Here is a 57,671-nt window from a genome sequence, read left to right as displayed (position 1 = left end):
CTCAGTGTTAAAGTAATGCAAACATCAAAGTATCACTATATTGAAAAACAAAAAGGTTATCAAATATCGCTAAGTAGGCAAGACTTAAAGCCTGTTTTAGCAACTAGCATTGTTGCTAAACATTTAAATATCGAAACAAATTACCCTATATTATGCCTACGTTCAACTAGTGAATTAGTTAATGGAGAAGTATTTGAATATAGTATTCAATATTTAAGGGGATTCCAATATAGGTTTGAATATATTGCACGCAGAGGGTTAGAATAAATACCAATAATCCGCAATCTAGAAATAAATATCATCGATCTATATGGTATAGATTAGTAATCAAACTTAATATAATAACTTCTAATTATTCATCCATGCGAAATAAATATCGATGTAGACTAATTAGCCTACCATGTAAAATGATTTATTTAGATCCTAATCATGATCTAAGAAACATCCTCTATGACTTAACAACATTTTTTTGCTATAGTAAGCACCATTTTATTTAATCTATAAGAGTTATAAGCTATGAAATCTATACCTAATTGCCCTGTTTGCCAATCTGAACACACTTATCATGATGGCAGCTTTTGTGTTTGCCCTGAATGCGCCCACGAATGGGATCCAAACGAGGCTGTGTCTTCTGATGTTGGATTACAGGTAAAAGATAGCAATGGTAATTTACTTGCTGATGGCGACGATATTATTTTGATTAAGGATCTAAAATTGAAAGGATCTTCAACAGTGCTGAAAAAAGGTGCTAAAGCCAAAGGCATTCGTTTAGTCGAAGGTGATCACGAAATCGATTGTAAAATTGACGGTATGAAAATAATGCTTAAAGCCTGCTTTGTAAAAAAAGCTTAGTTAACTATTTTATTAATGCTGATTTTATCAGCATTAATCTGTTTAGTTTTAGTTTTAATTAATATAATCTATCACACAATAAAAATGCTTAGTTAGATCATTGTTTTTATTTAAGTATTTATTGTTTTTTTGGAAGATTTATTTCTAAATCAATATGATAGAATAGCAATTTCACTCAATAGCCACAAAAAGAAAGTCAAGTTGAATAGGTAAATTAAATATGACTGTGTGATCAATTTATATCACTGAGTTAAATACCATAAGATACTAGAAATTCGCTCAAACATTTGTTCAAAAATAAATTCAGTAAATGCGGGTAGTGTTGTAATTAAATAAGTTAGCATGATTAACCCTAAGAATAGGGTCGCTGGATAACCAACCACAAATATAGATAGCTGTGGCGTCATTCTATTAAGTAGTCCTAATGATATATTGATGATTAATAGCAATGTCATTAAAGGAAGCGCTAACATGATCGCGTTGATAAATAATAGTTTGCTGACTTCAATTAATGCTAAGTATCCATTCGCTTGTAATGGCATTACTGCAACCGGAATAATATCAAAACTATTTGATATGCCGTATAACAACCATAAATGGCCATCAAGACTGAGAAATATTAATAAAGCAATGATGTTAATTAAGCGTGATAATACTGATGTAGATGGACCGCCAATAGGATCAAAAAAGGTCGCCATTCCTAGCCCCATTTGCATCCCAATTAATTCTCCTGAAAATCGCACTGTCATAAATGACAACTGCATGGTAAAACCAATAAGTATTCCAATCATTATTTGTTGTGCAATAATCCATATTCCTATAAATGAGTATATTTTTATATTGTCATCAATATGTGGATGTGGCAGTACAATCGTCGTGAGTAGCGCTAGGCCAATTTTAACTCGATTAGGCGTTTCCTTTTCGCCAAAAATGGGCGCTACCATGATCAACGCTAAGATACGAACAAAAGGGAAAAAATAGTCCCTAATCCAAGAAAAGAAATCGATATTAAATAAATTGTTGATATCAAATTCCATTACATTTAACGGGTTAAGTTAGGAATATCAGTAATAACGGTTTGGATATAGTCGATCATGGTTGATAGCATTGATGGACCCAATATTATTAAAACCACAATGACCACTATGATCTTGGGAATAAATGATAATGTCATTTCGTTAATTTGCGTCGCAGCTTGTAATAAGCTAATAATTAACCCTGTTACTAATGCGGCTAATAATAACGGTCCAGCTAATGATGCCGCAACTTTTATCGCTTGTATGGCTAACGTGCTGATATATTCAGATGACATAGTGCGACTCAACTAAAAAAGCTTTGTGCTAATGATCCAAGTAATAAATGCCAACCATCAGCCAAGACAAATAACATTAATTTGAATGGTAATGATACTGTCGCTGGTGGCACCATCATCATTCCTAATGCCATAAGCGTGCTTGCTACCACTAGATCAATTACTAAGAATGGAATAAAAATTGTAAAACCAATTTGAAACGCTGTTTTTAATTCACTCACCACAAAAGCAGGAACTAATACTTTTAAAGGAACGTCTTCCCGTGTTTGAATGTCGTTTTGATGAGACATGTTAACAAATAACGCTAGGTCATTTTCTCGCGTTTGGGTAAGCATAAATTCTTGTAATGGTTTAGTTGCTTTTGTTAATCCTTCTTGCATGGTAATTTGATTTTGTGAATATGGCACATACGCTTCTTGATAAATTTTATCAATGACTGGCGACATAATAAAAAAAGTCATAAAAAGCGAAATTCCCAAAATAACTTGATTCGGCGGTGCTGATTGCGTACCTAGGGCATTACGTAACAGACCTAACACAATGATAATTCTTGTAAAACTGGTCATCAATAATAATATTGCTGGTATAAAAGTGAGCAATGTTAAAAAGACTAATGTTTCAACTGGTAACGACCAATTTTGCCCACCTGTTAGGGGCTGATTTATGTTAGTTAAAGCTGAAGTTTCAGCATGGCTAGATAAGCTAAATAGCAATAAACTTAGCAAAATAGTTAAATTTAATCGCACTTGTTGTTACTCCTTTTTCACTTTTAAAGCGGATTGTAATATCTGTTGAAATGCGTTAATTTTCGTAAGACTTTTATCTGCTCCATTTTGCGAAAGTAACACTTTGGTTCTTTCTTCATTGATGGTATGTAACAATGTCATTTGTTGAGGAGTAACACCTACCACTAATAATTGGTTATCAACGTGAATAACCATAATACGTTCTTTAGGATTAATGTTATATGTGGCTTTGACATCAATCCATTGTTCGGTCGTTTTTTTCCAACCCATTCGTTTTGCGAGCCATCCTAGCAATAAAATAAAACCGATGATCACAATAAGCGTTAATCCCATTGACGATCCAATTTCAGTATAAATATTTAAATCAGAAGACGATGGCGATAAGGTATTAGTATTGGTTACACCAACCGTAGGTTGAACCAAATTAGGTTGCTTTATTGTCATTAACGGCTTAATCTTCTTACACGCTCTGATGGAGTAATAATATCGGTGATACGCACACCATAGTTATCGCCAACTACCACAATTTCGCCTTGAGCTATTAAATAACCGTTAATTAATATATCTAGTGGTTCTCCTGCAAGCCCATCTAATGCAATTACCGAACCTTGGGTTAGATTTAATAGATCTTTAATAGCTATTTTGGTTCGACCAAGTTCTACGCTTAAATCAACAGGTATATCTAATATAAGATTAATATCTTGCTTTTTATCTTTTGTTTGTTGCGGAGATAATGTTTCAAAAATAGCCTCTTTAGTGATGAGTTCACCATTCATTACTTTTTCTTCTTGGTCTTCGTCGTTATTTGGTATAATGTCAGTCATTGAACACTCCCTCATTCAGTTGTTCTATCACAGGATTAATGACCTGTTCTACTTGAATTGCATACTGTTTATTTACTTTACCGTAATGGCCTTTTAATACCGGTACACCGCCAACTGTTACATCTATATTTGTTGGTTTTTCAATTGTTAAAATATCATCAACTTTTAACGCTAACAGTTTTTCAACGGTTGTATGAATATGGGTAAAATTGGCAACTAATTCGACAGATGATTGTTTAATTCCAGTGGTTAATGAACTCATCCAGATATTATCGTCTTGATAAGTCTGTTCTTCGATAGGTGGCTTTATTAGCAACTCTTTGATTGGTTCAACCATAGAATAAGGGATACAAATGCAAAATGTTGCTTTGCTATGACCCACTTCGACTTTGAAGTTTGTTGTTAGCACGACATCATCAGGTGAACTGGTAATGTTGGTAAATTTGCTTTGCATTTCAGAGCGAATATATTCGGTTTCAATTGGGTATACATCAGCCCATGCATTTTGATAAATAACTAATGCTAATTCTAATACTCGTTTTATGATTTGCTGTTCGGTGTGGGTAAATTCTCGTCCTTGTGTTTTTATTTTAGTTGTATGCCCGTCTCCCCCAAATAATGAATCAACGATAATAAAGACTAATTCAGGTGAAAATGAAAATAAGCTTGAACCTCTTAATGGGTTAAGATGAACTAAATTTAAATGGTTTTCCGATGAAATATCAGAAAATTCCTCAAATGTTTGTGGTTCAATATGCGATGCAACTACATCGGCATTGCGACGCAATCGATTAAATAGCCCAATTCTAAACTGACGAGCAAAACGTTCATTAATGATTTCTAATGCGGTTAATCGTTCAGGAATAAAGCGATGTTTTACCGATAAATCATAAGGTTTAACATCAACCTTTTTACCAGAAGGTAACGAAAAAGAAGAAGCATCAATACTGCTATCGTCACCATCGTTAACAAAACTATCAGATAGTTGTACAGCATCACTATTTTCATTTAAATCCGTTATGGGCTCTATCTTATTGGGCATAGTAATCACCGTATAATAAAATCAGTAAATAGAACTTCATCAACTTTTACCCAATGTTTTGCATCATATTGTCTTGATAAGGTATTTTTTATCTGTTCTTGTAAATCGACTTTTCCCGATTCTTGCTTTAGTTTGTTGACATACTGTTTTGAAGTTAAAAGTAGCACGTCACTTCTTACTTCAGGTAAATAATCTAATAACACCGTTCTTTGATCTTCATCAGCGATACGCAAAACTATTCCAATATAAATGATTTTATTAATTTCAATATTATCTTCTGAGACAGGTAATGAAATAGTAAACGGTTTTAATGTTAAAAATACCGGTGACGTAACTTCGGGTTCTTCTTGCGCTCTAGTTGTGCTTTGTGAATGATTTTGAAACCACAAATAAGCCGCAACACTTATCGCTAACAACGTAATAAGAATAAGGATTAGATTTAAAACACTTACTTTTTTTTTCGTGGTAGGCATATTTATTCTTGTCTCTATAAATTTAAAAAGATTTATAACCCATTAATTAGGTATAGTTACAAGAATAATAAATCATATTTTTTAAATTGATTTGAAGAATAGGCAACAAAACATTACCTATTTAAACGTTTCAATTGATTTAAAACATAAAATTGCTCAAAAAATAATAATTTTATTAGTTAAGCAAATATACTAAGTCTAGATTTAATTGATCGACTTTCAACTAGGGATTGCTCAATACTATCGTCTATTATATCAAGTGATACTACTTTCTGGGTTTGATTGCTTTTTGTTTGTTGCGGTGTATCAGATTGTTTTGAATCATTCATCATTGAAAAATCACCGATATTTGTTTGCTCTAGTGTAATACCTTGATCTTCTAATGATGTTTTTAAAAAAGGTAAGGCCGATTCTAACATACCTTTAACAACGCTATGTGCAGCGATCATATGAAGATTCATTTTATCATCATTCATTGCAAACTTAATGTACATTGAGCCTAACTCTTGTGGATGTAATTTTATTTCGGCAGTTTGAATTCCTTGACGATTAAACATAATAATTTGTTCAGTTAATGAAGTTTGCCACTGCATAATATTTTGTGTAGGTAAATTTATTGTCGCTGATCTTGCGCTAATACTATTTGGTGATAATAGCTGGTTTTGTCCATTGGTATTGGTTAACAAAAATAACTCTTGATTGGTTTGTATTTTCCCGTCATTATCGTGATTATTTGTTATAAATTGAGTTCGATCTACCGCTAATTTTTGCATAAAGTCACTATCATTTTGCATTTCATTTCTATCGTTCAATATAGAAGTAAGTAAATGTTTTCCCTGCTCATTGATTAACGTTTTTGGCGGTAAATTATCGAATAAATTAACATTTAATATTTCAGCATTTTGATGTTTTTTTATTATATCACCATCTTGTACTGTACTTAAAAAAGTCTGTTTTTCTTGCTCAAGAATTTGTATATTAAAAGGATAAATGGCGGTAATTAACATTTCAACATCATTATCTTCCTGCACATCATCGATAACATTTAACTTGGCATTAATTGTTTTTTTATTTTGTTCGACTTGATTTTCACTTAACCTTAATAATTGTTGAAAGCAATCATTATTTTTATTCGTTGAATCCTTTTCAACTAGCTCTGATTGATGAGAGGTAGTAAGGTTCACATCATTAATAAGATTAACATTCATTTAATACTCTCCTTGCTAATTGTAACTGTGCAAATTCATCTGTCAGTTTTTGCTGTAACCGATTTTGTCGTTGCAAATATTGGTTATACTGCTTATTTAATAGTGTGGTATATGTGTTTAAGCTTTTTTGTGATTGATTAAGCTGATTTGTAATTTGCTTTTGTTTAATATCTAACGATAACAATAGTTTTTTTTGTTGCTCAATACCTTGCTCAATTGAAGCAATAAACGATTTAAAATTGTTTAACTCGCTACCTTTAATACCTTCAAATAAAGCATTATTTAATTTTTGTTGATATTCAACATAATAATTATTTAGAACATTTAGCTGAGATTGTGCATTTTGATGATTTTCATTTGCTTTTTTTAGTTTTATCAAGTTATCGTCTACCGACTTTTGCGCCAATTTTTTTAATGTTGAAAATGCAAGTTGTGAAGGATTTTTATTCATTATGATATTTCCCTAACGAGCTAATGGTGGCTCAACAATGGCCGCTAATTGTTGATAGGCATCTTGATAACAGCAATGTTCATTAATACCTTGTTGTAAAAATTTTTGCATGGCAGGATATAGCGTTATTGCTCTGTCTAATAATGGATCTGTGCCAGATACATAAGCACCAACATTAATCAAATCACGGTTTCGTTGAAAACTTGAAAATAATTGTTTAAATAATCTAGATTTTTTTTCATCTTCAGGGGCAGTAAGATCTGTCATTACGCGACTGATTGAAGCCTCAATATCAATAGCTGGATAATGCCCTGATTCAGCAAGAGAGCGAGATAAAACGATGTGTCCATCTAAAATTGCTCTGGCCGAATCTGCAATCGGATCTTGTTGATCATCACCTTCGGTTAATACCGTATAAAATGCAGTAATTGAGCCTTTCCCTTCTTCATCATTACCAGCTCTTTCAACTAATGCGGGTAGCTTTGCAAAGACTGATGGTGGGTAACCTTTAGTTGCTGGGGGTTCACCTATTGCTAAAGCAATCTCTCGTTGTGCCATAGCATAACGAGTTAAAGAGTCCATAATCAATAAAACGTTAAAGCCTTTATCACGAAAGTTTTCAGCAATTTTTGTTGCATATGCCGCTCCTTGTAAGCGTAATAATGGCGAAACATCCGCTGGTGCTGCTACAACAACGGCTCGTGCCAATCCTTCTTCGCCTAAAATATTTTCGATAAAGTCTTTAACTTCTCGACCTCGTTCACCAATCAAACCGACAACAATAATGTCCGCTTGCGTATAACGAGCCATCATGCCTAGTAAGACACTTTTACCAACGCCTGATCCAGCAAATAAACCCATTCGTTGCCCTTTGCCAACGGTTAGCAAGGCATTTATAGCTCTAACACCAACATCAAGAACCTGATGAACAGGAGTACGTTGTAGTGGATTGAGGGATTTATTGGCTAATCCAGCATACTCAATATGCTCAGGAAATGGTTTGTCATCCAAGGGGGTTCCCATAGCATCAACCACTCGACCTAATAATCCCATTCCCATAGGTAATACTTTATGGTTAAAATGTGTTAGATCATATTGCTTAGTATAGACTCGTGCCCCTAATAAAATACCGTCAGTTGATTCAAATGGCATTAAGTAAAGTGTTTTATCACTAAATCCAACTACCTCACACTCAACGGGCTCAATTCGACCGTCGGTTTGTCGTTCAACCAAGCAGTTAGATCCCAAAGGTAACTTTAGTCCAATAGCTTCTAGCACAAGTCCCGATGCTTTGATCAATCTTCCATATTTGCGGATTAGTGATAGAGATTCAAGTTGTTGTGTAGCTTGGTCAATTTTATTTAGCCATTGTGCAGAATATCTCACGTTAATGATTGTCCTCTTTTAGGCTATCAGAGATTATTTGCCAGTGTTGATCGATATTTGTATCAATTTCATTAGTTTCGGTAAATATCTTGCATCCACCCTGTTCTACGTTAGAATCGGCAATAAGTTGCCAATGATGTTGACTGATTTCATCATTCAGCATGGGCTCTAACCACAGTAAATCAGCCGGATTAAGATGCAATGCAATAGGTTCAGACAAGACTGAACACTGTTCAACTAATGTTTTTATGGTATAAATAAGCTGTTTTTGCTTAGCTTTGGGTATCGTGCCTACTGTTTTTTGCGCAGCAATCAATGCTAAATCAAACAATTTAGGAACAATTAATTCATCAATTTCGTTAATCGAATTTTGAAAATTGGTTATTAAATTAGCTATAGCTTGAACGGCATTTAATTTTTCTTCATTAAGTTGTTGTTCAATGAACTGGCGCCCCTCTTGCTCGCCAATTTGATATCCTTCATCATAACCAGTTTGCTTACCTGCATTGAAACCTTCTTGTTGACCTAAATTAAAACCGTCCTGATAAGCCTGTTTTTTTACCTCTTCTTTTAACTGCTCTAACTGTTGTGCCTGATTTAACTCTGGTTCAATTACAACATTATCTATCTCAGTAGTAGTTAGTTCTGTTTCAGGATCATCAGTTTCAACGTTTATAGCAACTTCATTTTTACTTAATTTCGGTAATTCGGATAAAGAGAAATCTTGAAAACTTAATGGTTCCCAATTTAATCTATCGGGCCGATTACACATATTCATCATCACCGCTACTTAGGATCACTTCACCACTTTCTGCTAATCGACGAGCAATAGCCAATATTTTTTTCTGTTCGGTTTCAACTTGAGATAAACGCACAGGAGGTCGATTTTCTAAATCTTCACGTAAGATAGATGCCGCTCGCTGTGACATGTTACTCAATAGTTTTTCTCGTAATTCAACTGATGCACCTTTCAACGCAATTATTAATATTTCATTATCGACCTCTTTAAGTAAGCGTTGAATACTTCTATCATCCACTTCAACAAGATTTTCAAACAAGAACATTTCATCAATAATTTTTTGGGTTAACTCTCCATCATAATCACGCAATGCATTAATAACTTGCTCTTCTTGCTGTGTTTTCATTAAGTTAATAATTTCTGCTGCAGTACGTATACCACCAAGATTATTAAGTTTGATATTTTGACCATGTAGTAAAGTCGATAATGAAGTTGAGAGTAATTGAAGCGCAGAAGGCTCTACTCCTCCAAAAGTTGCAATACGTAACATGACATCATTTCGTAATTCATCATCAAATAGATTTAGAATTTCTGCCGCTAAATCACGATTTAGATGAACTAAAATAGTTGCAATAATTTGTGGATGTTCTTTTTTGACCAAATCAACTGCTCTTGTAGCATCGACATAGTTAAGCATTTCAAGACCATCGGTTGCTTCTTCTTTTCCTGTATCTAATAATTCATCCAGTAAACGTTCGGCTTTTTCACTACCAAGAGATCGACCCAATATTGAACGTAAGTAACCATCTGGATCGGTATTTAAAACAGCGCATTCTTCAAGAGCAACTTGGCACTCATTAAGTATACCTTTCAACTGTTCTTGAGAAAATTGAGGTAATGACATCATCGCACTACTAATTTGTTGCACTTCTTTATGGTTAAGATGTTGCATAACTTGTGCCGCTAACCCTTCACCTAACACCATTAAAATCGCAGCTACTTTTTGAGATTCACTTAATATCATTGCTCAGTGTCCTCCTTATTTATCCAATTACGAATAATTAGTGCCATTACACGCGGTTCTTTTTCAACAATTTTCCGTATATGCTGTTGTTGTTGCGTATTATCTTCAAATATTTTTTGCTGTTGTTTACTGTGAGCTTTATAATCTAACTTATCGTCTACGGTAGATTGAGAAACTAATGATTCTCCATTATCAATAAGGAATTTACGTTGTAATTTTATCCATACCGAACGTAAAACCTTACGCCACGCAAACCATAAAATAATAATATAAATTAGATATTTAATTACTGTTTTAGCAGAATCATAAAATTCAGGAGTTTTCCAAAATGCCATATTATCGTTGTCATCAAGTGTTTGATCGGTAAATTTCAAATTTGCAACAGTCAAGCTATCACCACGTAAATCAGAAAACCCCATTGCCTGACGGGCTAATGCCTCAATATTTTTCAGTTCATCACTATCTAGTTTTACCCATTGTTCAGTTATGGAAGATGACTTGTCATTGTCATTATCACTGTCAACATCTTCAGATTTAACATTATCTGGCTCGGTTGTAACGAATCTATAATTCACCAAAACAGCAACTGATAAACGCTTAATACGACCTTCAGGTATTTGACTGTGTATAACCTTTCTATTTACTTCAAAATTAACGGTATTATTTGATTGCAAGCTGTAATTTCCTTGCTTATCGTGTTTTTCAGTCGGTTCTTTTTCATCTTGTTCATCGATTGGCGCGCTAGATGCAGGTACAGGTTGATTAGACAACGCTCCTGGCACACCACCTACACCATAGCTTTTAGCTGATTGACGATTTTCTACTTGTTGCTTACTGCGAATAGTTTGATTAGCAATATCACTATTAGGATCATAAGTTTCTGATGTTGATTCTTGTCGACTAAAATCAATATCAGCATTCACTTGTACCTTGACATTATTTTTACCCAAAATTGGGATGATGATTTTTTCTACTCGTTCACGAATATTATTTTCAATTCGCTCACCAAATTCAAGTTGAGCAACATTTGTGTTTCTATCACGATAACCTTCACCAGTTAACAGGTGACCACGCTGATCGATAATGGTTACTTTATCTGCTTGTAATTCTGGCACACTACTGGAAATTAAATGGATAATGGCATCGATTTGACCTTGTGATAACGATCGCCCAGGAAATAACGTTAACGCCACCGATGCAGAAGGAGATTTCCTTTCCCTGACAAATAAAGAAGGTTTAGGCATCGCTAAATGCACTCTAGCATCATCAATACTACTGATGATGGATATTGTTCGGGATAATTCGCCTTCTAAAGCTCGTTGATAATTTATTTGTTCATTGAATTGGCTCATACCAAAACTTTCTTTGTCGAGCAATTCAAAACCAACCGCCCCACCTTTTGGTAAACCCTGCTGAGCAATGCGTAATCGGGTATCGTAAACTTTATCTTGTGGAATTAAGATTGTGGAACCAGAAGACGAAAATTGATAAGGAATATTCATCTTATCAAGCTGGCTAATAATTTCACCACCATCTTTATCATTTAAATTACTGAATAAAACTGCATAAGACTCATCTTTAGCCCATAAATAAATAAAACTAATAATGGCTATTATAATTACAGCTGCAATTAACAATGCCATTTTGGTGTTTTGTTTTAGTTGATTTATAAAAGGCAACTTATTTAATATTGATTCACCTTTATTATTGACTGTTTGACTAGCCATTGGCACCCTGACTCTAAACTATTTAGATTAACTCTGTTCGCTATTATCCATGTATTTAAAAAATTCAATGGCAAGAAAAGCGTGCACTTTTTCCCTTACTTAGACCCTTTGTTTTTTAGTTTTTATGATAAATTTAGCGACACATTAACAAAAAACAGAAAAATAAACACAATAAATGAATACAATCAACATGTTAAATTTATTTAACCTTGATAATTTAAATGAATCAACGTCAATTTCCTCAAAAACGAATTTTGCAGATAAAAACTTTGTTTCAGAATTAAAAACCGCTTTAGATAACATCAGTCAACTACAAATACAAACAAATAATGAAGCTAAAGCTTTTGAAATGGGAGATGCAAATATTTCATTGAATGAGGTCATGGTTAATATGCAAAAATCATCGGTTTCATTGCAGTTTGGTATTCAAGTACGCAATAAACTGGTTGCTGCTTATCAAGAAATTATGAATATGAATGTTTAATTCATAGCCTCTATTAGATAATAAATAAAAAGAGATATTTTTTGTGTGGTTGTTTTATGTATGATTATTTATTCTGGCATAAAATAATATATTTAATCAACACAGTAATAGATTTTTATGGCCTTATTATGAAAAATAAGGCCGAACCAAACGCTTCTAAAATTTATACTAAACTCGCAATTTTTTGGTAGTTTCCTACTTTGTTATGATAATCAATATGTTTACCTATTAAACCTCTAAGCTGAGTATGACGAGCAATTATCAATTGAGTTAGTTGTTGTTGATAACTAAGTATATTCTTAATATACATGCGAACAATGCCTTGGTGTTGTAAAGGCATATTTTCAATGGCAGCAAAATCATCGACTAACATAATATTTTCTGATAATTGAAGATATTTCGTTTGCCAACTCAACAATAAATCCCAGTTTTCATCCAGTGCACTAATCAACATTTGTTCAACAATATAGCTAACTTGTTCATATTGCTCTAATAAGTTATTTCCTTGCATAACCATCCTTTTTTACTTAGCAATCTCACGCCACGACTCAGCAATATTGTTAAGTAAATCGTAACAAGTTTGCAGTTTTTCTTGATCATTATGTAAATTAGCTAATAACAATTGTTGGCTAATATAGTGATATAAACGATCTAAATTTTCGGCAATTTCACCGCCTTTTTCTAAATCTAGACAGCTTTTAAGACCATTATCAACAATATTAATCGCTTTAGAAATTGCGTTACCTTTACCGACAATATTGCCTTTTTGAATATACAAGCTAGCCAATTTAATTGCGTTAAGTGCACCATCAAATAATAAGACAATCAATTGATGGGGCGACGCTTGACTAATACGTGTTTCTAAATTCACTTGCTCGTAAGCATGAGAGCCCATTTTATACATTACTATTCTCTATTTTTTTGAATTTGCCATCATATCAAATTGGGTAGTTAAATAATTACTCATACTATCTAATGAGTTGATTAAAATATCCAATTTGGTAAATTGAACTCGGTAACGCTCAATAGTTTGCTCAATAGAACTGCTTACTTGTTCATGCCGTTTATCTAATGATTTTAATGTAGAATTTAAGCCATTGGTTGCTGAATCAATCATGCCATCACTATCAATAAATCCACTCACTTTAGAAAAAATTTCATTAGCAATACCCGTTGTTTTGCCATCACCAGTAAATAATATTGCCACCGCTTCACTGTTTTCACTGAGCGCTTTTTGTAGCTCGCTTTCTTTAATCGTTAACATGCCATTTTTGTCCATGTTAATGCCGATTTGAGCTAAAACAGAAAATTCTCCGTCTTGCCCTTTGGCAAATATTGAGCGAATACTTTGATCAATATTACGTAATGTTGAATCCCCAATAAGCGGACCATTATTGCTATTTAGTTCTTTTGAATTTGTCTCTTCTGTGGTGAATTTTGTTAACGTTGATATTGTTGTTTGTAATTGATTAAATGCCTCGACCCATTCTTTAATGGCTTCTTCCACTTTTTCATTATCCGCTGTTATAGCAAGGTTCTGACTAATTGTTGTGGTCTGTTTTAATGTAATATCCACACCTTGAACTACATCTTTAACAGTATTAGAATTACTGGTTATGGCAATACCATTAAACGAAAATTTAGCATCTTGCGCTTTTGCAACTTCAGTCATATAACTATTGCTGGGTTGATTAATATCAAATCCAATAACATTATTTAACATTTCGTCATCTGATGAAATAGACGTAATGCTTTGCTGTTCACCTGTTTCTTTAGATGTGATGACTAATTGATAACCATCTGCTCCAGAACAAATAATGGCAGCATTCATTGTTGAAGGGCAGGTTGTTCCATCTTCATTAGTAACTTTGGCATTATTAATGGCATTTGCTATTGATTGCAAAGATGTCTCATCCTGAGATAAGGTTACATCAAGTTTTTGACCATTCGCTTGTTCAATAGTAATAGTTCGCGTTGGGTTATCATTACCTAACTTAGCATTTTTATCATTGATCGTCGATGTAGCAATACCATGAGATGTCGCTAATTGATCAACTGTCACTGTATAATTACCTAATGCTGCTTTGCTATTTGCTTTTACCGAAAAATAATTGTCATTTCCTGTTGCTATTCGGCTTTGAAAAAGCTCTTTTTTTTGAAGTTTTTCCGTTGCAGTATTAAATGTTGTTAATGCACTTTTTAATTTACCAAAACCACTAATTTTCGCATTAATTGCTTTTTGCTGAGTTGTAATTGGTGTTAAACGTGTTTTTTCAGCCACTTCTAGTTGATCTAAAATACCATTAAGATCGATTCCAGAACCAATGCCTAATGCGCTCATTGCCATGATTTAATCTACCTATAACAATTATTCAATATTGTTTATATCGGCTGACAATTAAAAAAATTTAGTCTTCTTTTAAATATTTATTTAATAAATTGATAACAATCTATTTTTTTGAATAAAAAATCATTGGGAAATTTTCTAAAAAAATAACACTTTGATTTATTTAATAATATTATTTTAATTTGCAACTAAACTGCTACTATAAAAAAATAATCATCAAAAATATTAAAGTTCCCTGTTTTGTTACCGATAAGTTATTTGTCAGCAAGAATATTGAATTAAATTTAAATATCTTGTTGATTTTAATATTTATATTATTGGAGATAAAAATGGCACAAGTAATTAATACAAATACAATGTCTTTAATGGCAAAAAATAACCTTAACAATTCTCAAAGCGTTCTTAGTACTTCTATTGAGCGCCTTTCATCAGGTATGCGTATTAATAGCGCAAAAGATGATGCAGCAGGTCAAGCAATTGCTAACCGTTTTTCATCAAACATCAAAGGATTAACACAAGCTGCTCGTAATGCAAATGATGGGATTTCACTTGCACAAACTACTGAAGGTGCATTAAACGAAATCAACAACAACGTACAACGTATTCGTGAATTAACTGTTCAAGCGGCAAATGGTACCAACTCTGAAAGTGATTTAGTATCAATTCAAAATGAAATTGCTCAACGTCTAGATGAGATTGATCGTGTTTCTAACCAAACTGATTTCAATGGTTCTAAAGTATTATCTGAAGATAAAACACTTAAAATTCAAGTAGGTGCAAATGACGGCGAAACTATTGAAATCAATTTGAAAAAAATTGATAGCACTGAACTTGGTTTAAATGGATTTAACGTATCTGATTCACCAACAGAAGATCCATTAAAAACAATTGATTCTGCATTATCAAAAATTGATGCATTAAGAGGGCAACTAGGTGCGGTACAAAACCGTTTCGAATCAACTGTAACTAATATCAATAATACTGTCAATAATTTAAGTTCTGCACGTAGCCGTATTGAAGATGCTGATTATGCAACAGAAGTATCAAACATGACTCGAGGTCAAATTTTACAACAAGCAGGTACTTCAGTATTAGCACAAGCTAACCAAGTACCTCAATCTGTACTTTCTTTATTACAATAATTCTGAATCTCATTTCTGATTATCCTAACTTTGTCATATAGTCATAACAGCATTTTATAATGCTGTTATGACTAATAATGATAATTAGCTATTTTTTAGCCCTTTATTCAACCCATTAAATTTGCTAACCATCGTCATAATAATGTTAGACATTTTTTTTAACATTGGTTCAAAAATGGATGATAGCTTATATAACTCACGCGGTGTAATACACAAAATCGATTGGCAACAATATATTCATTTGGTGCGTAATGAAGCTTTAAAATTAGCAGTTCGTTTACCTGCAACAGTCGAACTAGATGATTTGTTACAAGTTGGCTATATCGGTTTATTAGACACAATAAAACGTTATGATACATCTCAAGGAAGTACTTTTGCTACATTTGCCATACCGAGAATTAAAGGTGCAATGCTTGATGAACTACGTAGTCGTGATTGGTTGCCAAGACAAACCCGTAAAAAAATTAGAGATGTTACAACAGCAATTAATGAATTAGAACAGAAGTTAGGTAAAACTCCTAGCGATTATCAAATTGCCAAATATTTAAAATTGCCTATTAGTGAATACCGAAAAATTTTATTAGATTCAAATAATAGCCAAATATGTTCATATGATGAAATCCATAAAAAACTGGGTGACAGCATTGATACCATTATTAAAAATGATGAAGATAATAATCCTTTTTTAGCAATAATAGATGAGGAAACTCGTAATACAATTATTCAACAAATTGAAAAACTACCAGAAAAAGAAAAATTTGTTTTATCACTTTATTACCAAGAGGATCTCAATTTAAAAGAGATTGGTAAAGTAATGAATATCAGCGAATCAAGAGTAAGCCAATTACATAGCCAAGCTATCAAAAGAATACAAAGTAAAGTTAATTTTTAGAAAAGATAAAAAAATAATTAAAATAAATTGTAATTAAACGAAAAAATAATTGAAATTATTTTTTTATTGACCTTTTGCGTTTAAAAATGTAATTTTAGTCATAAAAAAATGAAATAAATTTAATTTTACTAATTATTCGTTTTTTTATGCGGATAAAAATAGATATAGATTGGTGACTAAATTGGGAAATTTATTAGATGACGATATTCTAAAATGTATACATCATTTGAACCTATCAACACTACTATTAAGCCAGAAAATGATTGAGAAAGACAAAGTCATGGCAATGTATCGATTAGGTATTGATGAAGAAACGGCAGATATACTTAGCCGTTTAAACACCTCTCAAATGTTGATTCTATCAGAAACAAATCAATTATCTTTTCAGTTACGATTTGAAAATGCTGAAATGATGAAAAAACTTACTGAAGAATCTCGCGTTAGAGATATTAAACAGATGCATACAGGAATTCTTTTATCAAGTTTGCTATTAGATTCAATCAATAAGTAGCTAAGGAACTAAGATGACAAGTACAAGTATTATTCAAAAATATGAGGAAACTCAACTCGCTATCAAATTGATTTCCTTAGGAGGGAGAATCCAAATGCTGGAAAGTGAAACCAACTTAAGTCGAAATAAACTTATAAAGCTTTATAAAGAGATTCAAGGTTGTCCTCCACCTAAAGGTTTATTACCGTTTTCAACCTCGTGGTTTATGACATGGGAACCTAATATCCATGCGAGTATTTTTTATAACGCATACTATTATTTAGTTAAAAATGGTCTAAAATCAGGCATTCAAACTATCTTAAAAGCCTATCAACTTTATTTAGAGCAATGCCAATTTTCATCACATAAGGATAAACCTGTTTTAGGATTAACCAGAGCGTGGATATTAGTCAAATTTGTCGAAAAGAAAATAATGCAACAATCATGTTGTAACGCATGTCGTGGACGTTTTATTACACACGCTTATCATCCACAAAATACTTTTACTTGCAGTTTATGTCAGCCTCCGTCAAGGGCGGATAAAAATAATAAAACACAAAAAGAAAATGACGAAAAATGCATGAAAGTGTTATCGAAACCGAGTTATTTAAATTCATCAGTTGCCAAACAGATCACTGCTTAAATAAATATTAAAGAAATTCAGCTGTTATTTTATGGAGAAAGAAAAAAGTCAATGCTAATAATTATAGGATATATTGTAGTGATCGCTTCGGCGCTACTTGGTTATGTACTCAGTGGTGGTTATTTAGCCGTACTATTTCAGCCACTCGAATTACTGATTATTGGTGGTGCTGCAATAGGCGCTTTTATTGTTAGTAATGAACAAAAAACAATAAAAGCCACACTTAAGTCTTTAAGTCAATTGTTTAAAACATCCAAATATAATAAGAATCTATATTTAACACTCATTAATTTTATGTATACCATTTTGACGAAGATTCGTCAAAATGGAGGACTATCCATTGAATCAGATATTGATAATCCTCATGAAAGTGAATTATTTAAACAATATCCACTTATTTTAGCTAATCCAAGAATTTGTGATTTTATCACTGATTACTTACGTCTTATGATTAGTGGCAATATGGATGTATTTGAAATAGAAACACTGATGAGTGAAGAAATTGAAACATTTGTCCACGAACTTGAAAAACCTGTAGATGCCATTTCAGGGATTGGTGATGGTCTACCAGCATTTGGGATCGTCGCTGCTGTAATGGGCGTAATTAATACACTTGCTCAAGCTGATAGACCAGCAAGTGAACTCGGTGAGCTTATCGCTCATGCTATGGTAGGAACTTTTTTAGGGATTTTGCTTGCTTACGGTTTTGTTTCGCCATTAGCTGCTTTATTAAAACAAAGAAACGCCGATACAGTGAAAGTTCTAGAATGTACTAAAGTAATACTTATTGCCAGCATGCATGATTATGCGCCACAAATTTGTATTGAATTTGGGCGAAAAACATTATTTTCTCATGAAAGGCCATCATTCTTTGAATTAGAAAAATACATACAAGAAGTTAAAGACAAAAAATCTAATCCAAATGAAAATAAAAAATAATGAAAGATAAATCTGTAAGAATAATTATAAAGAAAAAATCAGGGCATGGTGGTGGACATCATGGCGGTTCGTGGAAAATTGCTTATGCCGACTTTATGACTGCAATGATGGCACTATTTTTAGTCATGTGGTTAATTTCTACATCTACCCCTCAAGAACTGAAAGGTATTGCTGAATACTTTAGAACCCCTTTAATTCTTGGCTACAATGGTGGTAAAAATATTAGCGATAGTGAAAGTCCGATTCCTGGTGGTGGTGATGATGTTAGTAAACAACTTGGTGAAGAAAAGAGTTATCATTCTACCCTATCACAAAATGAAGTTGAAAAACAGCAACTTGAAAAAATACAGATGATTGAAGCGGCACGTAAAATTTATGATATTTTTGAAATTGATGAACGTCTAAAGAAATTAGCACCTAATCTTATTATTGAATTAACTGAAATGGGGTTACGGATTCAAATTTTAGCTTCAGATGATAAACCCATGTTTGATGTTGGTAGTACAACCATTGATCCTAATATGCAAGAAATTCTGCATGCATTAGCGCCAATTATCAATTCCTTACCAAATAAAATCACTTTGTCAGGCCATACTGATGAACGCCAATATACAACAGGTGATAGAGGATATAGCAATTGGGAACTATCTGCAGATAGAGCTAATTCATCAAGAAGGGAGCTTATAGCTGGTGGATTAGACTCAAATAAAATTATTCGAATTATTGCACTTGCCGATACAGTGAATTTAAACAATCCTAATTACAGTAAAGATGCTAATCGCCGTATCAGTATCTTAATTTTGAATAAAATAGCACAGCAGTATATTGAAGAAGAAAATAACATGACCGGAACCGATTTTTTAAGACTATCACAACGGACTAAATCAGAATAAATTCATTTTTTCAAAAATGAATTTATTTGAAAACTTTTTTAAAACACGCATAACAATTATTAAAGTTTTGTGAATTTAACCCGATATAAAAAAGACTTATTTTAATTGATATTATGAACTCAAACTATATTGAGAGGATTTTATGGCGAATTCATTAATGAATACTGGTATTAGTGGGTTAAATGCAGCACAAAATATGCTGAATGTAATAAGTAATAATATTAGTAATGCTCATACAACTGGTTACAATCGTCAACAACAAATTTTACGCCAAGCAAATGGAACTCAGCATAGTTTTGGGTTTGTCGGTAACGGTGTTTGTGTATCATCTGTTAATCGCGCCTTTAATAATTTTGTTGTAGGACAACTACGGCAATCACAATCACAAAATGGTTCTATCAAAGCTTATTATAATGAATTATCTAAAGTAGATAATCTGTTAGCAGAGAATGACAATAGTATTTCATCTCAAATCAATAATCTTTTTGCCAGTTTAAATAAACTTGCATCAAATGCTAGTGATGCATCTACAAAACAAACTGTTATTAGTGATCTGACATCTTTAACTAGCCAATTTAATAAAACAGAAACAAATTTAAAGAACCAAATTGCCAACGTTAATACTGAATTAAATAGTAATGTTGATAAAGTTAATACCTATACTCAACAAATTGCCAAACTTAATCAAAAAATATCACAACTACAATCGGTAGGAGGCGGAAACGAACCTAATGCATTACTTGACCAACGCGATCAGTTAGTCAATGAATTAAGCGAAATCATTGACATTACCGTTACTGAACAAAATGGACAATATAATCTTTCGCTCGCTAATGGTTTAAATTTAGTTCAAGGCTCTTCTATTAACTTATTATCGGTACAACCTTCAACAGATGATCCTTCTTTAAATACTATTATTTATACTCACCCTTCAGGTGCAACACAAGAATTGACAAGCCAAAACATTACATCAGGTACGTTACACGGCTTATTAACCTTTCGTGATGGACCATTAACCGAAGCCCGCAATCAACTAGGCTTAATTGCATTAAATTTAGCAGAACGTTTTAATGAAGTGCATATGTCGGGTATTGATATTAATGGTAATCAAGGTGAAAAGTTGTTTGATTACAATCATCCTAGTTGTGTCACAAATACTAAAAACCAAGGTAATGCTTCAGCCAAAATTGAGTTTAATGCTTTGAGTGAAGTAAAAGCTTCTGATTATAAAATAGAATTTGATGGTAATAATTGGATTGTCACAAGATTATCTGATCATCAGCTAATTACTCCTGAAATCAAAGATGGTAAATTGTTTTTTGATGGACTGACCATTGAGATAAGTGGTAATGCGGTTAATGGAGATTCGTTTATCATAAAACCTGTTGCCGATATTGCTTCGTCATTACAACTGCTAGTGAAAGATGTAAATAAACTAGCAACAGGTATTAACGATGAAGAAAATGGCGCTGGTGATAACCGCAATGTAACCAAATTATTAGAAATCCAACATGAAAAACTTGTTAATGGTACAACAACATTAAAAAGTGCTTATACCCGCTTAACTAACTACATTGGTAGTGAAACTCAAACAGCAAAAATTTCTGCTCAATCAAGCAAAAATATAACTCAACAAATTTATGAGCAAAATCAATCGATTTCAGGGGTTAATATTGAAGAAGAGTATATCTCTATGCAGGTTTATATGCAGTATTACCAAGCAAATGCCAAAGTGATTGATGCGGCCACAACACTATTTGATACCATTTTAGGTTTAACTAAATGATTAAAGGATAAAAAATGCGCCTTAGCACAAACTCAATTTATCAAAAAAACTTAAACAGTATTTTAAACACCAACAGCAAATGGCAAAAATCTGGGTTGCATTTGGCAACAGGTAAAAAGATTTTAACTCCTTCTGATGATCCAATGGGAGCATCACAATCATTAATAATAAAGCAAGCGCAAGCACAAAATGAACAGTTTCAAGCAACACGCGAAAATGCCGATAAATCACTTAGTCGCCAAGATACGATCTTATCGGAAGCCAATACTGTTATCCAAGCAATTCAGGAAACATTGGTCTATGCATCAAATGAAACCTTAAATGAAGAAAATAGACTCGATCTTGCTAATAAATTACAAAGTTTAAAAGATCAACTTTTATCATTAGCTAATGCAAAAGACACTAATGGTAACTACCTTTTTGCTGGTAAGAAAAACGATACACCTCCTTTTGTAATGAATGAATCAGGTGAAGTGAGTTACGTAGGCGGTACAACTTCTATCAATGTATTAATCGATGACTCGCGAGAAGTATCGCTAAGTTTTACAGGTATTCAAGTATTTATGACTGGCTCAAATGTTAAAGAATCTGATGGTTCACCAGCAGAAAGTAACATATTTGCAAGTATTGATTATGCAATTGAGGCATTAAAAATAGATCTAGATTATAATAATGATGATACCCTTGAACAATTTAGATCTGGATTGTCAAAAGCTCGTCATGGAGTAGACAATTCTTTTAATAATATTTCGACACTTAGAGCAGAAGGTGGCTCGGTATTATCCGAAATTGACAGATTAACCACATTGGGGAAAACATTAGATATTGAATTTCAAACTCAAATCAGCCAACTTGAAGACGTCGATTGGTACGAAGCCATTTCAGAATATGTAATGCTACAAGCTAATTTACAAGCTGCACAATATACCTTTATGACTATGCAAAGTATGTCACTGTTTCAAATGAAATAAAGTTTTGTAACCTAATTTTATTTAAGCAATGTTTTTTACCCTAAGTTGTGAATCGACTCAAACTATTCATCCCACTCAAAGGAGGTTTACCACCTCCTTTTTTATTTTAACTAAAAAGTTTCAAAAACAATGTCATTATGCAATATAAACCATCAGTTTAAGCGAGAGACGCTTAATTATAAAAACTGAATAAAATCAATACTCTACCTGAACGTTTTTTTATTGATTGATTTCTTATTTAATTCATAATTATTTGTTTTTAAAATTAATTTTATAATATTTTTACTAACAAAGTATTGAGCATTGTATTCAAACCGAGTAATTCTATTATTAATTAAATGCAATTTTCCTAAATCCTGATACAGTTGTTAACTGATTATTTTTTGCAATTTTTTCAATACGACCAATGATTTGAATAAGCTTATCACTATAATTTGGATCAGTTGCGTAATGTGCAGCTTGTAATTCTTTAGCAGCTGTTCTGGCATCAGGGGCTTTAATAACTGCATGATAACGGGGACTTTTAGTTAATAAATTGAGATAGTCGGTTAATGCATGATGTTTACTATTATAGACTCTAAAATTATCTTCAATTTTCATCATTTTATTATTAACAAATTCATGTGTGGTTAAACGAGTTGAATTGCCATTCCATGACGATGTTGCTTTGACACCAAAATAATTGTGGCTTGATTGATTATTAGCGGTTTTAATTTGCTTTTGCCCCCACCCAGTCTCTAGTGCTGCTTGCGCAATAATAACCTCATACGGAATACCAGATTTTTTAGCAGCTTGCCTAGCTGGCTCTAGCCATTCCATAACAAATTTTGTGACATAATCTTCGTTTACATTATCAAGTTGTGTTTTTAATATTGCTTCGTTATATTTAATTTCAGCTGCTTTGTTAGCATTATGGTTACGATATAGTATTTGCCCTAGTGCTTCAGGCGATAAATTAGGCGATGCATTACTAAATAAGGATTGAGCTAATTGGAGATTTTGCTGAGTATTATTGTTGGTATTAGATTGTAGGTTAACATTAATTGATGGTGAAACTTTATTAGTTAACTGTTTAATAAGCATATCTGCTAATCCAAACCCTTTACCCGCTGCTTGCTGTGTAATTTGTTGGTCAAACATTGAAGTAAATAGTTGTGTAGCAGACTGACTAAATAAACCACTTTCAGGTACAGCCTTTCGCATACTTTGCATCATCATATTAATAAATAATGACTCAAACTGCTGAGCAACTTGTTTGATACCTTCAGCAGAGCCATTAACTGCATTTCGCTTTAATTGATTAATATCCGAAAAATCATAAGCGAAGCGATTCAAAGATTGTCCAATTTTATTATTCATAAAGTCTTTTTTTAGATAGTTTCTAAGGAAGCATGTAAACAACCAGCTGTTTTTAGCGCTTCAAGTATTGACATTAATTCTGTAGGATTAGCACCTAATACATTTAGCGAATTAATAACATGATTTAAATCAGCACTAGAGGATATATTGTGTAAAGCCCCTCCTTCTTGCGCAACGCTAACTTGATTATCTGGTGTAACGGTTGTTGTGCCGCCTGCTAATGGGGTATTTGGTTGACTTACCTTTAATTTGTTATTTACCACAACAGATAAATTACCATGTGCAACCGCACAATTATCTAATTTAACCTTTTGATTCATAACTACAACACCGGTTCTAGTATTTATAACAACTTTTGCTGAAACTGGCGTAGCGCTAATTTCAAGATTTTGTATTCGTGAAAGTAGTTGTACTCGCGCACTACTTTCTTTTGGCATATGTAATGCAATCGTTGTACCATCTAACGCTACTGCAGTATTTTTTTGTAACCTATTAATTGCATCAGATATTTTTAAGGCTCGAGTAAAATCAAATTGATTAAGATGTAAATGGATAACATTTTGTTCATCTAAACGGGTTGCAAGCTCTCGTTCTATGGTTGCACCATTAGGTATAGTTGCCCCAGCAATTTGGTTCACACTTACGCTGCTACCTTTACTACTTGCACCCATTCCACCTACAAAAAGGTTACCTTGCGCAATAGCATATACTTGATTATCGACACCTTTTAGTGGTGTCATAATCAATGTACCTCCACGCAAACTTTTTGCATTACCGAGCGAGGATACCACCACATCAATTTGTTGTCCTACTCGAGAATAAGAAGGTAATTTAGCCGTAACCATAACAGCTGCAACATTTTTTAATTGCATATTGCTCCCAGACGGTACGGTAATACCTAATTGAGATAACATATTAGTAATACTTTGAATGGTAAAAGGTGTTTGTGATGTTTGATCGCCTGTACCATCAAGACCAACAACAATACCATATCCAACTAAGGCATTTTCTCTTACACCTTGAATGGTGACTAAATCGCGGATACGTTCAGCATGGCTCGCTGGTATCACTAATACCATCATAACGACAAAATAAACAAAAATACGCAATTTTTTTAACATAATGATACTCGTTAAAAAGGGGAAAGATTTAAAAATAGGCGCTGTAACCAACCCATCGTTTGGGCTTCATCAATGTATCCATTACCAACATACTCAATTCGAGCGTCAGCAACTTGCGTTGAGATAACAGTGTTATTTCCACTAATTGTTCTTGGATTAACTACCCCAAAAAAACGGATAAACTCGGTACCTTGATTAATCGCAATCTGTTTTTCACCAATCACTTTTAGATTACCATTGATCATGACATCTTGAACCGTGACGGTGATTGTGCCACTAAAGGTATTTTTAGCGTTAGCCCCGCCTGATCCCTTAAAATCATTATTTCCAGACATTTCAGTATTAGCTTTACCTCGACCGACTAACCCATCAAGAAATTTAGGTATTGTTTTTACCCCTAGATCCACCGAACCATTTCGTCCTGCATTAATCGATGAACTTTTACTAGCACTCACATTTTCTTGTAAAACAATGGTTAATACATCGCCAACATTACGCGGGCGACGATCTTCAAACATTGGTTGGTAACCATAGCTACTAGGCTGAGCAGCTTGATAAATTGAACCTGTCGTATTTACATTGTCTGGCAATTTGGGGACAACACTTGTTTCACCTTCAACTAAAGGCTTTTTAGGCAATTGTGCACAGCCACTGATAAAAAATGCTATTAAAATATAAAAATATCTCATTACCTTTAGCATATTGTTAACTTTACAGTTGATTTAAACGTTGTAGCATTTGATCAGAGGTTGATATCGCTTTGCTATTAATTTCGTAAGCACGTTGAACTTGAATCATATTCACTAGTTCTTCAGCAACATTAACATTAGACGTTTCGGTATAGCCTTGATATAAAAGCCCTGCGCCGTTTAATCCTGGCGTATTTTCCGTTGGCGCACCTGAACTTTCGGTTTCTAAGTAAAGATTTTCCCCCATACTTTCAAGTCCTGCATCATTAATGAAAGTATGTAAAGTTAGTTGCCCAACTTGGACCTGTGTTGATTGATTAGCTAATGTCACATTTACTACACCATCGCGCGCTACCGTCATTTTGATTGCATTGGATGGAATACTAATTGTTGGTTGAATTTCGTATCCTGCTGCAGTCACCAATTGACCATTTTGATTGACTTGAAAAGCACCGCTACGAGTATAAGCTTGTGTACCATCGGGTAATAAAACTTGGAAAAAACCTTGCCCATTAATAGCAATATCACTACTGTTATCGGTTGCCTCTAAATTACCTTGGCTATAAATTCGTTCTGTCGCAACTGGACGAACTCCTGTACCAATCTGTAACCCAGAAGGTAATGTTGTTTGCTCAGATGATTGTGCTCCAGGTTGGCGAACAGTTTGGTATAATAAGTCTTCAAACACCGCTCTTTGTTTTTTAAAACCACTGGTGCTAACATTGGCTAAATTATTGGAAATAATATCCATATTCATTTGTTGTGCCGTTAAGCCTGTTTTGGCAATCCATAATGATTTAATCATTGTTATTCCTATCTAATGTATTAATAAATTTATGTTAGAGATAAAATTTGGTTTGCTTTTTGTGCATTTTCATCAGCAGTAATAATTTCTTTCATCTGCATTTCAAACTGGCGAGCATGACTAATTAAATCAACCATAGCCGTAACAGGGTTCACATTACTCCCTTCTAATACACCTGACATAAGCTTAGCTTTTGGATTGTCTGGCATATTCTCACCACGTTCATTACGTGTTTCTTCCGTTAGTCGAAAAAAACCATCATCACCACGTATAATTTCATTATGCTCAAGATGAACTTTTTTTATTTTACCTACTTGAGCAATGGTCGTAGGTTTATCACCTGCACCTAATGCGGAAAGTGTTCCATCACTACTAATACTGATTTGAGATCGTTGAGGCACAGTCAAAACACCATTATCACCAATTAATGGATTACCTTGTATGTTAAGAGTACCATTTTCATCAATTTGAATTGCTCCATTTCGTGTATAAGCTTCGCTACCATCAACTAATTGTACAGCTAGCCAGTGATCCTCAGTTAAAGCAACATCCAAGTTTCGGCCTGTGTAATTAAATGCCCCCATCGTTGAATCAAAAGTGGGAGTTGTTGCTGTTACCATGGTTCGTGTAGGTGTATCATTCCCCACAACAGGAACTGCTTTCATCGTCGTTAACTGTGCACGAAACCCCACTGTGGATACATTAGCTAAGTTATTAGTAGTAATTGATTGCCGATTTAATGTCTGGCTAGCTGCTGACATTGCTGTATAAATAACACGATCCATAAATAACCTTTAAATTAACGCAAATTGACTAATGTATTTAGAATTTGATCCTGCGTTTTAATTGTTTGTGAATTAGACTGGTAATTGCGCTGAGCAACAATCATATTCACTAATTCCTGACTCATATCAACATTTGACGACTCTAGTGCACCGCTCACTAACGAACCAAATGTACCAGAATTTGCTCTACCCAATACTTCTATACCAGAATTAATAGTTGTCCTCCAGTTATTGTTGCCAGCAGGTTCTAGCCCATTAACATTGGCAAAATCAGCCATTGCTATCTGACCTAATAACATTGTTTGTTGGTTAGAATAGACACCATAAATAGAACCATCATCATTAATGCTATACCCAACCAAATCTCCAGGAGCATATCCATTCACAACAGGTGTTTTAATACTACCCAATTCTTTTCCCATATTTTGTTGAGAACTTTTGGCTAATGATAAAATAAAGCTATTATCAGCAGATCCATTTATCCCATTAATATCGATGGTCATTTCGGGATCACTAATCAATTTACCAGAAGAATCAAATTCCATTTCTCCCGCTTTTTGCAAACTTCCATTAGGATCACTGCTGTCAAGATAATGAACATCCCATTGGTTATCAGCGGTTTTAACGTAAAAGAGCTGAATATTGCGTTGATTACCAAGCGAGTCATAAGTAGTAATGGTCGTAGAATAATTAAATGTATCAGCATCAAGAGCATTGACAGGTTGTTTTGCCGGAACTTTACTATTGGAATTTAAGTTTGTTTGCAAAGAAGCCTTGGTTGTCGCTGATGCATTTAGCATTTCTTGCGAAATTTTTAATGTACCTGGAGCTGCACCTTGCTGCACTTGAGGTGGAGTTCCGGTTGCAAGATAGCCAGTCAGATAAAGACCATCAGCAGAAATAATATTTCGTTCGGAATCTAATTGAAACTGTCCATTGCGGGTATAATAGGCTTGCCCATTACTATCCACTAAACGGAAAAATCCATTGCCAGAAATAGCCACATCTAAACTATTGTTGGTTGTTGTAGCTATCCCATCATTAAAGTTTTGCATAATCGCAGCCACTTTAACTCCCATACCAACTTTTGAGCCAGCATAGATATCAGCAAATGAGATACTAGCACTCTTAAATCCTACTGTTGCTGAATTGGCAATATTATTCCCAATAACATCTAATTGCTTTGATGCAGCATTCATACCACTCACTGCTTGAGAAAATCCCATCTGAACTTTATCTCCTTTAAAGAATTTGACGTACTTCGTCAATACTAATTGAACCAAGTATTCCTAAATCAAGTAATACTTTATTATTAACTTTACTATTGATAACACCATATACTACTGAATAAGATAATGATGTTGATGATACTTTTTTCCCGTCATAACTTGCATTAACTGAAAAAGTATAACTACCATCTAGTGCATTCGTCCCATCATTTAGCACACCATCCCAAGTGAAAGAACTAACGCCTGCTGGAATTGCGCCTAAATCAACTTCACGAACTACATTGCCATTTTCATCTTGAATAGTAATAATTACTGAGTCAGCTTCATGTACCAGCTCAAAACCAAATGGTGTGGTAACGGTTTCTTCTTTTGAGTCTGAACTTTCAGATTCTGAGGTTGCAACTAAAATTTTATTGCCAGGAACCATCACTCCCTTGCCAATCATATTACTGGCATTGACTGATAAACTATCATCAATCTGACCAGAAACCATTCCTAACGTTGTATTAAGACGTTCTATACCTGCTAAAGTATTGATTTGAGCCAGCTGTGATGTTAGCTGACTATTATCCATTGGATTAGTTGGATCTTGGTTCTTCATTTGTGCAATTAATAACGTTAAGAAATTATCTTGTAATTCTTTACTTGAGTTACCATCAGATGCCGTTTTTTGTGTCGTTTGAGGTTTTGTTATCCCCGATGATTCTGAAACAAGAACATTAGCTATACCCATCAACCACTCCTTTTTATTGCCCTAATGCCAGTGTTTTTAACATTAAATTTTTGGCGGTATTAATTACTTCTATATTTGCTTGATAACTTCGTGATGCTGAAATGGTATTAACCATTTCAGCAACTACATCAACATTAGGTTTTTGAATATATCCTTTAGCATCGGCCAATGGATGATTAGGTTCATAAACCAAATTCATCGGTGAAGGATCTTCAATAACTTGCGACACTTTAACCCCAGCAATTGGGTTAAGTTCACCATTATCATCCACTTGAAAAATAACCTGCTTAGCTCGATAAGCTTTGCCTGAAGTACTGGTAATACTTTCTGCGTTAGCTAAATTACTAGCACTTACATTCATTCGTTGTGTTTGTGCCAATAATGCCGAGCCTGAAATTGCAAAAATAGAAAAACTCATCATGATTATCCTTGCTGTAATACCGCCATAATATTTTTAAATTTTTCACCTAAAAACGTTAAATTACTTTGGTAGTGAATACTATTATCAATAAAAGCTGTACGTTCTTGATCCATCTCGACCGTATTACCATCTGCCGCAGCCTGATAAGGTATACGATAAAGTACATCATGATTTGTCATGATTGGTGCTTTTATCTGAATATGATGATTTGAAGTGATATTAAGTCCAACGTTATTAATCTTATTCTGATTGTTAAGTGCTTTGCTTAGCTCAGCATTAAAATCAATATCTCGAGCCTGATAGTTAGGCGTATCGCTATTTGCAATATTTGCAGCTAATATATTTTGTCGTATTTCACGTATATTTAATGCTTGCTGATGAAAATTAACCCATGTATCTAATTTATCAAACATAAAATCATCTCATTTTTTTTGATAATTAGAATTTTAAGCGAATAAAAAAAAAGTTATTGCGCAAATAACGATAAAAATTGCCCTTATTTCAAGATTCATTTCTTGCAATCATAAAGTAAAATCAGCTTATGAATAATTTAGAATAAATAAGCATGATTAAAATCGCAAAATTGATACTCGCTATTTTTATACTATTTAGTTGGAATAATGTTTTAGCAAATTCGCTTGATAAACAGATTAACAATTTAATATCACAGCAATTTGGTCATAAAGCGGACGACATTTTAATTACTTATCTTACTGCTAAACCGAAATTAAATTGTAAGACTCCAACACTCTCTTTATTAAATAAAAAAAAACAGTGGGGCAACATGACTATCAGTGCCCAATGCAATAATAAAAAAAAATTTATCCAGATTAATGTTGCTGTCAAAGGGAACTATATTGTAGCTAAACAAGCAATAAGTGCAGGGACGCTAATCAACGAAGATTATATACAGATACAATCAGGTTGGTTGAATAAACTACCTTCGACTGTTATTTTGGATGGAGTTGACGCAATTAATCATATAGCTTTACGAAATATTAATTTGGGTGAACCAATAAAAACAACAATGCTTCAAAAAAATTGGCAGGTGAAAGCAGGACAAATAATTAAAGTAATAATAAATGGAGAAGGTTATGAAATAACAACTAATGGTAAAACACTTAACAATGCTATATTAAACGATAAAATAAAAGTTAAACTAAATTCTGATAAAATTGTTGAAGGCACGTTAACTCACCAAGGTGTAATAATTTCCAATAAATAATATTAATGATTTTTTTATTATTGCCGATAATAGAATTATACAAATCACTTAAATCTTAAATTTGATTAAAGGTATTTTATGACTATAGATGCGACTAAATCCGTTACAGCCATAACAGGGCTAGTAAGCCGCGATGTAATTAACGAACAACAAAATACTCACAATGCATCTGTACAAACTAAAAACAGTACTAATGTAAGTACTAACGTGAGTATAAATCAAAATTCAATACACCTTTTACATTCAACCAACAAAGATATCGACGTAGAAAAAATTGAAAAAATAAAACAGTCCATATCCAACGGAACATTGGTTATTGATACACATAAAATTGCAGATAAATTAATTAAACAATTACTAGAAGATTTTTAAAAATAAGACAGAATTATAAGGATAAAAAATGTTAGCACTTAATGACATCCTAAATAAAATAGCAGAGATGTTACAAACAATTTCAGAAATTCTACAATCAGAGCAAAAAATATTAATTGAAAATAGTTCAACAAACCTGTTAAGTGAAACTATTAACAAAAAAAGCCAATTACTAATTCAACTAAAGCTACTGGATGAAGAACGCATAAAACTAAGTGAACAATTTAATATTCAACCGCCCTATAAAGAAAATCCTACAATCGAAGCTCTTTGGCTATCAATTACTGATACAACAAAATTATTAGCAGATATAAATCGTGATAATGGGCTAATCATTCAAAACCGCATGAATCTAACCCAGCAATCAATCAACTATCTTAAAAGTATTAAAAGTCCTGCTGTTTATACTAATAGTGGCTATCAACAAACTGAAATTATTTCGTCAAAGCGAGCCAAAGTTTAAAAAATTAATATTTATTGACGGTAAACGCCATAAATACCCCCTAAAATACCCTCTTATTAAGCCAACAACCCAGTAGCAATTAGTTCATACTGTTAGTATTGTAAATCTTTATTAAACTATAGCGTTTTATTTAACTTCATCATGGCTGACGATAGTGATCTAGATAAAAGCGAACACCCCACCGATAGCAAAATAAAAAAAGCTAGAGAAAAAGGGCAGATCCCTCGTTCTCGTGAATTAACTTCGTTATTAATTTTGTTAATAGGTATTATTTTATTTGGATTAATGGGATCACACTTAGTTAACCAGTTAACTACGATCATTAAAACAGCAATGAAGTTTTCGTATAAAATAGAGGATGATAAGTTAATCGTCTTCAATTTAATTAACTTATTAACCGATGGTTTTTGGGCAATTTTACCCATTTTTTTTGGTCTAGTTATCGTTGCTATATTTGCACCACTTTGTGTTGGCGGTTTACTATTTAGCCTGCAATCAATTAAGCCTAATTTTCAAAAACTAAATCCGATATCTGGATTTGGTAGAATATTTAGTATTAGAGTTTTTTCTGAATTACTAAAAAGCATACTTAAAGTTATTTTTATTTCTATAGCTTCAACATTGTTTGTAATGCACCATTTCCCTTACATGCTTTCGTTACCCAATATACATTTAAATAGCGCATTAACTAAAGCAATACAGCTAGTGATTCTTTGTGGAATTTTTAGTGTTATATCTTTAATACCCATGGTTGGTTTTGATATTTTCTATCAAATATGGAGTAATTTAAAGAAACTGAAAATGTCAAAACAAGAAATTAAAGATGAATTTAAAGAACAAGAGGGAAACCCACAAATCAAAGGGCGTATTCGTCAAATGCAACAGACTATTGCTAGACGCCGTATGATGAAAGATGTACCTAAAGCCAATGTGATTATTACTAACCCAACGCATTATGCCGTCGCTCTGCAATATGATGAAAAAACAATGATTGCTCCAAAATTATTAGCGAAAGGAACAAATAAAATTGCGTTACGCATCAAAGAAATTGCTAATGAACATAATATCCCCCAGTTAGAAGCTCCACCGCTTGCCCGTGCTTTATACCGTCATGGTGAAATAGGCGAAACAATACCAACCGAATTATATACCGCGGTTGCCCAAATTCTAGCGTGGGTTTATCAATTGAAACATTGGTATAAATATGGTGGCGATAAACCAATAGCGCCAAATAATTTACCCATACCTGAGTCATTATCCGTAAATAAATAAAGGTAATAACTAGTCTTATGATTAAATCTAAACTACTTAATTTATTATCAACCAATACATTAAAAAATGGGCATTATCAAGTCTTAGCTGGACCATTGCTAATTTTATTGATTCTTTCGATGATGGTATTACCACTACCTGCATTTATTTTGGATCTGTTTTTTACTTTTAATATTACATTATCAATTATCATCTTGATAGTAGCATTGTTTACTAAAAGAGTGCTTGATTTTGCAGCATTCCCGACCGTTTTATTATTTGCAACTTTATTAAGATTATCGTTAAACGTTGCTTCTACGCGGGTCGTTTTATTAAAAGGTCACACAGGTAGTGCTGCTGCTGGGCGGGTTATTGAGGCTTTTGGACACTTTTTGGTTGGTGGTAATTTTGCTATTGGTATTGTGGTATTTATTATTTTAGTAATTATCAACTTTATGGTCATCACCAAAGGAGCAGGTAGAATAGCTGAAGTGGGTGCACGCTTTGCGTTAGATGGCATGCCCGGAAAACAAATGGCTATTGATGCCGATCTGAATGCGGGTTTAATTGGTGAAGATGAAGCTAAAGCCCGTCGAGCCGAAGTTTCTCAAGAAGCCGATTTTTATGGGTCAATGGATGGTGCCAGTAAATTTGTACGCGGTGATGCGATTGCGGGATTATTAATAATGGGCATAACCATTATTGGAGGGTTATTAGTTGGAGTTGTTCAACACGGTATGGCTTTTTCTGATGCTAGCGAAACCTATGTTTTACTAACTATTGGCGATGGTTTGGTAGCACAAATACCATCACTTATTATTTCAACCGCAGCTGGCGTTATTGTTACTCGAGTCACATCACAAGATAACATCAGTGATCAAATGATTACACAGCTTTTTAATAATCCTCAAGTATTGATTTTAACAGCTGTCGTCATTGGTTTACTTGGACTAATTCCGGGTATGCCAAATTTAGTTTTTCTACTCTTTACTGTTATTTTATCAATCATATCTTGGTGGCTAACTAAACAGAAAAAGACAGAACAAAAAGTGGCACCCAAACAAGCTAATGTACAAGCAACCACGCCAGCTAATATAGAAGCAACATGGTCAGATGTTAATATTGAAGATATATTGGCAATGGAAGTTGGTTATGGATTAATTCCCATGGTAGATCAAACTCAAAATGGTGAGTTGTTAGGGCGAATTCGTAGTTTACGCAAAAAATTTGCTCAAACACTGGGTTTTTTACCACCTCAAGTTCATATAAGAGATAATCTTTCATTAGCACCTTATCAATATAAGATATTTATAAAAGGTGGTGAAATTGGCAAAGGTGAAATTGTTAATAATAAATGGTTAGCGATCAATCCCGGTAATGTAACTGAAACCATTGAAGGCATTCCAACAACCGAACCTGCCTTTGGATTACCAGCGATATGGATAGATGAAAGTAATAAAGAAAATGCACAAATATTGGGGTATACCGTTGTTGATACAAGCACCATGATTGCTACTCATTTTAATCATTTATTACAGCAATTTGCTAGCGACTTATTAGGACGTTTAGAAACTCAAGAACTACTCGACAGAATAAAACAAGATATGCCGAAATTAGTGGAGGACTTTATTCCTGGTGTTGTTACACTAACCACATTTCATAAAATATTGCAAAACTTGATCGCTGAAAAAGTGTCAATCCGTGATATGCGTACCATTATTGAAACCATCTGTGAGTACGCACCAACCCAAAATGATGCTTATCAGCTACTAAGTATGGTAAGAATTGCTTTAGGAAGAGTCATCACACAACAATGGTTTCCTGGATCTGAGCCAATCAATGTAATAGGATTAAATATCAATTTAGAACGTTTGTTATTACAAGCGCTCCAAAATACTAGCAATGTTGAACCAGGGCTAGCCGAACACATTGTCGAGCAAATTAAACAAGCCATTCACCAACAAGAAGCTATCGGTGCACCACCAGTGTTATTAGTGAACCATGCATTAAGACCTATGCTTTCACAATTTTTAAGGCCTAACTTTCCTCAATTAGTGGTATTGTCAAATTTAGAAATCACCGATAATCGAGAGATAAAAATGAGTACGCAAATTGGCGCAGAATAGTTACTTTATAATACTAATAATGAAGTGTTTCAGTTAATAAAAACTAGAAACACTCATTTCTAAACTGCCTATACGGCATTGAAGATATTGCTGTAGAGCTTATAGATGGAAGCAAATTTCTAAACTGCCTATACGGCATTGAAGGATGGTTCACAAAATACACCTGCACAGCCTGTTTTCTAAACTGCCTATACGGCATTGAAGAACTGAGGAGCAGGGCTAGCCGACCAACGGGATTTCTAAACTGCCTATACGGCATTGAAGAGTTGTAAATCGTGGTAATAAAACTAAATCTATTTCTAAACTGCCTATACGGCATTGAAGGGTGTAGTTGTATCTATTGATGAATCTGTTATTTTCTAAACTGCCTATACGGCATTGAAGAAACTAAGATTTAATCCTTTTGCTAATATTTTTTTCTAAACTGCCTATACGGCATTGAAGACATTAAAAAGGTACGGTTTTAACATTAAAAATTTCTAAACTGCCTATACGGCATTGAAGGGTTAAAGGTGGTGTTTTTTGTGGTTAAAGGTTTTCTAAACTGCCTATACGGCATTGAAGTTTGATTAATTAAATCATTTTCGATTTTAGTATTTCTAAACTGCCTATACGGCATTGAAGTAGAATTTTATCTCAATAGTGCCTTATTGTAAAAGAGCATACTGCACTTTTCCCAATTTTTACCCTTTTTTTGAGTCTATTTTAATATCAATAATAATCAATATGTTAAAATTATCCCCAAAAAAAGGGTTAATGATTTAAAAATCAGGAACAGTGGCTGTTTGGCTTAATCCATAGCTATTAAATGTGCCTTGCACTGGCTCTGGGCATTTTTCTTGTTTTAACCACAAAATAAATCTTTGACCTGTACTTTTACTATTCAAATGAAGATGTGGGTATTGCAAATGAACGCTTCCCCACTTTTCAACCATTTTATTTTTCACTTCAGGTGTCCATTTACCTTGTGCTGTTAATCTTTTTTCGGCACGTCTTAACGCACTCTGACCTTTAGGATTAACACGACTCAAATGCAAATAGCCTTTTATCGTTGCCGGTACTGTTGTGATAGGCATCAATAAAGCATAATCACTTATCGATGATTTTTGCTGTATATCTGCTTTAAGTTTTTGCAATTCCTGCTCGGTACCAAATAGGCGAATCACTCCGCCTAATGTTCGGTGCACATTGTAACAAGGAAAACTAATTGCGATATTTCCTTGTTGATTAACCAAGATTTGGTGCAGTGACTGCATGATTTGATTAATCACGTCCACCTCGGTTATCTCAATTTGCGAAATAGCTCGCAGCTCTAAATAGTGTGAGTGCATATAATTTACTCCTTGCCACTAGCACCAAAGACACCACCACGAATTAATACCGCAATAACATAATGTTGTTGCTCAAGCAATGGTTTTTCACCTTTTAATACCCAATTATCAAATAAGGTATAAAAGTCTAATTTCTGTTTTGGTTGTCGGAAAGCATGCCCCATTGATGTCACCGAGCCATAAGGTTCTATTGCTATTGGGAATTGAGCATTATCGTCATACCAAGTATCGATAGTTCGAATTGCATTGCTGATTTTTTGTGAATGCATGGCGGCTTGTTTGTTCTTCTCATACAATACTTTACTTTTAGTTTTGCCAGTATCTAGAATTAATTCTTGTGACGGGTAGACTTCTTGACCTAAGCCCATTTTCAGTTTGGCTTCAACGTTAAAAATCACAAACTCTTTACCACATAATCCTGCTTCAATCAGTGTAGCAAGATCATTCACCGATTTATCATCATAATCAAATGAGTTTAGTTGATATTGTTTAACATCACTGACTTCAATCATTGGTTTTTTTTCATCTTTTCGAGTAATCGAAAGGCTAATTTGCTCTGCTGCCATACGGTTACGCCATAACCAACGACCACTTAAGATATTAATAGCATAACGCTTAGCTAGTGCTGTCAATCCTTGCGTTTGAATATAACCCTGCGTTGTTTTTTCTAGTTCTTTTTGATATTCGATATCATTACATACTGATGGTTTACCTAAAAATGGCAACACTTTACAGCTCCATGTAACTACCAAAGTATCTTTATCGGCATCTAACGAAGCGACATCTACCGTTTGTAAATTTGGTTTTTGTATTTCAGCATCTAATTTGGTTGGATCGTTTGCCACTGCATTTTTAAGACGATTTGAAATAGTGCCTCGAACTGATTTTTCAGTAACTACAACAGGGGATAATTTATTGGTATCCGTACTACTTTGCTGTGCAAAAATTGCATCTGAAATATCAAAACTACGTTCAAAAGCAAGTACGCTTGCCGTTGTCATTTTATCTTTACTCATAATGTATTCCTTAGCCTATAATTTTCTAAATTTACTTAATTAGTTTCTTGATTGATAATATAAATTTCTGCATCATTAGATTGCAATTCACTGCATTTATAACGCCAAAAAGCCTGTGATAAACTCTCTTTCAAGCGTAAGGGAAAGACCCATTTACCAAGCCCATAAATACACTCCACAAATTGCGTGGCATGCTCATTACTGCGCGCATGTTCAACCTTACCTGCTGAAAATAACGGTGAAATAGCTTGATAGCCCAAATGTAAAGGGACAAGCCAACCACGACCTTGCTTAACCGATGTGGTTTGCCAGTGATCTTTTTCTTGTGGATGATGATGCAACATCGCTGTTTCAATCAGGGCATCAAGCGCTGTAGCATTAGGATCTTGTTGCTGTAATTCAGCAGTAATATCTTGCAAATCTTGTGGTGCTTCAACTAAAACAAATGCGGGTAATAGTGCATTGATTAAGTTTTTATTTGATTCTGATGCAGAATATAGTGCGACTGATTCAATATCAACAACCTGCCCACCAGCAACACGCTGCTGGTAAAGTTTTTGTTTCATCTGTTGGATAAATGCTTGCTGTTCATCTGCATCATCTAATGTTTCACGATCTTCAATTTTTACCTCAACAAGCAATGAAACATCTAGATGAACTCGCCCTTCTTCAATAATTGAACGAGTACTACCATTTTTAGCTAATGGATTGCGTGTTAATCGAAAAGTATAATCCGCATAGTTGTTTGGTCGATAAACTTGTACATCACATTCATGACATGCAATTAACACACCATCTAAGTAAATAGGATTTTCTGATTCAATTTTACGACTTAAAGCATGAATAGCGCCTAGAAACCCCGAAATAGCTGGGAATCCATAGGTTAATGGGCTAGAAATCGCATTGGCATTATGAATTTTGACATGATCAAATAATAAATAAAAACGTAATGATGCCATTAAAAGATCCCCTCCCTTTTACGTTGACTTGCTTTTACCGCTGCATTAAATTCACGGCGCCATTCGCTAAATTCAGGATCAGCAAATTGTTGTTTAAAATTTTTAAATTTTTCTTTTAAAATAGTTTGAATCCAAAAAGCAAATTGCTTTTCTAATTCTTGTTGCCAATCGCTTTGTTCATATCTTATTTTAAAATCGGTTTCGCCATCCAACATGACTCGTTTTGGATCAAGCCAAAGTTGTTGAGTTAGATTTAGTGAGGATTCCCTACTCCAACCAGCCCTTTTGGTCATTTGGATATGCGCAACGAACTTAAGAATTAATGTTAAGATGACAAAAAAAGCCTCTTTTCTACTGTTTCTCACAACAAAAATATTTTTTTTTGCTTCAACAGTATCAAATAATAACTTAAAACCATATCGACAATAATATTGAAATGAACTATTAAAAATGGTTTCTTGAAAATTTGTAATTGATGGAAACTGAGGTTTTTGAAATTTAGGTGGCATGGAAGGTAACAAAAAATTACGCCCCATTTGACTACCAATAAGTTGGCTTGCATTTTGAGCATTACTGCCACCCAGTTTAACAACGGCTAAATCATGAAAAGAAAAATAAGATTGATACTCAACATCCTTTTTTTTACGTAATTCTCGTGCATTTTTATTTTCTTCCGAAAATCGGGTTTGCACCTTCTGATAAACCAAATGGCACAAAGCACTAGGATGTAGTGGAATCAATAAGCGGTAATTATTTTCATGCTGTGACAAATAAGTTTCTTCACTATTCGGCCAGAAAATTTGCTTATTAAGTTCCGAAGCCTGCGCATCACTCCAATTATCTCTAAGTAACTGCTGAAAATTTTCCAAATAAAGAGCAGATTTATTTTTATCATCAGATAAAGCTTCTTGAACAGCAGGGTGATTATTAATAATAAGCTGTAAAATTGTTATATCATTTTTAACGACTTGGTTTAAAAGCCCAAATATATCTAAAGCCGCAGCACCACTGGCATCAAAAGGCAAAGTGTTCACTGTAGCAGATGATACTAAATTATTCAGATTATTAGGCTTTATCTGTGTATTGTAATTTGCGTTACAAGCCTTCGAGCTCGGGTGAACTCCTTTAGCTATATGGGTAGCAATAAGAAGCCATGAAATACGACGAATAGCTGCATCTTCCATCCACGTTTCAAAATCAAACCGTTTAGCAAGTTCAGCTAACTTTTGCTGAGCTTCATTCACTGCGACCTGATCGCCTAACTCTTTTGCTTTTTCTAGCTTAGACGTTTCAGTTTTATAATTACTATTATTGGCAAGCCGTTGTTGCAGAAAATCTAAAATTACTTTTCTTATATCTTGCCAAGCTATGTCATTCATTGCCTCTCCTTATTTATTTTAAATTTTAATATAATTAGAATAAAATAATCTTTGCTAAAAATCAAGCAAATAACACAAAAAATAATCTAAAAATAAAGTATAAAAAAGAAAGAAACAAAGAAAAATTTAATACTTAACAGGTGTGTCAAATCAAAAACAAAAAAATAATTTAAAAAAATCAATATGATAAATAAAACCAGCTAATTTACACTCTCCGAGATTAACACTTTTATAGACCGCTTATTCAGCGGTAAAATTCACTTCAAAGAAAAGTAAATACTTAACATTTCTCAGCAACCTATTCGGCTGTCAAAGCTCAGTATAAAAGAATTCCCTCACTTTTACTAGCAACCATTATGCACCTGACGATATTTTGTCAAAAAGTTTCAGGTAACTATGTGTTTCAGTATAAAAACAATATTCTTTTATCCTTTCTTTTCATAAAATCCTAAATAAGGATGAAAATACCAACTGCTATTACGATATAAGCTTACGCTACAAAATTCATTCGCTAATCGATATGGCGTTTTATTTGGGAAATATTCGGTTATTTTTGCTATGGCTTGCTCGACACTATTAACCAACCAAGGTTGGATATTAGGATTATCAAATGACCAGTTTTTATATTCAATTATACTATTTTGTGTATCTTCGCAGCACTCATCTGGTGTTTGCCATGCGATATCTGCATAGCTAAATTGATAATCGCCATCGTCGTCAAGTTGGCAAATATATTCATCTTGTGTCTTATCATTCTCTCTAAATGGCGAAATCGCCTGTAAATGCACACAATGGTGATGGGCTAAGCCTTGTTGCCAATAGCTGGTGACATAATTACTTTTACGGGCATTAATCGCAAAGAGATCTGCCATGACCTTATGTTCTAATTCAGCTAGCGTTAGCCCATCTTCAGGGCAAGACTTAATACGTGGAACCGCATCTATATTAACTAACTGATAAGCTGGAATTAGTTCATTTGTTTTATGGGTTTTCAGCAAGAATAATGGCTTTTCTTCAAAACCTGGTTTAGTAAAACAGGCTTTATCCGTACGATACTTAGATTCAATCGCTTTTAAATTCGATCCTAATATCGCCACATTGGCCTTTTGTGCCATTTTTTGTGGTCGATGTCGCCAGACTCGCCCCACCAACTGGATAATTGACCGCATGGATGATGGTTCGACAATCGCCCAATCATAATCGTGATCACGCCCGACTTCAGTTACAGGCGTGCCGATGACAATAAAAATATGGTTTTCTTTATCGCTGTCTTTTATGGCATCGATAATTTCAGGCTGATTAAATAATGCCAGTTCATCACTTCGATTTAAAATTCTATCAAGTTTTTCTTCTAGCTGGCTACGCAATAACAACAGTTGTCGAGCATGATAAACCACAATATGAAAAGTCGTATTATTAGATAACTTGGTTTGTGCATAAATTTGTTCTGTAAGTGAAATAACATCTTCGATATGGGCAAAACGCATTAAACCGATACTCACCTTTTTTTGCAATTTTTTATCAATTTGATGATGATCTTGATGAAATTGATAAGCTTGATCTAATAATTGTTTAGCTAGCACACCATAATTGATTTTTGGGTTTTCTGTTTTATTTTCTTGGTAATTTAATAGATCCAAAATATGCCCTTTACGGCGGATTGCACTTTGTGTTAATTGCTGAATGCGCATTGCTACAAATTGTTGATGATGATCGCTAAACATTTTAGTATCAGCAATTGGTGATATCGACTGTTCATATTCATCAAACCAACCACATACAATGGCATTATTGGCATATTGGTTATTTTGATTCCAAATTTTTCGCCCTGCTTGGTAAGCATCAAATAATCCAGCAATTAAATCAGGCGTTAAGGTTGCTGATGAGAGTAGCACTTTGCTACCAAATAACCCAGCTAAATGCACCAAGCGAGCCAGTGCAGGTAAGTCATGTTGATCAAAATCATCCGGCTCATCTAAAATCAAATCTGAGGTTAACAATCTTAACGTGGGTGCAATATATTTACCGCCTCGGGTACATTCGCTAGCTTGAATAATATGGTCAATAGTGCATGTCACAATGGGCGCATAAAGTAATTGCCGTGCTTTACTGTCTTCGATAATTGTCCCTAATTCACAATCCGCAATACCACTTTCTGCTACATCAAGATATTCATCAAGTAACGATTCGATAGATTCACTACCTTGGTTTTCTGAATCGTTTTGTTCAATGTTTTCATTACTCAGTTCAAACAAGGTTTTTGTGGCTCGCCCACCCACTAAAATCGCCAGATGTTCATCACTTAAGTGTAATCTTTCTCTTAATGCTTTACCTGTTTGCAACGTTAAAACACGTAATCCCAATGCAATGGTAAAACGCACGCCCCGTTTTGGATTTGAAAGCGCATACATAATCCGCCCATTGGCTAAGGTTTTACCACAGCCAGTCGATGCCATGTTAACACCAAAAAAGCCACATTCATCAGATTGTTGTTGATAACTTTTTGCTAAATCAAAAGCATGATTTTGCCATTGGAATCGTTTTATAGTTGTTCGTTTGGTAAAAGGTTTATGTTGATTGATTGCGGGTAATTCCGTGGTTATTTTAGGTAATAAACGAGCAAAACGGGCTGAAAAATTAGCAACACCGACCAAATGATCATCCAAACACTGTTTGGCTTCTTTTTGGTAATTTGTGTTGGCAATCAGTATTGCCCTATTTTTTTTTGCCTCGTCATTTGATAAAGATAAACTTGAGTAGTTATGATCAGCCACCATTAAGCTTAAACGTGAAATATGCAATGAAAACGCGTCAATATTAGCCAATTGCATTAAAGGAATATGGTTTAGGGCTTTGGTTGCATAACGGCTTAATTTTTTAAGCCAAGGTTGGCTTAAGGTGATATCACTTTTTAGTTGCCAAAAATCGTTGGGTGAAGTGTGTTGACTATGACTATTTTTAACCCATTTATCAATTGCCTTAAATGTTTTATAAAAACTTTGGATAGTTAAGCCCGATATATCAAAATCTCCTTTTTGTACATTTTTAACATCATCCGTTAATGAGTCCGGTAAAAACGGCATTCGATGATGCGACACAATGAGCCACGCGATCCACTGCGCCAATAAAGGCAGTTGAGTAAGATCATTTTTGTCGACTTGGGTGAGCTGTTTGTACCAATTAGGATTCTGTTGTCGATATTCAGTAAAATTCGCTAATCGATCAAATAAGGCTTCGTTCGTGGTGCAGTCTTGAATCATTAATAAAAATAATTGTAACGAAATCCATTCATGTCGGTAAGGATCAGCCTCCACAGCCGTTTCTGCTCGTAATTTAGATTGAAAACCAATCGTTGCTTTACCTAAATCATGAAGTAGTGCCGCTATGGTTGTAATTAATTGAATGGTGGTTGCATATTGCCAACAATTTTCGCTGTCACTGCGTAAAATATTACGTTTAGTACGATTAGTTGGGACTCGTCCCTCTTGATTAAACTGACTGCGATCGCCCACAATCCACAAAAGTTCAGTTAAATTTTTACCATGTGTCCAATAACATGCAACAGCAGTATTTTTTCGTGCAGTTTTACGTAATAATTTATAGAGCGTTTGTAGCCCTGCTTCGGTCATTGGGCTTTGCCATGTTCGTTCACCGCAGCGCTCAGCGAACTGATCGATAATCCGCCTTGTTTCGGTTAAGGCATTTTTTTTACATTGACTAACAAGTAAAATATTCATATTTGATCTGCTATCTGTTTTAAAGTATCAATTATCCTATCAAGTGCACCTAATTGAGCAAATTGCGCAATACATGCCATACGAAATTCTTTTTCACTATCGCCTTGTTTGGCTGATAAAAAGGCCTGAGGTAATACAATGCCATCTTTAATAATATCTGCCGCATCAAAAACTAATCCACCCCGGCGAGTTTTTCCGTGTAAAATAGCAAGTCCATGAGGGAGACCTAACACCCAACAAGCCGTTGCGCCAAGTCCATAGGCTAAATAGTTACCATGATCTAAAAATTGATTAGCGGGATCATGACTCTTGCCTCGTGTGCCTTGTTCCCGTTTAAATTTGTCATCTTGTAAGGTTAATTGATTTGCCATGCTATAAAGACGTTTGCTAATTCGCCCTTCTGCGGCTAAAAGTGCTTGGCTATTATCAACATCGGTAAATTGTTCTGTTGCATCAGTAAGAATATGCGCCAACTGCGTTTTATCAATATCCCAATCAAATTGCGGCCAACACTCACTAATAATATTAAGCCGTGTTTGTTGCAATAATTTAGCTGCTTGTAATCGACGTTCATCATCAAACCAAAATTGACACCAGCTTTGTAGGTATTCCGTCGGGCGATATTCACTTTGTGGCGAAAAAAATTGACAAGCGAATTCAGATTCGGTTGATGAAAATAGAGGCGTTCCGCCTCCACCACAAAAGCCAATCATGACACCTGCCCGTGAAAGCTCTCGCACTGCCGCTTGCGTTAATGATGTTCCCGTGCCTAATAAAATACAGGTAGTATTAGCTATTGGGATATTCCAATATAACGATTGTTGACCTTGCTCAGTGACATATTCGACTCGCCCGCCATTAACCAAAACACGGCAATGCTCTAAATAATAAATATTGGCACGCTTGGAATGTATGATCGTTTTTAGATCAGAAGAATGAATCATATCCATGATAATAACTAATTAAATTGATTGAAATATAGCAAATAAATTAACATTATTCTGTATCAAAAACGAGCATTTTATTGTTTATTAAGAACAATTTCATGATTTCTAAGTTATTATATTGTGGATGGAATTTTTAAAGACGAGTGATACTCGTCTTTATCTTTGTGATTAGCAATAAAGTTGCTGTAATGGCGTTACAGTTTGTGCCGGATCGTAATCTAGCGCTGCAGTTGTAGCATAAGCAGCATTCATCGTGGTATCGTAATGTACCTTATATTGAATGGCACTTCGACGTAATACTTTTGAGGCTTCAATAGCTGCTCGTCCAGAGGTGGTATTAAGAATATAGCTATATTCGCCATTTTTTATATGGTCATGGATATTTGGTCGCCCTTCGTTTTCTTTTTTTACGACTTGGCATGGTATATTTGCTTGTTGTAATACCTTTGCCGTGCCAATAGTTGCATCAATACTAAACCCATGAGTAATTAACCGTTTAGCTACCTCTAACAGCCTTGTTTTATCCTGATCGCGAACCGATAATAATGCTTTCCCTGATTTTTTCATATTGGATAAACTACCTAGCTGAGCTTTAGCAAAGGCTTCAGCAAAGGTTTTACCAATTCCCATTACTTCACCTGTTGAGCGCATTTCAGGACCTAATATTGGGTCGACACCACTGAATTTATTAAACGGTAATACCACTTCTTTTACCGAATAATACGGAGGAATCACCTCTTTAGTCACATTTTGCTTGGCAAGTGATTGTCCCGTCATAACGCGAGCCGCTATTTTCGCCAATGGTAAACCAGTTGCTTTTGAGACAAAAGGTACAGTACGAGCTGCACGAGGATTGATTTCGATCAAATAAATTTGATTATCTTTCACCGCAAATTGCCCATTCATTAAACCTTTTACATTGAGTTCAAGTGCTAATTGTTTGGCTTGTTGTCGTAGTTTGTCTAAAATATCTGCAGTTAATGTGTGTGTTGGTAGTGAGCAAGCGGAATCACCAGAGTGAATGCCTGCTTGTTCAATATGTTCCATAATGCCACCAATCAGGATTTGCTCACCATCAGCAATTACATCAATATCAACTTCAATTGCATCATCTAAAAAGTGATCGAGTAAAACAGGCGCATTATTCGATTCGCTTACGGCTGTTTTAAAATAACGACGTAAATCTTGTTCATTATAAACAATTTCCATTGATCGACCACCTAATACATAAGAAGGTCTAACCACTAATGGATAACCTATTTTTTCTGCTTCAATGACAGCCTCATTAATATCGGTCACTGTGGCGTTGACAGGTTGTTTTAATTTCAGTTTATCGACGACTTCTTGAAAGCGTTTACGATCTTCGGCTTTATCTATAGCATCAGGTGAGGTACCAATAATTGGTAGCCCTGCTGCTTCAAGCGCACGAGCAAGTTTTAGCGGTGTTTGCCCACCGTATTGCACAATAACACCATCTGGTTTTTCAACATGTGCAATTTCAAGCACATCTTCAAGCGTAACTGGCTCAAAATAGAGGCGGTCAGAAGTATCGTAATCGGTTGAAACCGTTTCGGGATTACAGTTAACCATAATGGTCTCATAACCATCCTCACGCAGTGCCAATGCCGCATGTACACAGCAATAATCAAACTCAATACCTTGTCCAATCCGATTAGGACCACCACCAAGGATCATAATTTTTTTACGGCTAAATTGAGGATTAGCTTCACACTCTTGCTCATAGGTTGAATAAAGATAAGCGGTATCTGTTGCAAATTCAGCCGCACAGGTATCAACACGTTTATAAACAGGGTGAATTTGATATTGATGGCGTAAATCGCGAACAGCTTGTTCTGTGGTATTAAGTAGTTTGGCAATGCGTAAATCTAAAAAACCTTTACGTTTTAATTGCCATAATGTTTCTTGATCAAGTTGCGCAAGTGATTGTTCCTTTAGCTTGTTTTCAAGGTTAACCAACTCTTCAATTTGTACTAAAAACCAACGATCAATATTGGTAAGTAAAAAGATATCTTCTAAGCTCAATCCTGCCCTAAAAGCATCAGCAATATACCAAATCCGATCAGCGCCCGCTTCTTGGAGCTCATAACAAATTTTGGTGATATTTTTTTCATCAGTATAATTATCAATTTTAGGATCAAATCCTGAAGCGCCAACTTCAAGCCCTCGCAACGCTTTTTGTATTGATTCTTGGAAGGTACGCCCAATGGCCATCACTTCACCAACTGATTTCATTTGTGTGGTTAAACGATCGTTACAACCAGCAAATTTTTCAAAATTAAAGCGTGGAATTTTGGTAACAACATAATCAATTGACGGTTCAAATGAAGCGGGGGTTTTTCCGCCTGTTATATCATTAGATAATTCATCAAGCGTATAACCGACAGCCAGTTTGGCGGCGATTTTCGCGATAGGAAAGCCCGTTGCTTTCGAAGCTAAGGCAGATGATCGTGACACCCGTGGATTCATCTCAATAACAATTAATCGCCCTGTCTTTGGATCAACCGAAAATTGTACATTGGAGCCACCAGTTTCAACACCAATTTCACGCAGTACCGCGATCGAAGCGTTACGCATGATTTGGTATTCTTTATCAGTCAAGGTTTGTGCCGGAGCCACCGTAATTGAATCACCTGTATGAATACCCATTGGATCAAAGTTTTCAATTGAACAAACAATAATGCAGTTATCATTTTTGTCTCGAACTACTTCCATTTCATATTCTTTCCAACCAATTAATGATTCATCAATAAGTAGTTCATTGGTTGGCGAAAGATCAAGTCCTCGAGTACAAATTTCGTCAAACTCTTCGGTATTATAAGCAATACCGCCACCGGTGCCCCCCATGGTAAATGATGGACGAATAATGCAAGGAAAACCAACTTGATCAAGAACGGCGTAAGCATCTTTAAGCGAATGAGCAATCCCTGAGCGAGCGGTATCAAGACCAATTTTTTTCATCGCCTCATCAAAGCGTTTTCGATCTTCGGCTTTATCGATAGCATCGGCTGTTGCACCTATCATTTCAACATTAAATTCTTTCAATACACCTTGTTTTTCAAGCTCTAATGCACAGTTTAATGCTGTTTGACCGCCCATGGTTGGTAAAATGGCGTCTGGCCTTTCTTGTTCAATAATCTTACGAACGCTTGTCCAATGAATGGGTTCAATATAAGTGGCATCAGCCATTTCAGGATCTGTCATGATAGTGGCTGGATTAGAGTTAACTAAAATAACACGATAACCTTCTTCACGCAGCGCTTTACAGGCTTGAGCACCAGAATAATCAAATTCACATGCTTGACCAATAACAATTGGACCAGCACCAATAATTAGTATACTTTTTATATCTGTTCGCTTAGCCATGATTATTGCTCCTGCTTATAAATTTTAATTAACTCAATAAAGTGGTCAAAAAGCGATGCTGCATCATGAGGCCCAGGACTGGCTTCGGGATGGCCTTGAAAACTAAAAGCCGGTTTTTGATTGTGATGAATGCCTTGTAATGAACCATCGAACAGTGATTTATGCGTCGCTCGTAAATGAGCTGGTAAGCTTGCTTCATCTACAGCGAAGCCGTGATTTTGTGCAGTGATCATTACCTTATTATTTTCTAGATCTTTAACAGGATGATTACCACCATGATGACCAAACTTCATTTTGATAGTTCTAGCACCACAAGCAAGCGCAAGAAGTTGATGACCTAAACAAATGCCAAAAATAGGAATATCTGTGTTTAAAAACTGCTTAATGGCATCAATCGCATAACTGCAAGGTGCAGGATCTCCTGGGCCATTAGATAAAAAGATCCCATCGGGCTTTAAAGCAAGGACTTGTTTTGCTGTCGTTTTTGCTGGTACAACGGTTAATTTACAACCACGCTCAACTAACATTCGCAAAATATTACGTTTTACACCAAAGTCGTAAGCAACAACATGATATGGTAATTGGCTTTCTGGTTTTGGAGCAGGCTGTTGCTGTTGCCTTGTCCACATGCCCTGTGACCAAATATAACTTGTCAAACAAGTCACTTCTTTAGCTAAATCAAGCCCACTTAATCCTTTAAAATCGATTGCCTGCTGTTTAGCTATTTCGGCTTTTTCAAGTAAGGTCGTTTTGTCCGTTGCTGTTATGATGACGCCATGCTGTGCACCTTTTTCACGCAAAATACGGGTTAAGCGCCGCGTATCAATATCCGAAATGGCAATAACATTATGTTTTTTTAAATAGCTAGAAAGACAGAGTTCACTTCGATAGTTGCTAGCTAATAATGGCAAATCACGAATAATCAAACCTTTTGCATAAACTTGGTTCGATTCGGCATCGGTATCATTCGTTCCTACATTACCAATGTGCGGGTAGGTTAATGTAACCAATTGCTCACAGTAAGACGGATCGGTAAGAATTTCTTGGTAACCTGTCATTGAGGTGTTAAATACCACTTCCCCAACTGTTTGACCATCAGCACCAATTGATTTCCCGATAAATTGCGAACCATCTTGTAACATAAGGAGGGCATAAGTTTGCATGACTAAAAGATCCTTTGAATGAATTATCATGAATTTTGAATAAAAATTCAATTTTACCTAGCTGCAAAGATACAATATTTGGTCATTTTATTACACTTTTTTGTACAAAAAAAGCAATATTATAAAAATTATTTTAATAATTAAGTCTAATTTTTGAGACTTACCTCAGAATAAAGGTAAAATGTTAGAGTTATTATGATGTTTAACTTGAATTTGCATAATTATTCAAATAGAATCACTTAAATCATTACGGTTATTAGGAGCTATATCATGCACGGTTTTTATCAGCGTCATTTTTTACGATTACTCGATTTTACCCCTACCGAAATCAATCAATTAATTAATCTTGCTATCGAATTAAAACAAGCCAAACAACAAGGGCAAGAACAACAACATTTGATTGGTAAAAATATTGCATTAATTTTTGAGAAAGACTCCACCCGTACGCGTTGTGCTTTTGAGGTTGGTGCATTTGATCAAGGTGCAAATGTCACTTATTTAGGACCAAGTGGTAGTCAAATCGGTCATAAAGAATCAATTGCGGATACCGCACGCGTGCTGGGTCGAATGTATGACGGTATTGAGTATCGTGGTTATGGCCAAGAGATCGTTGAAACATTAGCCCAATATGCTGGTGTACCAGTATGGAATGGCTTAACGACCGAAGCACATCCAACCCAAATTTTAGCCGATTTTATGACAATGAAAGAGCATATAGGCAATCGCCCATTAAGTAGCATTAAATTTGCCTATTTAGGCGATGCCCGTAATAACATGGGAAATTCGTTAATGGAAGGTGCGGCTTTAATGGGAATGGAAATTCGTTTAGTTGCACCAAAGGCCTGTCATCCCGAAGCCGAACTAGTACAAAAGTGCCAAGATATAGCAAAAAATACGGGTGCAAAAATTATCTTAACCGAAGATGTTGCCAAAGGAGTTAAAGACGTCGACTTTTTATATACTGATGTATGGGTATCAATGGGTGAGCCTAAGGAAGTTTGGGATGAGCGTGTTAAATTATTAACACCTTATCAAGTGAATGAAAATGTTATTAAACTTACCAATAATCCAAATGTCAAATTCATGCACTGTTTACCCGCTTTTCATGATATGAACACTACCGTCGGTAAACAGATGGCAACTCAATATGGTTTAACCAATGGACTTGAAGTGACTAATGATGTGTTTGAATCTGAACATAGTATTGTTTTTGATGAAGCCGAAAACAGGCTACATACCATTAAAGCGGTAATGGTTGCAACTTTAGCCAAAGATGAATAATATTGCCATAATCGATACTTAAATGCTTAGCTAAAAAATTAGGCACTTTCTTTTTGCCGGCTTAATGTCGGCAAATTTTATTTAAAAGAATATTAGATTATGACAAAACAAGAACGAAATAAAGATTTTAAAAAATTCCTCAAGTTAACCAATCCCATTCATTTTTTAGCTGTAGGACTAGGTAGTGGTTTATCTCCAATTATGCCGGGAACAATGGGATCGTTAATGGCGATTCCACTTTGGCTATTATTTTATGGTTTACAACCAGCTTTATACTGGGTATTTATTTTAGTGACTTTTATTTTTGGTTGTTTTATTTGTCAAAAAACATCGGATGATACCCATACGCACGATTCAGGGCATATAGTATGGGATGAATTTGTTGGCATGTGGATCACCCTATTTTTTATTCCACAACTTTCTGTTATGTGGATTGCGATAGCCTTTGTAGCATTTAGGATTTTTGACATGGCAAAACCGTGGCCAATTCGTTGGTTTGATAAACGTATACCTGGCGGTTTTGGTATTATGGTGGATGATGTGATTGCAGCTATCTTTTCATCATTCACCGTTTATATCATGACATTGGTTATTTAAGATGTAATCTTATACTAAAACGCATACTTTCCTGAAAGTTTTTTACAAAAATAGATTAAAACATCTTTTGCGACCATCCTAACTTAGTCGAAAGATTATTAAAATAATCATAATCTTTGGTATGAATTAAATTAAATTCATATAAAGATCGGCGAATAATCACATCTTGCGTTGGTTTGACCGGTAAAATAATTTGGCTATCACAGGCAATATTTAAATCAAGCGCAGTAGTTGGAAATTTAAGATGAATTGGGTTATTGCCTTTGATAACCAAAGGTCTAACTGCTAACGAATGCGGAAACATTGGCGTAATAATTAATGCATCTAAATGAGGCGCTAAAATAGGACCTCCTGCCGATAACGAGTAAGCGGTAGAGCCTGTTGGCGTTGCAATAATTAACCCATCAGCTCGCTGTGAAAACGCATTACGTTCATTAATGTAAACATCATAGTCAATCATATGCGCTACAGTGTTAGGAGTGACGACAATTTCGTTTACGGCGAAACTCGAATTAATCAAATTACCATTATCATAAATGGAAACTTCTAATAAGAAACGAGGATCCTCCTCATATTCACCGGCAATAACAGAACTTAATTGTTCAATTACTTGTTCATGCGAGATATCCGTTAAGAAACCGAGATTACCTCGATTAACACCAATCACTTTGATTTTATAGTGTGACAAGTACCTAGCTGAACGTAGCATATTTCCATCACCACCCACAACAATGGCTAGGTCAGCTTGTTCACCAATTGCTTCTAACGAAGCGTAATGGCTAACTGGAAATTGAATATGATCCGCTAAGCGATCTTCAACTAGCACATGAATACCAAGACTAACAAGCCAATCATAAAGCACTTGATGAGTTTCGATTGCCTCTAATTTACGAGGAAGTCCAATGAGACCAATGCATTTAAAAGGTGTATTCATAAAATATCCTTGTTATTCTTTTATATAAACGATATGTATTTTTTCGTCACAGGTCAAAAAATTACATATCAATTTACTGATAAGCTTGTAATCATAAAAATTGTCCCCATAATAACCGTAATTCACTAAGTTTTCGACTACATTATTTGGAGTACCTTATGACAGAGCAAGATAAAAATATGTCAGAAAATGAAACTAACATTGACACACCAGCTGAAGAAACAACAGAGCAAGAAGCTCCAGTGCAACCAAGTCTAGAAGAGCAATTAAACGCAAAAGATGCACGTATTGTAGAGCTAGAACAAGCATTACAGTTAGCTAAAAAAAATGAAAGCGAAGCCATGATTCGTGCGCGAGCTGAAATTGATAATGTTCGTAAACGTGTTGAACAAGATGTTGATAAAGCGCGTAAATTTGCACTAGAAAAATTTTCTAATGAATTATTACCCGTTATTGATAATTTAGAACGAGCTTTAGAATCTACAGATAAAACCAACCCTGAGCATAAAGCTACTGTTGAAGGGTTAGAGCTGACATTAAAATCATTCCTAGATACTGTCAAAAAATTTGGTATTGAAGTGATTAATACTGAAGATTCACAACTAAATCCTGATGTGCACCAAGCAATTAGTATGGTTGAATCACCAGAACATCAATCAGGTCAAATAGTAAATACCATCCAAAAAGGCTATACCTTAAATGGCCGGTTAATTCGTCCTGCGATGGTAATTGTTGCTAAATAGTTATCTTTAGATAGGTTAACCGCCAATCACTGTGGCGGTTAATTTTATTGATTCCGTTGCTCCTCACGAGCAAGTTTCTTCATTTTTTGTTCAATTCGTTGACGTTTTAATGGTGAAAGGTAATCAACAAAGAGTTTACCTTTTAAATGATCCATTTCGTGTTGGATACAGATAGCAAGTAACTCATCGGCATCAATTTCGTAAGGATTGCCATGGCGATCTAGAGCTTTAATTTTGATTTTTTCTGCTCTTGGCACAAATCCACGACAATCAGGAACCGATAAGCACCCTTCCTCAATACCCGTTTCACCTTCTTGGCTTATCACTTCAGGATTGATGATCACATAAACTTGGCTTTTATCTTCTGATACATCAATAACAATAATTTGTTCATGTACATCAACTTGGGTTGCTGCAAGCCCAATACCATTTTCGTCATACATGGTTTCGATCATGTTATCAATGATCGTTTGTAGCTCAGGGGTGAACTTGGTAACAGGCTTAGCAACTTTGCGAAGTCGCTCATCAGGAAAACGTAATACCGGTAAAATAGCCATAAATTCTTCGATCTACTCCTCAAATTTCGGGTTTATTCAAACTATTGCTCATTGTAAACATTTATCATACTGATGAATAGCCCTTATTGGCTATTGGTAGTATTTATCTTATCAATTCAAGATATCTAAATCATTTAAAACGAGTGCGGAAAGATTATGATGAGTAAATATGAATTCTTATTAAGAATTTCAATGGTTGGATATGGAAAACAAAATATTTTTGAAAAAATTGGACAGTTTTTTGCTAACGGTTTACCAATTAGCATACAAAATGTGCCTTGTTTGTTAAATAAACTAGGATTGTCGGATGTTCAAATAGTGCGTTTTTATGAAACATCATATCTTCATTTAGAACCAATACTTCAATGGTTAGAATCACCCCACCCACAAAAACACCTTATTGCTTATTGTGATAACGATTATCCTTTATTACTTAAACAAATTTGTTCTCCGCCTTTATTGTTGTTTGTTTTAGGTAATCGACAGTTATTACATTCACCTCAATTAGCTATGGTTGGAAGTCGTGAATTTAGTGAATATGGAGCACAGTGGGGACGATATTTTGCTAGTGAATTAGCTATTAATGGTTTAACAATTACCAGCGGTTTAGCGCTTGGATTAGATGCTATTTGCCATCGTGGCGCACTTGAAGTATCGGGTCATACCATCGCAGTGTTAGGCAGCGGTTTAGCAAAAATTGCACCAAGATCAAATTTAAACTTAGCCAATGATATTTTGGAGCAAGGTGGGACTATTGTGTCCGAATTTTTTCCATTTGAAAAAGCCAGATCCGTCTATTTTCCTCGTCGGAACCGAATTATTAGCGGGTTAAGTTTAGGAACTTTCGTGGTTGAAGCTTCAGAAAAAAGCGGCTCGTTAATTACTGCGCGCTATGCACTTGAACAAAATCGAGATGTATTTGCCTTACCAGGTGATATTAACAATGAAAACTGTAGTGGAACTCACTATTTAATTAAACAAGGCGCTTATTTAGTTTCTAAACCAGTTGATATTTTAGAGCATTATTATAGTTATTTATCAGCAGTAAATAGCTCGTGTAATCAGCTTAAAGAAGAACAAAATAATTCTATTTTGTATCCTGAAATTTTTGCTGTGATTCATCATCAACCTATCCCTGTTGATATTATTGCTCAACAAGTAAATATGTCGATTTCAGAAGTGAGCGTCAAATTATTAGATATGGAACTAGAAGGTTTAATAAAGACGGTAACTGGTGGTTATATTCGTAATCGAGTGATTTAAAATTCAAGATTTTTTTGTTAAAAAGTTTCAGGTAAGTATACGTTTAAGTATAAAAACCACCGATAGGTACCGGCGGTTCACACTATTTTTTATTTATCTTCAATTTCAAGAGCAATTTCAGATAGGATGATACCTGTATTATCAGCATAGACAAAATCACCCGAGAAGAAAGTCACTCCACCAAAATTAACACGAATATCAATTTCACCAATGCCTTGATCTTCAGCACCAACAGGAATAGCTGCTAGAGCTTGAATGCCAATATCGGCTTCAGCTAGATAATCAACTTGGCGAACAGCACCATAAACAATTATTCCTTCCCATTGATTTTGAACAGCAATATCTACTAGCTCTGCATCAATTAGCGCTCGACGAACAGAACCACCCCCATCAATAACAAGGATTTTTCCTGAGCCGTCTGATTGCAAAATTTCGTATAGTAAGCCGTTATCTTCAAAACATTTAACTGTTACAGCTTGACCTGAAAACGATGCTACACCACCAAAATTACTAAATATTGGTTCAACTACGTTAACATCTTCTGGGTAATAATCGCAAAGAATTGAAGTATCAAACTCCATTATCAAGTCTCCTTTTGCTGTGATATATAAGTTTATTTAGTATAACGCTAATACCAAGTAAAATGATATTAAAATTAAATAAACGTGAACTAGCTCAAAATAATCCCCAAACAATAAAGTAAATTAGTCAATAAAGCAAGTTTGACCATCTGTAATAATAAAGGTACTCCTTCTTTGTGCGTATTAAATTGAAAAACCATATAAATATGCTTAATAAATAACGGTAATGTTAATATAAACAAACCGCTCCAGATTGTTTGTAATTTATTGTATGCAAATAAACTTAGCGAACAAAATGCTATGAGTAATAGCAATAAATGATAATATCGCCCCATACATTTACCAATCATTACTACTAAAGTACGCTTATTACTTTTTCGATCTAGTTCTATATCACGAAGGTTATTGATATTAAGCACAGCAACGGATAACAAACCACAGCCTAAAGAAGGTAAAATAATGGATAAAGAGAATACCTTAGTTTGCAAGTAGAAACTACCCATGACGCCAATCAAACCAAAAAAAGTAAGTACTGATAGATCGCCAAATCCAATATAGCCGTAAGGTTTTTTACCCATGGTATAAGTTATTGCGGCAACAATAGATAATAATCCTAATAATATAAAAATAAATAATTCATAAATATTATTACAAGCAAATATAAGCAAAATCAGCCCAAATAAAATACATAAAAAAATATTAATCCATAGCGCTATTTTTAGCTGCTTAAGTGTAATTAAGCCTAATTGTATACCTCGATTATGGGCAGTAAGATTGTTTTGATCGCTACCTTTAATTTCATCTCCGTAATCATTGGCTAGATTAGAAAGAATTTGTAACAATGATGCTGTAATTAATGAAAACAGTAGTATCCAAAAACTAAATTGATGTTGCCAATAAGCTAGTGCATTACCTACTAATATCGCAGAAAGAGAAAGAGGTATGGTTTTTAACCGTAAACTAATAATCCATGGGTAAAATTTATTGTACATTCAATAACGGTATTATTTTTAGTGAAAACTATAAATCATAATAACAGGAATACTGAATCAATTCACTGTGTTAGTCATGATACTATCAATAAGTTTATATATTTGTGTGTTTTTAAACCACTATAATGAGTAAAAAGAAAAAATAGTAACACCCACAGTTAGTACAAAACTAACGTAGAAATTGATGTAGCATATTTTCGTGTTTTATATTCAATGGAATATTAATTAATGCGTTATTGAACATTTTAGTATTATAAATGAGAGCTACTCTTCGGTTATTCTCTTTGCTTGATCTAGGTTACTTAAAAGATATAAATAGAATACTTCAGTGCAATAAGTACAATCAAATTGTTCAATATAGCTGTTTTGACATGGGCTAATGATTTAAATATAATCAACAATTATATCATATAATTTTGCCTAACTGGTAAAGACCCTTCCAATAAATTCCGATCTATTATCAAACCGTATTTTTAACAGATAGCCATGGTATTGAGCTAACTTGTCCAAATATCTATGTATAATGCTTCAAGATTCAAGTCATCAATGACATTAAACGTTCTAAAGAAACTTTGATTTCTACTATTGTTACTAATCATAAAATTCATTGACCTACATTCACATTATTTATTGAGAAACAATAATTTTTCTGATGTTTGAGGTGGAAATTGCGCCTTTACTTGCCTTCCTTTTAGATATAAAGAGAAATAGTTACAAATCAATGCAGGAAGGTCGCTAAAATAAAATACCAAAAAGCAAAAAAGCCCAGCATTGCTGCTAGGCTCTCTATATTTAAAAGTCTGGCGGCACCCTACTCTCACATGGGTAATACCCACACTACCATCGGCACTACGGCGTTTCACTTCTGAGTTCGGCATGGGGTCAGGTGGGACCACCGCGCTATTACCGCCAGACATATCCTGTCTCTCTCAATCAGTATCAATATCTATTCATTATCTCATATCAATACTCATCTCTCAATCCGGAACAAACTGTTCTTTCAACTTTTAATCAACTCAATATCGCGTAACCCAAAACAACTCCGAGTTGTAAGGTTAAGACTCTCGGTTCATTAGTATCAGTTAGCTCAATGTATCACTACACTTACACACCTGACCTATCTACGTCTTAGTCTCAAACGGACCTTACTGAATCTCTTCAGGGAAAACTCATCTCAAGGCTAGTTTCGTGCTTAGATGCTTTCAGCACTTATCTATTCCGCACGTAGCTACCGGGCAATGCAATTGGCATCACAACCCGAACACCAGCGGTGCGTTCACTTCGGTCCTCTCGTACTAGAAGCAAACCCTCTCAATTTTCCTACGCCCATGGCAGATAGGGACCGAACTGTCTCACGACGTTCTAAACCCAGCTCGCGTACCACTTTAAACGGCGAACAGCCGTACCCTTGGGACCTACTTCAGCCCCAGGATGTGATGAGCCGACATCGAGGTGCCAAACACCGCCGTCGATATGAACTCTTGGGCGGTATCAGCCTGTTATCCCCGGAGTACCTTTTATCCGTTGAGCGATGGCCCTTCCATTCAGAACCACCGGATCACTATGACCTACTTTCGTACCTGCTCGAGCCGTCACTCTCGCAGTCAAGCTAGCTTTTGCCATTGCACTAACCTCCTGATGTCCGACCAGGATTAGCTAACCTTCGTGCTCCTCCGTTACTCTTTGGGAGGAGACCGCCCCAGTCAAACTACCCACCAGACAGTGTCCCTTACCTCGATTCAGAAGTATAGGTTAGAACATCAAACATTAAAGGGTGGTATTTCAAGGTCGACTCCACACACACTGGCGTGCATGCTTCTTTGCCTCCCACCTATCCTACACATTAAGGCTCAATGT

At 34.7% G+C, this 57,671-nt stretch carries 57 protein-coding genes, 2 rRNA genes and 1 CRISPR repeat array (1 of these 60 running past the window's edge); of the genes, 20 read left to right on the top strand and 39 right to left on the bottom strand.

Going from position 1 to position 57,671, the window contains the following annotated elements; translation table 11 throughout:
* Together A9G43_RS01010 and A9G43_RS01005 are read left to right on the top strand one after the other, a co-directional pair.
* On the top strand, positions 1–267 hold the 3' end of the coding sequence (locus tag A9G43_RS01010; protein WP_065605907.1) for a GntR family transcriptional regulator. The gene continues 450 nt to the left of window position 1, outside the view; 267 of the gene's 717 nt are visible here — the last part of the coding sequence; the start codon falls outside the window, past its left edge; the stop codon is at positions 265–267.
* A 249-nt stretch (positions 268–516) separates the two neighbouring features.
* Positions 517–852 carry a zinc ribbon domain-containing protein YjdM gene (locus A9G43_RS01005; RefSeq protein WP_065605905.1) on the top strand — a complete coding sequence of 112 codons (336 nt, stop codon included), beginning with the start codon at positions 517–519 and terminating at the stop codon, positions 850–852.
* Positions 853–1,094: 242 nt separating this feature from the next.
* Here A9G43_RS01005 and fliR read toward each other — a convergent pair whose 3' ends face one another.
* The 13 genes from fliR to fliF form a co-directional block, all read right to left on the bottom strand.
* Complete coding sequence (fliR, locus tag A9G43_RS01000) at positions 1,095–1,889, bottom strand: flagellar biosynthetic protein FliR (protein WP_065605903.1); 795 nt, start codon at positions 1,887–1,889, stop codon at positions 1,095–1,097.
* A 5-nt stretch (positions 1,890–1,894) separates the two neighbouring features.
* Positions 1,895–2,164 (bottom strand): flagellar biosynthesis protein FliQ, encoded by a 270-nt coding sequence (gene fliQ / locus A9G43_RS00995; RefSeq protein ID WP_034909516.1) that lies wholly within the window; start codon positions 2,162–2,164, stop codon positions 1,895–1,897.
* Positions 2,165–2,172: 8 nt separating this feature from the next.
* Entirely contained in the window at positions 2,173–2,910 is a 738-nt protein-coding gene (fliP, locus tag A9G43_RS00990; protein ID WP_065605901.1) for a flagellar type III secretion system pore protein FliP, read from the bottom strand.
* A gap of 6 nt (positions 2,911–2,916) precedes the next feature.
* On the bottom strand, positions 2,917–3,354 hold the full coding sequence (gene fliO / locus A9G43_RS00985; protein WP_065605899.1) for a flagellar biosynthetic protein FliO: 438 nt from the start codon (positions 3,352–3,354) through the stop codon (positions 2,917–2,919).
* On the bottom strand, positions 3,354–3,749 hold the full coding sequence (gene fliN / locus A9G43_RS00980; RefSeq protein ID WP_218058573.1) for a flagellar motor switch protein FliN: 396 nt from the start codon (positions 3,747–3,749) through the stop codon (positions 3,354–3,356). Before fliN ends, fliO begins: the two co-directional genes overlap by 1 nt.
* Complete coding sequence (fliM, locus tag A9G43_RS00975) at positions 3,727–4,776, bottom strand: flagellar motor switch protein FliM (RefSeq protein WP_065605895.1); 1,050 nt, start codon at positions 4,774–4,776, stop codon at positions 3,727–3,729. Before fliM ends, fliN begins: the two co-directional genes overlap by 23 nt.
* A gap of 5 nt (positions 4,777–4,781) precedes the next feature.
* Positions 4,782–5,249 (bottom strand): flagellar basal body-associated FliL family protein, encoded by a 468-nt coding sequence (locus tag A9G43_RS00970; protein ID WP_065605893.1) that lies wholly within the window; start codon positions 5,247–5,249, stop codon positions 4,782–4,784.
* A 179-nt stretch (positions 5,250–5,428) separates the two neighbouring features.
* Positions 5,429–6,457, bottom strand: a complete 1,029-nt coding sequence (locus tag A9G43_RS00965) for a flagellar hook-length control protein FliK (protein ID WP_065605891.1) — start codon at positions 6,455–6,457, stop codon at positions 5,429–5,431.
* On the bottom strand, positions 6,447–6,908 hold the full coding sequence (gene fliJ / locus A9G43_RS00960) for a flagellar export protein FliJ (protein ID WP_051634102.1): 462 nt from the start codon (positions 6,906–6,908) through the stop codon (positions 6,447–6,449). Before fliJ ends, A9G43_RS00965 begins: the two co-directional genes overlap by 11 nt.
* A 12-nt stretch (positions 6,909–6,920) precedes the next feature.
* Positions 6,921–8,300: a flagellar protein export ATPase FliI gene (fliI, locus tag A9G43_RS00955; RefSeq protein WP_065605889.1), complete on the bottom strand. Its 1,380-nt coding sequence runs from the start codon at positions 8,298–8,300 to the stop codon at positions 6,921–6,923.
* The gene (locus tag A9G43_RS00950) at positions 8,296–9,066 is read right to left on the bottom strand and encodes a flagellar assembly protein FliH (RefSeq protein WP_176701675.1); all 771 of its coding nucleotides are present in this window, start codon (positions 9,064–9,066) and stop codon (positions 8,296–8,298) included. The genes fliI and A9G43_RS00950 overlap by 5 nt, the downstream gene beginning before the upstream one ends.
* Positions 9,059–10,057, bottom strand: coding sequence for a flagellar motor switch protein FliG (fliG, locus tag A9G43_RS00945; protein ID WP_065605885.1), 999 nt, complete (start codon positions 10,055–10,057; stop codon positions 9,059–9,061). Before fliG ends, A9G43_RS00950 begins: the two co-directional genes overlap by 8 nt.
* Positions 10,054–11,784 (bottom strand): flagellar basal-body MS-ring/collar protein FliF, encoded by a 1,731-nt coding sequence (gene fliF, locus A9G43_RS00940; RefSeq protein WP_065605883.1) that lies wholly within the window; start codon positions 11,782–11,784, stop codon positions 10,054–10,056. Before fliF ends, fliG begins: the two co-directional genes overlap by 4 nt.
* Positions 11,785–11,959: 175 nt before the next feature.
* On the opposite strand from fliF, the gene fliE reads away from it, so the two are divergent.
* A complete protein-coding gene (gene fliE / locus A9G43_RS00935; RefSeq protein ID WP_081297976.1) occupies positions 11,960–12,268 on the top strand; it encodes a flagellar hook-basal body complex protein FliE in 309 nt (102 codons plus the stop codon).
* A 163-nt stretch (positions 12,269–12,431) separates the two neighbouring features.
* Here the strand turns inward: fliE and A9G43_RS00930 are convergent, their stop codons facing one another.
* Genes A9G43_RS00930 through fliD form a run of 3 tightly spaced genes read right to left on the bottom strand, consistent with a single transcriptional unit; the run spans position 12,432 to position 14,615 of the window.
* Complete coding sequence (locus A9G43_RS00930) at positions 12,432–12,779, bottom strand: hypothetical protein (RefSeq protein WP_065605879.1); 348 nt, start codon at positions 12,777–12,779, stop codon at positions 12,432–12,434.
* A 12-nt stretch (positions 12,780–12,791) separates the two neighbouring features.
* Positions 12,792–13,172 carry a flagellar export chaperone FliS gene (gene fliS, locus A9G43_RS00925; protein WP_065561657.1) on the bottom strand — a complete coding sequence of 127 codons (381 nt, stop codon included), beginning with the start codon at positions 13,170–13,172 and terminating at the stop codon, positions 12,792–12,794.
* A 9-nt stretch (positions 13,173–13,181) separates the two neighbouring features.
* A complete protein-coding gene (fliD, locus tag A9G43_RS00920) occupies positions 13,182–14,615 on the bottom strand; it encodes a flagellar filament capping protein FliD (protein ID WP_081297975.1) in 1,434 nt (477 codons plus the stop codon).
* Positions 14,616–14,944: 329 nt separating this feature from the next.
* Between fliD and A9G43_RS00915 the strand changes: the two genes are divergently transcribed.
* From A9G43_RS00915 to flgL, 8 genes are all read left to right on the top strand, one after another.
* A complete protein-coding gene (locus A9G43_RS00915; protein WP_065605875.1) occupies positions 14,945–15,757 on the top strand; it encodes a flagellin N-terminal helical domain-containing protein in 813 nt (270 codons plus the stop codon).
* A 142-nt stretch (positions 15,758–15,899) separates the two neighbouring features.
* Positions 15,900–16,649: an RNA polymerase sigma factor FliA gene (locus tag A9G43_RS00910; RefSeq protein WP_255308715.1), complete on the top strand. Its 750-nt coding sequence runs from the start codon at positions 15,900–15,902 to the stop codon at positions 16,647–16,649.
* 181 nt (positions 16,650–16,830) lie between these two features.
* The gene (gene flhD, locus A9G43_RS00905) at positions 16,831–17,160 is read left to right on the top strand and encodes a flagellar transcriptional regulator FlhD (protein ID WP_065605872.1); all 330 of its coding nucleotides are present in this window, start codon (positions 16,831–16,833) and stop codon (positions 17,158–17,160) included.
* A gap of 13 nt (positions 17,161–17,173) precedes the next feature.
* Positions 17,174–17,782, top strand: coding sequence for a flagellar transcriptional regulator FlhC (flhC, locus tag A9G43_RS00900; RefSeq protein ID WP_065605870.1), 609 nt, complete (start codon positions 17,174–17,176; stop codon positions 17,780–17,782).
* A 51-nt stretch (positions 17,783–17,833) separates the two neighbouring features.
* The gene (gene motA / locus A9G43_RS00895; RefSeq protein ID WP_065605867.1) at positions 17,834–18,721 is read left to right on the top strand and encodes a flagellar motor stator protein MotA; all 888 of its coding nucleotides are present in this window, start codon (positions 17,834–17,836) and stop codon (positions 18,719–18,721) included.
* Positions 18,721–19,614, top strand: coding sequence for a flagellar motor protein MotB (motB, locus tag A9G43_RS00890; protein WP_065605866.1), 894 nt, complete (start codon positions 18,721–18,723; stop codon positions 19,612–19,614). The genes motA and motB overlap by 1 nt, the downstream gene beginning before the upstream one ends.
* A 142-nt stretch (positions 19,615–19,756) precedes the next feature.
* The gene (gene flgK, locus A9G43_RS00885; RefSeq protein ID WP_065605864.1) at positions 19,757–21,400 is read left to right on the top strand and encodes a flagellar hook-associated protein FlgK; all 1,644 of its coding nucleotides are present in this window, start codon (positions 19,757–19,759) and stop codon (positions 21,398–21,400) included.
* A gap of 14 nt (positions 21,401–21,414) precedes the next feature.
* Positions 21,415–22,371 carry a flagellar hook-associated protein FlgL gene (gene flgL, locus A9G43_RS00880; protein ID WP_065605863.1) on the top strand — a complete coding sequence of 319 codons (957 nt, stop codon included), beginning with the start codon at positions 21,415–21,417 and terminating at the stop codon, positions 22,369–22,371.
* Between the two features lie 330 nt (positions 22,372–22,701).
* Here the strand turns inward: flgL and flgJ are convergent, their stop codons facing one another.
* Genes flgJ through flgB form a run of 9 tightly spaced genes read right to left on the bottom strand, consistent with a single transcriptional unit; the run spans position 22,702 to position 29,926 of the window.
* Complete coding sequence (gene flgJ, locus A9G43_RS00875) at positions 22,702–23,730, bottom strand: flagellar assembly peptidoglycan hydrolase FlgJ (RefSeq protein ID WP_065605861.1); 1,029 nt, start codon at positions 23,728–23,730, stop codon at positions 22,702–22,704.
* An 11-nt stretch (positions 23,731–23,741) separates the two neighbouring features.
* The gene (locus tag A9G43_RS00870; RefSeq protein ID WP_442903304.1) at positions 23,742–24,812 is read right to left on the bottom strand and encodes a flagellar basal body P-ring protein FlgI; all 1,071 of its coding nucleotides are present in this window, start codon (positions 24,810–24,812) and stop codon (positions 23,742–23,744) included.
* Positions 24,813–24,862: 50 nt separating this feature from the next.
* Positions 24,863–25,540, bottom strand: coding sequence for a flagellar basal body L-ring protein FlgH (locus tag A9G43_RS00865; protein ID WP_255307007.1), 678 nt, complete (start codon positions 25,538–25,540; stop codon positions 24,863–24,865).
* A 22-nt stretch (positions 25,541–25,562) separates the two neighbouring features.
* Positions 25,563–26,345 (bottom strand): flagellar basal-body rod protein FlgG, encoded by a 783-nt coding sequence (gene flgG / locus A9G43_RS00860; protein WP_065605857.1) that lies wholly within the window; start codon positions 26,343–26,345, stop codon positions 25,563–25,565.
* A 29-nt stretch (positions 26,346–26,374) separates the two neighbouring features.
* On the bottom strand, positions 26,375–27,130 hold the full coding sequence (locus tag A9G43_RS00855; RefSeq protein WP_065590611.1) for a flagellar basal body rod protein FlgF: 756 nt from the start codon (positions 27,128–27,130) through the stop codon (positions 26,375–26,377).
* 14 nt (positions 27,131–27,144) lie between these two features.
* A complete protein-coding gene (flgE, locus tag A9G43_RS00850) occupies positions 27,145–28,356 on the bottom strand; it encodes a flagellar hook protein FlgE (RefSeq protein WP_065605855.1) in 1,212 nt (403 codons plus the stop codon).
* A gap of 16 nt (positions 28,357–28,372) precedes the next feature.
* A complete protein-coding gene (locus tag A9G43_RS00845; protein WP_034909450.1) occupies positions 28,373–29,092 on the bottom strand; it encodes a flagellar hook assembly protein FlgD in 720 nt (239 codons plus the stop codon).
* Between the two features lie 13 nt (positions 29,093–29,105).
* Entirely contained in the window at positions 29,106–29,513 is a 408-nt protein-coding gene (gene flgC, locus A9G43_RS00840) for a flagellar basal body rod protein FlgC (protein WP_065605853.1), read from the bottom strand.
* A 2-nt stretch (positions 29,514–29,515) separates the two neighbouring features.
* Positions 29,516–29,926, bottom strand: a complete 411-nt coding sequence (flgB, locus tag A9G43_RS00835; RefSeq protein ID WP_034909444.1) for a flagellar basal body rod protein FlgB — start codon at positions 29,924–29,926, stop codon at positions 29,516–29,518.
* Positions 29,927–30,078: 152 nt separating this feature from the next.
* On the opposite strand from flgB, the gene flgA reads away from it, so the two are divergent.
* The 5 genes from flgA (at position 30,079) to flhA (ending at position 34,950) form a co-directional block, all read left to right on the top strand.
* Positions 30,079–30,738: a flagellar basal body P-ring formation chaperone FlgA gene (gene flgA / locus A9G43_RS00830; protein ID WP_065605851.1), complete on the top strand. Its 660-nt coding sequence runs from the start codon at positions 30,079–30,081 to the stop codon at positions 30,736–30,738.
* Positions 30,739–30,816: 78 nt separating this feature from the next.
* Positions 30,817–31,110, top strand: a complete 294-nt coding sequence (gene flgM, locus A9G43_RS00825) for a flagellar biosynthesis anti-sigma factor FlgM (protein ID WP_034909437.1) — start codon at positions 30,817–30,819, stop codon at positions 31,108–31,110.
* A 28-nt stretch (positions 31,111–31,138) separates the two neighbouring features.
* Positions 31,139–31,573, top strand: a complete 435-nt coding sequence (locus A9G43_RS00820; RefSeq protein ID WP_065605850.1) for a flagella synthesis protein FlgN — start codon at positions 31,139–31,141, stop codon at positions 31,571–31,573.
* A 141-nt stretch (positions 31,574–31,714) separates the two neighbouring features.
* Entirely contained in the window at positions 31,715–32,845 is a 1,131-nt protein-coding gene (flhB, locus tag A9G43_RS00815; protein WP_065605846.1) for a flagellar biosynthesis protein FlhB, read from the top strand.
* 17 nt (positions 32,846–32,862) lie between these two features.
* Positions 32,863–34,950 carry a flagellar biosynthesis protein FlhA gene (gene flhA, locus A9G43_RS00810; protein WP_065605844.1) on the top strand — a complete coding sequence of 696 codons (2,088 nt, stop codon included), beginning with the start codon at positions 32,863–32,865 and terminating at the stop codon, positions 34,948–34,950.
* A gap of 56 nt (positions 34,951–35,006) precedes the next feature.
* Positions 35,007–35,574: a CRISPR direct-repeat array (repeat unit 28 nt; unit sequence TTTCTAAACTGCCTATACGGCATTGAAG).
* A gap of 137 nt (positions 35,575–35,711) precedes the next feature.
* Here the strand turns inward: flhA and cas6f are convergent.
* From cas6f to carA, 8 genes are all read right to left on the bottom strand, one after another.
* Positions 35,712–36,281: a type I-F CRISPR-associated endoribonuclease Cas6/Csy4 gene (gene cas6f / locus A9G43_RS00805; protein WP_065574527.1), complete on the bottom strand. Its 570-nt coding sequence runs from the start codon at positions 36,279–36,281 to the stop codon at positions 35,712–35,714.
* A gap of 5 nt (positions 36,282–36,286) precedes the next feature.
* Entirely contained in the window at positions 36,287–37,297 is a 1,011-nt protein-coding gene (gene csy3 / locus A9G43_RS00800; protein ID WP_065605842.1) for a type I-F CRISPR-associated protein Csy3, read from the bottom strand.
* A 35-nt stretch (positions 37,298–37,332) separates the two neighbouring features.
* Positions 37,333–38,256 carry a type I-F CRISPR-associated protein Csy2 gene (gene csy2 / locus A9G43_RS00795; protein ID WP_065605840.1) on the bottom strand — a complete coding sequence of 308 codons (924 nt, stop codon included), beginning with the start codon at positions 38,254–38,256 and terminating at the stop codon, positions 37,333–37,335.
* Positions 38,256–39,635, bottom strand: coding sequence for a type I-F CRISPR-associated protein Csy1 (csy1, locus tag A9G43_RS00790; protein ID WP_065605838.1), 1,380 nt, complete (start codon positions 39,633–39,635; stop codon positions 38,256–38,258). The genes csy2 and csy1 overlap by 1 nt, the downstream gene beginning before the upstream one ends.
* 425 nt (positions 39,636–40,060) lie before the next feature.
* The gene (gene cas3f, locus A9G43_RS00785; RefSeq protein WP_065605836.1) at positions 40,061–43,372 is read right to left on the bottom strand and encodes a type I-F CRISPR-associated helicase Cas3f; all 3,312 of its coding nucleotides are present in this window, start codon (positions 43,370–43,372) and stop codon (positions 40,061–40,063) included.
* Positions 43,369–44,322 carry a type I-F CRISPR-associated endonuclease Cas1f gene (gene cas1f / locus A9G43_RS00780; protein ID WP_065605834.1) on the bottom strand — a complete coding sequence of 318 codons (954 nt, stop codon included), beginning with the start codon at positions 44,320–44,322 and terminating at the stop codon, positions 43,369–43,371. Before cas1f ends, cas3f begins: the two co-directional genes overlap by 4 nt.
* Before the next feature lie 165 nt (positions 44,323–44,487).
* On the bottom strand, positions 44,488–47,703 hold the full coding sequence (gene carB / locus A9G43_RS00775) for a carbamoyl-phosphate synthase large subunit (RefSeq protein ID WP_065605832.1): 3,216 nt from the start codon (positions 47,701–47,703) through the stop codon (positions 44,488–44,490).
* A gap of 2 nt (positions 47,704–47,705) precedes the next feature.
* Positions 47,706–48,866 carry a glutamine-hydrolyzing carbamoyl-phosphate synthase small subunit gene (gene carA / locus A9G43_RS00770; protein WP_034909414.1) on the bottom strand — a complete coding sequence of 387 codons (1,161 nt, stop codon included), beginning with the start codon at positions 48,864–48,866 and terminating at the stop codon, positions 47,706–47,708.
* A gap of 270 nt (positions 48,867–49,136) precedes the next feature.
* Here carA and argF point away from each other — a divergent pair, with 270 nt between their 5' ends.
* A complete protein-coding gene (argF, locus tag A9G43_RS00765) occupies positions 49,137–50,147 on the top strand; it encodes an ornithine carbamoyltransferase (protein ID WP_065605830.1) in 1,011 nt (336 codons plus the stop codon).
* A gap of 99 nt (positions 50,148–50,246) precedes the next feature.
* The gene (locus tag A9G43_RS00760; protein WP_034947327.1) at positions 50,247–50,744 is read left to right on the top strand and encodes a phosphatidylglycerophosphatase A family protein; all 498 of its coding nucleotides are present in this window, start codon (positions 50,247–50,249) and stop codon (positions 50,742–50,744) included.
* A 55-nt stretch (positions 50,745–50,799) separates the two neighbouring features.
* Here the strand turns inward: A9G43_RS00760 and nadK are convergent, their stop codons facing one another.
* Positions 50,800–51,678 carry an NAD(+) kinase gene (nadK, locus tag A9G43_RS00755; RefSeq protein ID WP_065605828.1) on the bottom strand — a complete coding sequence of 293 codons (879 nt, stop codon included), beginning with the start codon at positions 51,676–51,678 and terminating at the stop codon, positions 50,800–50,802.
* 158 nt (positions 51,679–51,836) lie between these two features.
* On the opposite strand from nadK, the gene grpE reads away from it, so the two are divergent.
* Positions 51,837–52,421, top strand: coding sequence for a nucleotide exchange factor GrpE (gene grpE / locus A9G43_RS00750; protein ID WP_065561641.1), 585 nt, complete (start codon positions 51,837–51,839; stop codon positions 52,419–52,421).
* A gap of 44 nt (positions 52,422–52,465) precedes the next feature.
* Here the strand turns inward: grpE and def are convergent, their stop codons facing one another.
* Entirely contained in the window at positions 52,466–52,978 is a 513-nt protein-coding gene (gene def / locus A9G43_RS00745; protein ID WP_065605826.1) for a peptide deformylase, read from the bottom strand.
* A 156-nt stretch (positions 52,979–53,134) separates the two neighbouring features.
* Between def and dprA the strand changes: the two genes are divergently transcribed.
* Entirely contained in the window at positions 53,135–54,241 is a 1,107-nt protein-coding gene (gene dprA / locus A9G43_RS00740; protein ID WP_141673990.1) for a DNA-processing protein DprA, read from the top strand.
* A gap of 89 nt (positions 54,242–54,330) precedes the next feature.
* On the opposite strand, the gene rraA is transcribed toward dprA, so the two are convergent.
* The 4 genes from rraA to A9G43_RS00720 all read right to left on the bottom strand — a co-directional run.
* Positions 54,331–54,822, bottom strand: a complete 492-nt coding sequence (gene rraA / locus A9G43_RS00735; RefSeq protein WP_034909391.1) for a ribonuclease E activity regulator RraA — start codon at positions 54,820–54,822, stop codon at positions 54,331–54,333.
* Between the two features lie 89 nt (positions 54,823–54,911).
* Complete coding sequence (locus tag A9G43_RS00730) at positions 54,912–55,814, bottom strand: 1,4-dihydroxy-2-naphthoate polyprenyltransferase (RefSeq protein WP_034909388.1); 903 nt, start codon at positions 55,812–55,814, stop codon at positions 54,912–54,914.
* Positions 55,815–56,612: 798 nt separating this feature from the next.
* Positions 56,613–56,728: ribosomal RNA gene (gene rrf / locus A9G43_RS00725) — 5S ribosomal RNA — on the bottom strand.
* 137 nt (positions 56,729–56,865) lie between these two features.
* A 23S ribosomal RNA gene (locus A9G43_RS00720) occupies positions 56,866–57,671 on the bottom strand; the annotation flags it as partial.

Origin of the sequence: Gilliamella sp. Occ3-1, assembly GCF_001690655.1 — a bacterium.
GTDB lineage: Bacteria > Pseudomonadota > Gammaproteobacteria > Enterobacterales > Orbaceae > Gilliamella > Gilliamella apicola_P.
This window is presented reverse-complemented; position numbering and strand designations above follow the sequence as displayed.

Coding starts and splice junctions, on each gene's coding strand:
- A9G43_RS01005 (WP_065605905.1), top strand. CDS start 517: ATGAAATCTATACCTAATTGCCCTGTTTGCCAATCTGAACACACTTAT.
- fliR (WP_065605903.1), bottom strand. CDS start 1,889: ATGGAATTTGATATCAACAATTTATTTAATATCGATTTCTTTTCTTGG.
- fliQ (WP_034909516.1), bottom strand. CDS start 2,164: ATGTCATCTGAATATATCAGCACGTTAGCCATACAAGCGATAAAAGTT.
- fliO (WP_065605899.1), bottom strand. CDS start 3,354: ATGACAATAAAGCAACCTAATTTGGTTCAACCTACGGTTGGTGTAACC.
- fliN (WP_218058573.1), bottom strand. CDS start 3,749: ATGAGGGAGTGTTCAATGACTGACATTATACCAAATAACGACGAAGAC.
- fliM (WP_065605895.1), bottom strand. CDS start 4,776: ATGCCCAATAAGATAGAGCCCATAACGGATTTAAATGAAAATAGTGAT.
- A9G43_RS00970 (WP_065605893.1), bottom strand. CDS start 5,249: ATGCCTACCACGAAAAAAAAAGTAAGTGTTTTAAATCTAATCCTTATT.
- A9G43_RS00965 (WP_065605891.1), bottom strand. CDS start 6,457: ATGAATGTTAATCTTATTAATGATGTGAACCTTACTACCTCTCATCAA.
- fliJ (WP_051634102.1), bottom strand. CDS start 6,908: ATGAATAAAAATCCTTCACAACTTGCATTTTCAACATTAAAAAAATTG.
- A9G43_RS00950 (WP_176701675.1), bottom strand. CDS start 9,066: ATGTGTAATCGGCCCGATAGATTAAATTGGGAACCATTAAGTTTTCAA.
- fliG (WP_065605885.1), bottom strand. CDS start 10,057: ATGATATTAAGTGAATCTCAAAAAGTAGCTGCGATTTTAATGGTGTTA.
- fliF (WP_065605883.1), bottom strand. CDS start 11,784: ATGGCTAGTCAAACAGTCAATAATAAAGGTGAATCAATATTAAATAAG.
- fliE (WP_081297976.1), top strand. CDS start 11,960: ATGAATACAATCAACATGTTAAATTTATTTAACCTTGATAATTTAAAT.
- A9G43_RS00930 (WP_065605879.1), bottom strand. CDS start 12,779: ATGCAAGGAAATAACTTATTAGAGCAATATGAACAAGTTAGCTATATT.
- fliS (WP_065561657.1), bottom strand. CDS start 13,172: ATGTATAAAATGGGCTCTCATGCTTACGAGCAAGTGAATTTAGAAACA.
- fliD (WP_081297975.1), bottom strand. CDS start 14,615: ATGGCAATGAGCGCATTAGGCATTGGTTCTGGAATCGATCTTAATGGT.
- A9G43_RS00915 (WP_065605875.1), top strand. CDS start 14,945: ATGGCACAAGTAATTAATACAAATACAATGTCTTTAATGGCAAAAAAT.
- A9G43_RS00910 (WP_255308715.1), top strand. CDS start 15,900: ATGTTAGACATTTTTTTTAACATTGGTTCAAAAATGGATGATAGCTTA.
- flhC (WP_065605870.1), top strand. CDS start 17,174: ATGACAAGTACAAGTATTATTCAAAAATATGAGGAAACTCAACTCGCT.
- motA (WP_065605867.1), top strand. CDS start 17,834: ATGCTAATAATTATAGGATATATTGTAGTGATCGCTTCGGCGCTACTT.
- motB (WP_065605866.1), top strand. CDS start 18,721: ATGAAAGATAAATCTGTAAGAATAATTATAAAGAAAAAATCAGGGCAT.
- flgK (WP_065605864.1), top strand. CDS start 19,757: ATGGCGAATTCATTAATGAATACTGGTATTAGTGGGTTAAATGCAGCA.
- flgL (WP_065605863.1), top strand. CDS start 21,415: ATGCGCCTTAGCACAAACTCAATTTATCAAAAAAACTTAAACAGTATT.
- flgJ (WP_065605861.1), bottom strand. CDS start 23,730: ATGAATAATAAAATTGGACAATCTTTGAATCGCTTCGCTTATGATTTT.
- A9G43_RS00870 (WP_442903304.1), bottom strand. CDS start 24,812: ATGATGGTATTAGTGATACCAGCGAGCCATGCTGAACGTATCCGCGAT.
- A9G43_RS00865 (WP_255307007.1), bottom strand. CDS start 25,540: ATGAGATATTTTTATATTTTAATAGCATTTTTTATCAGTGGCTGTGCA.
- flgG (WP_065605857.1), bottom strand. CDS start 26,345: ATGATTAAATCATTATGGATTGCCAAAACAGGCTTAACGGCACAACAA.
- A9G43_RS00855 (WP_065590611.1), bottom strand. CDS start 27,130: ATGGATCGTGTTATTTATACAGCAATGTCAGCAGCTAGCCAGACATTA.
- flgE (WP_065605855.1), bottom strand. CDS start 28,356: ATGGGATTTTCTCAAGCAGTGAGTGGTATGAATGCTGCATCAAAGCAA.
- A9G43_RS00845 (WP_034909450.1), bottom strand. CDS start 29,092: ATGGGTATAGCTAATGTTCTTGTTTCAGAATCATCGGGGATAACAAAA.
- flgC (WP_065605853.1), bottom strand. CDS start 29,513: ATGATGAGTTTTTCTATTTTTGCAATTTCAGGCTCGGCATTATTGGCA.
- flgB (WP_034909444.1), bottom strand. CDS start 29,926: ATGTTTGATAAATTAGATACATGGGTTAATTTTCATCAGCAAGCATTA.
- flgA (WP_065605851.1), top strand. CDS start 30,079: ATGATTAAAATCGCAAAATTGATACTCGCTATTTTTATACTATTTAGT.
- flgM (WP_034909437.1), top strand. CDS start 30,817: ATGACTATAGATGCGACTAAATCCGTTACAGCCATAACAGGGCTAGTA.
- A9G43_RS00820 (WP_065605850.1), top strand. CDS start 31,139: ATGTTAGCACTTAATGACATCCTAAATAAAATAGCAGAGATGTTACAA.
- flhB (WP_065605846.1), top strand. CDS start 31,715: ATGGCTGACGATAGTGATCTAGATAAAAGCGAACACCCCACCGATAGC.
- flhA (WP_065605844.1), top strand. CDS start 32,863: ATGATTAAATCTAAACTACTTAATTTATTATCAACCAATACATTAAAA.
- cas6f (WP_065574527.1), bottom strand. CDS start 36,281: ATGCACTCACACTATTTAGAGCTGCGAGCTATTTCGCAAATTGAGATA.
- csy3 (WP_065605842.1), bottom strand. CDS start 37,297: ATGAGTAAAGATAAAATGACAACGGCAAGCGTACTTGCTTTTGAACGT.
- csy2 (WP_065605840.1), bottom strand. CDS start 38,256: ATGGCATCATTACGTTTTTATTTATTATTTGATCATGTCAAAATTCAT.
- csy1 (WP_065605838.1), bottom strand. CDS start 39,635: ATGAATGACATAGCTTGGCAAGATATAAGAAAAGTAATTTTAGATTTT.
- cas3f (WP_065605836.1), bottom strand. CDS start 43,372: ATGAATATTTTACTTGTTAGTCAATGTAAAAAAAATGCCTTAACCGAA.
- cas1f (WP_065605834.1), bottom strand. CDS start 44,322: ATGGATATGATTCATTCTTCTGATCTAAAAACGATCATACATTCCAAG.
- carB (WP_065605832.1), bottom strand. CDS start 47,703: ATGGCTAAGCGAACAGATATAAAAAGTATACTAATTATTGGTGCTGGT.
- carA (WP_034909414.1), bottom strand. CDS start 48,866: ATGCAAACTTATGCCCTCCTTATGTTACAAGATGGTTCGCAATTTATC.
- argF (WP_065605830.1), top strand. CDS start 49,137: ATGCACGGTTTTTATCAGCGTCATTTTTTACGATTACTCGATTTTACC.
- A9G43_RS00760 (WP_034947327.1), top strand. CDS start 50,247: ATGACAAAACAAGAACGAAATAAAGATTTTAAAAAATTCCTCAAGTTA.
- nadK (WP_065605828.1), bottom strand. CDS start 51,678: ATGAATACACCTTTTAAATGCATTGGTCTCATTGGACTTCCTCGTAAA.
- grpE (WP_065561641.1), top strand. CDS start 51,837: ATGACAGAGCAAGATAAAAATATGTCAGAAAATGAAACTAACATTGAC.
- def (WP_065605826.1), bottom strand. CDS start 52,978: ATGGCTATTTTACCGGTATTACGTTTTCCTGATGAGCGACTTCGCAAA.
- dprA (WP_141673990.1), top strand. CDS start 53,135: ATGATGAGTAAATATGAATTCTTATTAAGAATTTCAATGGTTGGATAT.
- rraA (WP_034909391.1), bottom strand. CDS start 54,822: ATGGAGTTTGATACTTCAATTCTTTGCGATTATTACCCAGAAGATGTT.
- A9G43_RS00730 (WP_034909388.1), bottom strand. CDS start 55,814: ATGTACAATAAATTTTACCCATGGATTATTAGTTTACGGTTAAAAACC.